This window comes from Mesorhizobium sp. M0772 (assembly GCF_040320135.1).
GTDB lineage: Bacteria > Pseudomonadota > Alphaproteobacteria > Rhizobiales > Rhizobiaceae > Mesorhizobium.
The window spans coordinates 56,569-113,648 of the sequence record NZ_JAMYPB010000015.1; the positions used below are offsets into that span (position 1 = coordinate 56,569).

The window sequence follows — 57,080 nt, forward strand, 5'->3', positions numbered from 1 at the left end:
TCGGCCGGCGCCGTAGCCGGAGTCGGTCTCGCCATAGCCGATGCGCTCGACCTGGTGGCCGGAGCGCGAGCCCCAGTTGCGGTCGGTCGCCTCGGTGCGGTTGGCCTGCGCGCGCTGCCAGCCGGGCGTCGCATAGGTGTTGGAGAAGGCGCCGGAATTTTCCGCGCCGACATTGTCGAAGCGCGAGGCGCCGTAGGGGTTCTGCCGTCCTGCGCCCTGGCCGCCACGGCCCGACGCGAACGAACCGCCGCCATAGGTATTGCCGTAGCCGCCATAGGAGTTGCCGCTTTCGGCGACCTCGACATGGGCTTGCGGCAGTTCGTCCAGAAACCGCGACGGGATGGTCGACTGCCACAGGCCGTGGATGCGGCGGTTGGAGACGAACCACAGATGCAGGTTCTTCTTGGCCCGGGTCAGGCCGACATAGGCGAGACGGCGCTCTTCCTCCAGGCCGGAGCGGCCGCCTTCGTCCAGCGCGCGCTGGTGCGGAAACAGGCCTTCCTCCCAGCCGGGGAGGAACACGGTCTCGAATTCGAGGCCCTTGGCCGAATGCAGCGTCATGATGTTGACGGCGTCGAGCTCGGCGTTCTGCTCGGCGTCCATGACCAGAGCGACATGTTCGAGGAAGGAGCGCAGCGATTCATACTCCTCCATCGAGCGGATCAGCTCTTTCAGGTTTTCCAACCGGCCCGGCGCCTCGACCGAGCGGTCGTTCTTCCACATGTCGGTGTAGCCGCTCTCCTCCAGAATGGTCTCGGCGAGTTCGGTGTGCGGCGTGGTTTCCAGCGCCTTCTGCCAGCGCTCGAAATTGGCCGCCACTTCGCGCAAGGCCGCGCGGGGCTTGGGCTTCAATTCATCGCTTTCGGCGAGCTTGGAGGCTGCCTCCAGCATCGGGATGCGCAACGCACGCGACGTGTCGTGGATCTGCCGGATGGTGGCTTCACCCAAGCCGCGCTTGGGCACATTGACGATGCGCTCGAAGGCGAGGTCGTCGGCGCCTTGGGCGACGACGCGGAAAAAGGCCAGTGCATCGCGGATTTCCATGCGCTCGTAGAAGCGCGGGCCGCCGATGACGCGGTAGTTGATGCCGAGCGTGACGAAGCGGTCTTCGAATTCGCGCATCTGGAAGGAGGCGCGGACCAGGATGGCCATGTCGTTGAGGTTATGCTTGGCACGCTGGTAGGTCTCGATGGTCTCGCCGACGGCGCGGGCCTCCTCCTCGGAATCCCAGGCGGCGTGGACATGCACCTTCTCGTCGTCCTCGGCCACTTTTTCGGTGAACAGCGTCTTGCCGAAGCGGCCCTCATTGTGGGCGATGAGGTGCGAGGCGGTCCCGAGGATGTGCGCGGTCGAGCGATAGTTGCGCTCCAGCCGGATGATGGTGGCGCCCGGGAAATCCTTGTCGAAGCGCAGGATGTTGTCGACCTCGGCGCCGCGCCAGCCATAGATCGATTGGTCGTCGTCGCCGACGCAGCAAATGTTTACGGTGGCGCGGGTTTCGGCCGAAGAGCGCCCAATCTCCCCCCTTGTGGGGGAGATGTCGGCGGAGCCGACAGAGGGGGGCGCTGTCCCGCCGGCATTTGCATTTTGATTATCGGAGACGCCGCGATCTTTCGCGCCCCCCTCTGTCCTGCCGGACATCTCCCCCACATGGGGGGAGATCGGCTTGCCTTCAGGCCGCTGCGCCAGCAGGCGCAGCCACATGTACTGTGCCGTGTTGGTGTCCTGGTACTCGTCGACGAGGATGTATTTGAAGCGCTTGTGGTAGTCCTTCAGCACGTCCGGATTGGCGCGGAAGATGCGGATCGGGTGGCAGAGCAGATCGCCGAAGTCGCAGGCGTTCAGGGTCTTGAGCCGCTCCTGATAGGCCTTGTAGAGCTCGCGGCCCTTGCCGTTGGCGAAGCTGCGGGCATCGCCCTCGGCAATGTCGGCGGGGCCTTGGCCCTTGTTCTTCCAGCCGTCGATCATCTGCGCGAACTGCTTGGCCGGCCAGCGCTTGTCGTCGAGGCCTTCGGCTTGGATCAGCTGCTTGATCAGCCGTACGACGTCGTCGGTGTCGAGGATGGTGAAATCGGATTTGAGCCCGGCCAGCTCGGCGTGCCGCCGCAAGAGCTTGACGCCGATGGAGTGGAAGGTGCCGAGCCACGGCATGCCCTCGACGGCTTCGCCGACGAGATGGCCGATGCGCTGCTTCATCTCGCGCGCGGCCTTGTTGGTGAAGGTCACCGCCAGGATCTGCGAGGGGAAAGCCCTGCCGGTGGCCAGGATATGGGCGATGCGGGTGGTCAGCACGCGTGTCTTGCCGGTGCCGGCGCCGGCCAGCACCAGGACCGGGCCTTCGGTGGTTTCCACCGCCAGCCGCTGCTCGGGGTTGAGGCCGTTGAGATAATCGGGCGCGCTGTTGGGGCCGCTGCGGGCCGCCATGGCGCGCGCCGCTATGCCCGACGGGGCCGCGGGCCGCGCATTGGGTTCGTCAAAAAAGGGCATGTCTTCCGCAAAGCCGGACATCTCCCCCGAATGTAGTGATTCGGGAGCGAAAGACCAGAAGTGTCTACGTTTTGTTCTGGTTTGGAAGTGAGATTCTGGGGCGCAGTGCGAATTTCATCGTCCCGACGCCCGACAATGTCGTGGAGGTGCTGCAGCGTGGGAGCGGAATGAAGTCGAGCGTTTGCTCTCGCCTTATGCTGGCAGGGCCAGCTTGACACACGCGGCCTGGGGGAGAAAGCTGGCGACAGGGCAGGGGCGGCTGCCCGTGAGGCGCTGCAAAGCGCATCAGTCGAAGGAGTATCGTCTTGGCTGTCGTCATCACCTCCCTCATCCTGTTCCTCATCGGCCTGGCACTTGGCGGCGGCGGCGTCTGGCTCGCGATGCTGGGCGGCAGCTGGTACTATGTCGTCACCGGTCTCGCCTTCCTGATCGCCGCATGGCTGCTCTTCCGGCGCAAATCGACGGCGCTCTGGCTCTACGCGGCGATCGTGCTCGGCACGCTGGCCTGGGCGGTGTGGGAAATCGGCTTCGACTGGTGGGAACTCGGACCGCGCGGCGGCATCATCGTGCTTCTGGCGCTGTGGCTGCTGACGCCTTGGGCAAGGCGGGGCCTGACCGGCCCCGACGCGCGAGCGCCGCTCATTCTGGCCGTGCTCGCTTCGCTCGCCGTCGCCGGTTATTCGATGACGGCCGATCCCAAGGACATCGCCGGCGACCTCAGCGCCGACAAGGTGACGCCGACTGCCGATCTCGGCGGCAATGTGCCTCCCGGTGAATGGCACTTCTACGGCCGCACGCAATTTGGCCAGCGCTATTCGCCGCTCGACCAGATCACGCCCGACAATGTCGCCAAATTGCAGCCGGCCTGGACCTACCAGACCGGCGACGTGAAAGGGCCGGACGATGTCGGCGAAACCACCTACCAGGTGACGCCGCTGAAGGTGGGCGATGCGCTCTATATCTGCACGCCGCACAATTTCGCCATCGCCATCGATGCCGCCACCGGCAAGGAGAAATGGCGTTTCGATCCCAAGATCAAGCTCGACAAGGACCGCCAGCACCAGACCTGCCGCGGCGTGTCCTACTATGCCGATGCCAAGATCGCCGCCGGCCAGCCTTGCGCGACTCGCGTCTACCTGCCGACATCGGATGCGCGGCTGATCGCGCTCGACGCCGCCAACGGCCAGGTCTGCCCGTCCTTCGCCGAAGCCGGCACGCTCAATCTGTTGACCAACATGCCGTATCCGAAGTCGGGCTATTATTACTCGACCTCGGCGCCGCTGATTGCGGGCGGCAAGATCATCATCGGCGGCGCGGTCAACGACAATTATTCGACGCAAGAGCCGTCCGGCGTCATCCGGGCCTTCGACGTCGACACCGGCGCCCTGGTGTGGAACTGGGATTCCGGCAATCCGGACCAGACAACGCCGCTGGCGGCAGGCCAGACCTACACCCACAACTCGCCCAACATGTGGTCGACGGCAAGCGCCGACGAGAAGCTCGGCCTGCTCTATGTGCCGCTCGGCAACCAGACGCCGGACCAGCTCGGGATGGGCCGCAGCGCCAATGTCGAGAAGTTTTCCTCCTCGATCACCGCGCTCGATCTGGCCACCGGACAAGTGCGCTGGGTGCGGCAGACCGTGCACCACGACCTCTGGGACATGGATGTGCCGGCACAGCCGACCCTGGTCGACATCACCACCGCTGCCGGCGTCGTTCCGGGCCTGGTTGGACCGACCAAGCAGGGCGACCTCTACGTGCTCGACCGGCGCAGCGGCGAGCCGATCATCCCGATCAAGGAAGTGCCGGCGCCGGGCGGCGCTGTCGAGGGCGATCACACGTCGCCGACGCAGCCGGTCTCGGATCTCTCCTTCAATCCGCGGCCGCTGACCGGCGCCGACATGTGGGGCATCACCATGTTCGACCAGCTGGCCTGCCGGATCGAATTCCAGGGTCTGCGCTACGAGGGCCGCTATACCCCGCCATCGGTGCAGGGCTCGCTGGTCTATCCCGGTAATTTCGGCACCTTCAACTGGGGCGGCGTCGCCGTCGATCCGGTGCGGCAGGTGATGTTCGGCATGCCGACCTATCTGGCGTTCAAATCGCAGCTCATTCCGCGCGACCAGGTGCCGCCCCCGGATGAGGGGCGCGGCAGCGAGCAGGGGCTGAACCGCAATGAGGGCGCACCCTATGCGGTGGTGATGGGGCCGTTCCTGTCGCCGCTCGGCGTGCCCTGCCAGGCGCCGCCATGGGGCTATGTGGCGGGAGCGGACCTCAGAACCGGCAAGATCGCCTACAAGCACCGCAACGGCACCGTCTATGACATGACGCCGTTGCCCTTGCCGCTGAAGGTCGGTGTTCCCGGCATTGGCGGGCCGATGATCACCGCCGGCGGCGTCGTCTTCCTGGGCGCGGCGGTCGACGACTATCTGCGCGCCTATGACCTGACATCGGGCAAGCAGCTCTGGCAGGCCAGGCTGCCGGCCGGTGGGCAGTCGACGCCGATGACCTACACCGTCGCCGACGGCCGCCAGTTCGTGGTCATCGTCGCCGGCGGCCACGGCTCGGTCGGCACCAAGCCGGGCGACTATGTGATGGCCTATACGCTGCCGAAGTAGCAGCGATGCGACTTAGGTAGGTGATCGGCCCGGCAGATATTCTGGCAATGTCGCGCCGCCCCTCATCTGCCTGCCGGCATCTTCTCCCCGTATAGTGACGGGGAGAAGGGGCAGCTTCAGCGTTGGCGCCCTTTCCTGCAACGCTGGCGATTGGCGAAATCATCGATGACGGCATCCTTCTCCCCGTCACTATACGGGGAGAAGTGCCCGGCAGGGCGATGAGGGGCAGCAGCAGCCTTGGTCAGCTTGCGTAAGAGATGGCCTTTGAGGCTGGGCACGGAGCCCAGTACTTCATTGGTTAGCTGCGGCCCTGTTTCGGCCTGCTGGATCAGCGTGGTGACGGCCGACGCCGGTCGACGCGGACATTCACCATCCGAGCGGCGGCTGCGGCAGCAGCGGAGCGCATTGCCAGCAAGGCAGCAACAGCAAGCACGAGCGCGCTTGCAAGGATCGGAGTAGACAAGGTCATGGCGTTGTTCCTTCTCGTCGGGCTCGCCGCTACGAGCGAGACCATCATCAGCTTCCTTCCATATTGTGGCGGCACCATCGACATTCTCTGAAATGACCAAAATGTGATGGGCGCGTTCCGCGGGGCCGCCGCATCGTTCGATGGCGCAAGCGTCACCCATCCGAGACTGGACCGTGCGAGCTTGCACCCTATCTTGATCCGCGAGTCATCCCGGAGTGACCGCGAGGTCATCCCGGAGTGACCGTGAGATCATCTCCTAACGAGGAGCACGCCATGACGAAACCCACCGCCGAAGCCGTCAAACCTGCCAAACCTGCCATCACCCAGGCGATGATCGATGCCTATGACGAATACACGCATCTGACGCTCGACCGCCGCCGCTTCATGGAACAGCTGAGCAGGCTTGCCGGATCGGGCGCGGCGGCGGCCGCGATCGCGCCGCTGCTTGCGGCGAATTCGGCGCAGGCGGCAATCGTCGCCGACAACGATCCGCGCGTGAAGGCTGAAGATATCACCTATTCCGGCAGCAGCGGTGAGATGAAGGGCTATCTTGTCAGGCCGGCGGACCAGTCCGGCAAGCTCGGCACCGTCATCGTGGTGCATGAGAACAGGGGGCTCAACCCGCATATCAAGGATGTGGCGCGGCGCGTTGCGCTGGAGGGGTTCGTGGCGCTGGCCCCGGATTTCCTGTCGCCGCTCGGCGGCACGCCCGCCGACGAGGACAAGGCGCGCGACATGTTCACCAAGCTCGACGCCAGCCATGTCACCGCCGATGGTGTGGCGACCATCGCCTATCTCAAGGGCGAGAAGGACGGCAACGGCAAGGTCGGTGCTGTCGGCTTCTGCTGGGGCGGCGGCACGGTCAACAATCTGGCGGTCAACGCGCCCGATCTCGCCGCCGGCGTCGCCTATTACGGCATGCAGCCGAAGGCCGAGGATGTGGCGAAGATCAAGGCGGCGCTGTTGCTGCACTATGCCGGGCTGGACGAGCGCATCGACGCCGGCATCGATGCCTACAAGAAGGCGCTCGACGCCGCCCATGTCGAATACACCGTCTATGTCTATGACGGCGTCAACCATGCCTTCAACAACGACACCTCGGCCGCGCGCTATGACAAGAAGGCAGCCGATCTCGCCTGGGGACGGACGATCGCTTTCCTCAAGGAGAAGCTGGCGTAAGCTTCAGGCCGCCGACGACGCCCATACGCTTTCATAGGCCGGCGACAGCGTAAAACCGGCCGGCAGCACCGAGACCGGGGGCGGGCGCCGCACGCCCTCCTGCAGATAGCGCAACGCCGACACCAGTCCGTTCATCGTGTAGGGCTTGGCGATGACGCCGATCGCGCCGGCGAAATGGTCGGGGATGCGTTTTGGATTGGCGGTCATGAACACCACCATGGAACGGTTACCCTCGCGGATATGCTCGGCAACCTCGACCCCGGTTGGTCCGTCGGCGAGGTGGATATCGACAAAGGCAATATCGGCATCGGCGGTATCAATCATACCTCTTGCTTCGGCCAACGATGTCGCCCAACCCACAACGCTGTGGCCGGCTTCCTCGACGAGGCTTTCCAGTTCCATCGCCAGCAACGCCTCATCCTCGACGATCAGGACCTTGAGCGGTTCGTTCATGACAGCTTCCCTTTCTGCTGCGGTTCGTTCGGCATCGAGATGACGACCTTTGTGCCCGGGCCGGCGTCGCGCCATTCGATGTCGGCATGCAACTGACGGGCAAGCGACTTGATCAGCCGCATGCCGAAAGAAGCATCGCCACTGGCCTCGGCCATGCCGACGCCGTCATCGGAAACCTCGATGTTGAAGTGGCCGTCGGGCTGGCTCATCTTGATGCCGATGCGCCCCGCGGTGGTGCCGTCCGGCTTTTCCTTGAAGGCATGCTTCAGCGCGTTGGTGACAAGCTCATTGACCATCAAGGCAACAGGCGTGGCTTTTTCGGCCGGAATGACGATGGGTTCGAGGTCCAGCGTCGGCTTGATCTCGGCGCGCCCCGATGCGGTCAGCAGGTCGGTGACCAGATCCCTGGCGAAATCCGAGACATCGAAGCGGCTGACATCCTTTGACTGGTAGAGACGGCGATGCACAGTGCTCAGCGCCTCGATGCGCTCCAGCATGGTGGTCAGGGATCGCTTCGTCGCTTCATCCTTGATTGCCCGGCTTTGCATGATGATCAGCGAGGAGATCATCTGCAGGTTGTTTTTCACCCGATGGTCGACCTCGTGCAGCAGCGTGGTCTGCGCCTCAAGGGCGGCCTCAAGCTCGCGTGTGCGTTCCTTGACAGCCTTTTCAAAACGGTTCTTGTCGGCGGTGATGCGATCCTCCGAGCGCTTGCGATCCGAGACGTCGAGCTGTGAGGCAAAGAAGAACAGGAGTTCGCCTTTGTCGTTGGAAACCGGGCTGATGTAGAGCGCATTCCAGAATGTCGAGCCGTCCTTGCGGTAGTTCAACAGATCGATGGCGATATCGGTTCCCGCTGCTATCGCGTCGCGCACGCTAGCCACAGCTGCCTTGTCTGTCTCTGGCCCCTGCAGGAAGCGGCAGTTCTTGCCCATGACCTGGTTGCGCTCGTAGCCGGTCAGGCGCAGGAACGCGTCATTGGCAAAGACGATCGGATTGTCCGCCTGACGGGGATCGGTGATGACCATCGACATGCGGGTGGCGCGGATGGCGGCCGCGAACGGATCGCCCTTGCCGTGCTCGGCATGCAGATTGTCCGTCATGTGCCATGCGTCGGCCGGTTCCCTGGTCCTTTTCCAGTCCATGCTTTCACTCCAAGCCGTTTTTCAGGGGTCACAACGGCTTAGACGTGGAATTGGTTCAATCTTGATCTTCTTGTCGCAGGCAGCCCTTTGCGAAAACGAATCGCCGGTTCCACAACCGATTGAAAGAAACGGGTTTGAAGGTTGTCGGATGCAGCCGATTCGCTGAAAGCGGGCTGGCGCAGACCTTTGGAAATGATCAGATCGCAATTGTCCGTGGCGGCGCTCGCCGGTGTCGGCTTCTCAGAGCAGGGGAAACGTCAGGCGTGGCCACGCTTAATGCGCGCCTGCTTCAGGATGGCGCGCCAGCGGATCATGTCGAAGGGGATAGGCTCGTTGTTGTTGGCGATGTGGAAGATCTCGTTGTTGACGTTCTTCAACGAGCGCCAGAAATCATAGTCGGTGATGCGCGGATCGGCAGCCAGCCTGTCCACCTCGACCTTGATGTCGGTTTTCATGCACGTTCCTCGAACCGCCTGTTGCCCGCCGCCCGCATCGCAACTCGCATGGCACCGTTCTCAAACGGTCCGCTGAGTCGTTCAATGGCTCAAATGGCTTGTTCACGTTAAAACCTTGGTAAGGTTAACGCGGGCGCGGCAGCGCTTCAAGCGGTCCTGCGGCGAATACCGATCGAACGGCCGGCCCGCTCGGGCATCGGCAGTGCAGAATGGGCGGCGCGCATGGCTTCCACCTTGGCCTGCACGTCGGCGGGGAAGGGCGCGACTTTCGGCCCGGACATGTCGACATGCAGCGACAGGGTTTCGGAAGTGGCGGCGAGCCAGCCATCGACATGGCGGATTTCCTGGTAGGCCCGCAGCCGCTTGTCGTCGTGATCGATCAGCTGGAAGGATACGACGACCTTGTGTTCGAGGTGCAGTTCCTGGACATAGCAAACATGGACTTCGGCCGTGTAGATGGTCAGGCGCCGCTCTTTGACATAGTCCAGCCCCATGCCCATCGCCTCGAACGCCTCATCCGAGCAGCGGTCGAACAACACGTTGTAATAGGCCATGTTGAGATGGCCGTTGTAGTCGATCCAGTCCTTCTCGATGTCCATCGGTTTGGAAACGAAGGGGGCAGGGATGGGCATGGAAAGTTCCTTGTTCTGGTGCTGGACAGAGCGCGGCAGTCGAGACTACGCATCCATAATCGCATAACAAGCGTGGACGCTGGTCCATTCGCGGAGGAATTCATGGCTCTGAGCGACCTCAATCCGGTCGAACGCAACGAGGAAGGCATCGCCGCCGTGCTCGGCATTCTCAAGCAGCAGCTCGGCGAACGCTTCCAGACAGGCGCGGCGATCCGCTCGCAGCATGCGCATACCACCACCTATATTCCGACGCAGGCGCCTGACGGTGTCGCGTTCCCGGAGACGACAGAAGAGGTACAGGAGATCGTACGTGCCTGCGCCGCGCACCGCGTGCCGGTCATCGCCTTCGGCGTCGGTTCCTCGCTGGAGGGCCACACCAACGCGCCGGGTGGCGGCATCTCGGTCGACACCTCGCGCATGAACCGCATCCTGTCGGTCAACCCCGAGGATCTCGACTGCACGGTCGAGCCTGGCGTAACGCGCGAGGATTTGAATCGGCACCTGCGCGATACCGGCCTGTTCTTCCCCATCGATCCCGGCGCCAATGCTTCGCTCGGCGGCATGGCGGCAACGCGGGCCTCCGGCACCAATGCGGTGCGCTACGGCACGATGCGTGAAAACGTGCTGTCGCTGACGGCCGTCATGGCCGATGGCGAGACGGTGACGACCGGCAAGCGGGCGAAAAAGAGTTCGGCCGGCTACGATCTGACGCGGCTTCTGGTCGGCTCGGAAGGCACGCTCGGCATCATCACCTCGCTGACCTTGAAGCTGCAAGGCATTCCGCAGGCGATCTCCGGCGGCGTCTGCCCGTTTCCAAACCTCGAGGCGGCCTGCAACGCGGTCATCGCGACCATCCAGATGGGCATTCCGGTGGCGCGCATCGAACTGGTGAATGGACTGCAGATGCGGGCGATGAAGAATTACTCGAAGCTCGATTACCCCGAGAGCCCGTGCCTGTTCGTCGAGTTCCACGGCAGCGATGCCGGTGTCGCCGAACAGGCCGAAACCTTCGGTGCCATTGCTGAAGACAATGGCGGCGGGCCATTCCTGTGGACGAGCGTCGCCGAGGAGCGCACGAAACTCTGGAAGGCCAGGCACGATGCTTATTGGGCGTCGCTGACGCTGCGGCCGGGCACCAAGGGCCTGTCGACCGATGTCTGCGTGCCGATCTCGCGGCTGGCCGAATGCGTTGCCGAAACCGAGGCCGACATTGCCGAGATGGGCCTGGTTGCGCCGATCGTCGGCCATGCCGGCGACGGCAATTTCCATGTGCTGGTGCTGATGGATGTCAACGACCCCAAAGAGATCGCGCTGGCGGAGAAATTCGTCTCGCGGCTGAACATGCGGGCGATCGCCATGGACGGCACCTGCACCGGCGAACACGGCATCGGCCAGGGCAAGATCGGCTTCCTGCGCCATGAGCTCGGCCATGGTGTCGACATCATGCGCTCCATAAAAAAAGCGCTCGACCCGCAAGACATCATGAACCCAGGCAAGATATTACCTGCATAGCCGAAATGTGAGGAGCGGCAATGGATACCCTGATTATAAGGGCATCGCTTGGCAAGACACTGTTATTGCTGTCGGCCAGCCTCTTCTTTGTCCTGGCCTGCGCTTTCCTGATTTATGTCTCCGAGGACGGCGACACCGCCGGCCTTTGGTGGTGCGTGGCCTTTTTCGGGCTGGTCGCGTTGGTGTTTGCCTGGCAGCTTGTGCGGCCGCTGATTCTGGTGCTGAACGGACAAGGTTTCAGTCTCGGCGGAGGCCTTGTTCGATCGCCCAAGCTGGTCCCCTGGAAGGATATCGAAAGCTTCTTCGTCGTCCATCGCCGGCGCAGAATCGGCGATATGATCGGGTACAATTTCGCACCGGGGGTCAAGAAAAGCTCCGTCGTGGGCAGCGTGACCAAAAGCCTCGGCGCCGAAGCCGCATTACCGCAGGGCTGGACATTGTCGCCCGAGGAGATGGTAGTGCTGCTGAACGAATATCGCCGACGGGCGGTGGCGGGTTAGTCTGTTGCATGTCGGCCGGCACGCAGTCACAGGCGTCCGAAATCTCTGCTCGTCCAGATACAGAGATCAAGCAATTCTGGATGAATTGCCTCTTTATCGACACGCTGATGCGGGTAGAGTGCGGCTGACTTTCAATCAACCCGTTCGGAGCTGATGCTCGCACGCCTGTTCGTGATCTTCGGTGGCTTGTTTGTGCTGGTGCTGGTTGCGGCGCTGGTGGTGCCGTATTTTGTCGACTGGACCGGGTACCGCGCCCAATTCGAGCGCGAGGCGAGCGCCATTCTCGGCCGCAAGGTGACGGTGCAAGGCGACGCCACGGCGCGGCTGTTGCCGTTCCCCTCGGTGACCTTCTCAAACGTCACGGTCGCCGGCGGCCCGGGCGGCCAGCCGGCAATGACCGTCGAGACCTTTTCGATGGACGCGGAACTGGCCCCGTTCCTGCGCGGCGAAGTGCTGATCTTCGATATGCGGCTGGTGCATCCGAAGGCCACGATCGACATCGCCGATAACGGCACGGTCGACTGGGCGATACGGCCGTCCTCGCCCTTCGATCTCAACCAGATCTCGATCGAGAAGCTCACGGTGACGGAGGGAGAAATTGCGCTCCGCCATGCCGCAGGCGGGCGCAGCCATCTGATTTCCGAGATCAATTCGACCATCTCTGCCAAGTCGCTGGCCGGGCCGTGGCGCATGGACGGAACGTTGCTGCTCGATGGCCTGCGTTCGACTGTTGCGGCTTCGACCGGCAAGGCCGAAGGCAGCGGCCAGATGCGGCTGAGGCTCAAGGTCGATCCCGATGCCTATCCACTGGTCATCGAAACCGACGGCAATGCCGGCATCGTCAATGGGGCTGCCGTCTATTCCGGCCAGTTCAAGATTTCCGGCAACGACAAGAATTCGGCTACGCTGCGCGGCAGCGATGGTGAGGTTGTCGAGATCAATACGGGCAAGGTCAGCGCCGGCAAGCCCGATCCGGGCTTCCGGCTGAACGGCAAGTTCTCGCTTGATCACCAGAAGCTCGGCGTCGACGAATTCCGCTTCGAGACCGGGCCGCTCGACAATCCCTACACAGCCGACGGCAAGGCTTCGGTCGATCTCGGCCTTAGGCCGAACTTCGCCATCGAGGCCAATGGCGCGCAGGTGCAACTGGACGAGGCGGTGGGCGCTGAGAAGGGCGCCGGCCTGACGCTGGACCAGCGTATTGCCGGAATCGAGCAGGCGCTGCTCGAACTGCCGAAGCCGAGCATCCCCGGCACTGTCGAGGTCAAGCTGCCGGCGGTGGTGGCTGGCGACACCACGGTGCGCGACGTGCATCTCTCGGCCGAGCCGGTCGAGGGCGGCTGGTCGGTGAAATCGCTGGCCGCGACCTTGCCCGGGCGCACGACGCTGGAAGCCAGCGGCATGCTCAGCGTCGAAGATCATTTCCGTTTCAGCGGCTCCATGCTGCTGGCGGTGGCGCAGCCTTCCGGCTTTGCTGCCTGGTTGTCGAAAGATGTCGACGAGGCGATCCGCCGGCTGCCGGCCGCCGGCTTCAAGGCCAAGGTGGACCTGTCGGAGAAGCGCCAGGCGTTCAGCGATCTCGAACTGATCCTCGGCAAGTCGAAGTTCACCGGCCGCATCGATTCCAACCAGCCCGACGACGCCAAGTCCTCGGTGCTGATGCGGCTCGAGGGCGGCGAACTCGATGTCGACGGGCTGACGGCCTTCGCCTCGATCTTCGTCAGCGACAAGGGCGCCAACCGCTTTTCCGACCGTGACCTCGATTTTCAGATCAAGGCAGGGCCGGTCAATGCCGGCGGGCTCACCGCCGACACGGTCGATACCGCGCTCCGGCTCCGCGACGGGCTGCTCGAAATCGACCGGCTGTCGATTGGCGGCCTTGCCGGCGCCTCGATCAGCGCCACCGGCCGGATCAAGGATTTTCCGGCAAGCCCGACCGGCAAGCTTGATGCCTCGGTGGTCGCCGTCGATCTGAAGCCGCTGATCGACATTGCCGCGCAACACTATCCCGACAATCTGATGCTGAAGGGACTGGCTGGCCGCACGGCCGCCTATCCTGAACTGTTCCAGGACGCGCGCGTCGATCTGGTGGCGAGCGCCGCCGACAATGGCGACGGCACTACCGGGCTGGCGGTGAGCGGACAAGGCAAGGCCGGCGGTTCGGCCTTTTCGGCGTCGCTGTCGGGCAAGGGTGCCGTCGGCCAGTTGCTCGACGCGCCGGTGACGGTGACCTTCAACGCCAAAAATCCCGACGCCACCGTGCTGCTGGCGCTCTACGGCCTGCCGGCGCTGCCGCTCGGCATGCTCGGCCAGGCAAGCACCGATATTTCGGCCAAAGGCACGCTCGGCGGCGGCCTGGCGACGAGCTTCAATTTCGCCGCCGATGACTTCAAGGCGACGTTCGACGGCACCGTCGCTCAGACGCCGCAAGGCGCCACCGCCAAGGGCAAGATCGGCCTCGACGCTTCCGATATCGAGCCCTGGCTGATGACGACCGGCGCCGGCCTGCCGGGTATGGGAACGGGCACCTCGACCTCGCTCAGCGCGGATGCCGATTTCGGCAACGGCCTGCTGGTGTTGAGCGGCCTCAGCGGATCCATCAACGAGTCGGAGATTTCGGGCGACGTCAACATCGATGCGAAGCAGGGGCTGCCGCATTTTGCCGGTGCGCTGGCGCTCGACGAACTGGACCTCGACCCGATTGCGGTTGCGCTGTTCGGTGACCAGTCGTTCCTCAGCAGCAACGCGAACTGGCCGACGGCGCCATTCAGCCAGAAATCCAGCCTGCCGTTCAGCGCCGATCTCGATCTGACGACGGCGACGCTTGCCGCCGGACCGCTGGCGACAGCCTATGATGCGTCGCTGTCATTGAAACTGGACCAGGAAGGCATCCGCGTTTCGGACCTGAAGGCAAAACTGCTCGGCGGCGCGCTCACCGGATTGTTCGAGTTGAAGAACACAGACGGCACGGGGCTGTTCTCCGGCCAGATGAGGCTTGCCGGCGCCGACCTGGCGACTGTGCTGCCGGCTGCCGGATTGAGTGGCAACGGCGATTTCTCGACAGGGCTGTCGACCAGCGGCAAATCGGTCGACGCGATGATTGCCGCACTCTCCGGCTCGGGCACGGCGGCGCTGAAAGGCCTCACCATTGCCGGCGTCAATCCCGATGCCTTCGGCGCGTTGATTGCCAAGGCCGATGCGATCGGGCGCGACATCGACACAGCAAAGACCGCGGGCTTTGCACCTGAGATCGCTGGCGACGGCAGCTTTGCTGCCGGCGATGCCGACATCGCCTTCACGGTCGCCGGCGGCACGTTGCGGGCACCACCGATCAAATTCGAAAACCAGGCGGCGACGCTGTCTGCCGACATCACGGCCGACCTCAACACCGGCACCGTCGCCACCAAGGGCGCGGTCACCTACAAGCCTGGCGACGAGGCGCTGGTCGGCTCCGATCCGACGGTCAATTTCAGCGTCGATGGGCCGTTCGGGGCGCTGAAAAAGCAGTTCGACAGCGAGCCGCTGGCGCAATTTTTGACCCAGCGCGCGCTGGAAAAGGAGCAGCAGCGGGTCGAGGCGATGCAGGCCGCACTGCTCGAGAAGCAGCGGCTGCGGCGCGAGGTGCGCTATTACGCCGCCCTGCAGACCGAGCGCGACAACGCCGCCGAGGAATTGCGCAAGCAGGAGGAAGCGGCACGGCTCAAAGCCGAGGCCGACGCCAAGGCGAAAGTGCAGGCAGATGCGAAGGCACAGGCCGAAGCGGATGCCAAGGCCAAGGCGGATGCCAAAGCAAAGGCCGATGCCGATGCGAAAGCGCAGGCAGAGGCTGACGCCAAGGCCAAGGCGGATGCGGACGCGAAAGCGCAGGCCGAAGAGCAGGCTGCCGAAGACGCCGCCAAGGCCGAGGACGAACGGAAGAAGGCCGAACAGGCTCGGATCGCTTCGCAGGAAAAAGCCAGGCTGGAGGCCGAGCGCAAGGCTCAGGAGCAGGCGCCGAAGGTCGACCGCTCACTTCCCGGCGTCAGTGACGGTTCGGCCCCGGCGCCGCCGAAGCCGAAGACAAATCCGTTCTCCGTCGACAATTTGCTGAAGTCGCTGGGCAATTAAGAACCATTCAGACCGCGCCGCGCTTGGCCCAGTCCAGCACATGAAGCCTGAGCGCCGAGGACAGGTTCGCATCGCGCGGTCTTGTCTCGTCGATCTCCGCGACCAGGGCAGCAAGGGTCAGCTTGCGCGCGGCGGCGATGGCGACGAGATCGTCATAAAAGGGTTTTTCGAGGGAATAGCTGGTGCGATGGCCGCGGATGGTCACGGAGCGTTTTTCGACCGGGCTCACCGCAGGCGGTCCATCAATCGCCCTGGTCTTCCGGGCGTTCGCGGCGGTGGCCGGCGACGAATTTTTCGGCCTTGTCCGATGTCAGACGGTCACGAGTTCTTTCGGCTTTGGAACGGCCGTGCAGAGCGCGGTTCTCGCCGGCGAGCTTTTCCTTTTCGGTGCGCGCCTTCTGCTTGCGGACTTGGCGAAGGTTGACGATTTCGCCCATGTCGCGCCGACCGTCCCGCTACTTCTTGCGGAAGGCGTCGAGCGACACGACGTCGGCGCCCTTGCCGGCGGCGGCATCGGCCACGGCGGGCTTTTTCTCCGCCTCAGTGGCAGCTGCCTTCTTCTCGGCCTTCGGCTTTTTCTCGGAGACGATAGCCGAAGGCTCGGCAGCCGGCTGGGCGGCTGCATCGTCTTCCGCCGGGACGTCGGTCTTAACGTCGAATTCGAGTTCGAAATTGACCGATGGGTCGTAGAAGCCGCGTACGGCCGAGAACGGGATTTCCAGCTTCTCCGGCACGTCGGAGAAGGACAGCCCGACCTCGAAGCCGGTATCGGTCACCTTGAGGTCCCAATACTGGAACTGGATGACGATGGTCATCTGTTCGGGATAGCGCTCGCGCAGCCTGGAGGACACCCGCACGCCCGGCGCGCCGGTCAGGAATGTGATGAAGAAATGATGATTGCCGGGAAGGCCGGTGCGCGCGACTTCGGCCAGGACCTTGCGCATGACGCCGCGCAATGCCTCCTGGGCCAGAATGTCGTAGCGGATGTGGTCGTCGGCCATGTGCTGGTCGGGTTCCGTTGAATCGTCCGCATAGCTGTAATCAAGCTTGAGCGCGGCGTAAACCGGATATAGATCGCTGATGCGCCGAAGCGAAGCCCGTAACGGACGATTTGATCGCCTGCTTTGGCGTTCAGGCGCTGGCCAGCTGTTTTTCCATCGCTGCCGCTGATCTGCGCTTGCCGAAGGCGCGCAGGAATGTGCGCACGCCGTGGGTCGCGGATTGCAGCACTTCATCTTCCGACGGCATGCCGCCTAGCATGAAGGTGGTCTGCAGTTCGGCGTTGGCTAGCGCCAGAAACTGGCGTGCGGCGACATCCGGATCGTCGACCGCGAGATGGCCGGCATGGGCGAGGCGGGCAAAACGGGCGGCAAGTGCCGGCCAGGTCCGGCCCGGCCCCTGGTCGCGCCATTCGGCGAAGAGCTCGGGATAGCGCTCGCCTTCGGTCTGGATCAGCTTGCGCAGGAAGCGTCCGTCGCGGTTGCAGATGCAGTTCTGATTCATGCGCACGGCAAAGCCGATCAGGTCGGCTTCCAGATCCTTCGGCTGGTCTGGGAAAGAGGCGAAGGTGGCGAAGATGCCGGCATTGCAGCGCTCCGTCAGATCGCGCACCACAGCCATGAAGAGCTTTTCCTTGTCGCGGTGGTGATTGTAGATGGTCTGGCGCGACACGCCGGCCTCCACCGCGATCAGGTCGATATTGGCGCCGGCAAAGCCTTCCCGGCAGAAGACCGAAGCCGCCGCATCGATGATCGACATACGCTTGGCCTCGTGGCCGCGTGGCGGGAAAATGTCAGGAGAAACGGCAAGCTTCATAGAAATCTATATAGAGGTGATTGACGAATTAGACAAGGCTGTCTAAATTTGTGGACACAATAAATGGGGAATTCGCTCCGTAGAGACGAATAATCTCGCTCTGAGCCGTCGGATTTCAACGGGATGGAACGTCCTAGGGTTAGTCGTCGCGTTGGCGGCGCCAACCAGACTTGAAAGAAGCCTTTATCATGAGTCCCAAATTCCTCCGCATCGCGGTCGTGCTCGGCCTGTTGTCCGCTATCGGCCCCTTCGCCATCGACATGTATCTGCCGGCGTTGCCTTCGATCGGCGAAGATCTGCATGCCGGCACCGCCGCCGTTCAGATGAGCCTTTTGATCTTCTTCCTGTCGATGGGCTTCGGCCAGATCGTCGTCGGACCGATCTCCGACATGGTCGGCCGCAAGCTGCCGCTTTACGGCGGCCTCGCGCTGTTCATGGTCGGCGGCATTGGTTCGGCCATGAGCCCGACCATCGAATGGCTGATCGCCTTCCGCTTCCTGCAGGGGCTGGGCGCCAGCGCCGGCATGGCGGTGCCGCGCGCCATCGTGCGCGACCTGCACACCGGCACCGAAGCCGCCAAGCTGATGTCGCTGCTGATGCTGGTGTTTTCGGTGTCGCCGATCCTGGCGCCGCTGACCGGCAGCCAGATCATCGAGAATTTCGGCTGGCGCGCCGTGTTCTGGACGGTGACGGGCGCGGCCCTGCTGGCCACCATTCTGCTGGCGACCTCGCTGAAGGAGACGCGGCCGGCGGAAGAACGCGTCGGTTCCTCCTTCGGAACCGCACTCGCCGGCTATCGCTTCCTCATGGGTGACCGCAATTTCCTCGGCCTGGTGGCGATCGCCGGCTTCGGCATCGCCAGCTTCTTCGTCTACCTCTCGAGTTCGTCCTTCATCCTGATCGACCATTACGGGCTGTCGCCTTCCGTCTACAGCGTGTTCTTCTCGATCAATGCGGTGGCCTTCATCGGCATGTCGCAACTGACGGGGATGCTGTCGGAGCGCTTCGGGCTGAAGCGCGTCGTCTGGGTGGCGGTGACCGGCTATGCCACGACGATGGTGGTGCTGTTCGCAGTCATGGCGACCGGCGTCGACCGGCTCGATGTTATGGCGGCACTGCTGTTCGTCGGCTACGGCTTCCTTGGCCTGGTCATCCCGACGACGTCGGTGCTGGCCATGGAAGAGCATGGCGAGATCGCCGGCACGGCCTCGGCGCTGATGGGCACGCTGCACTTCGCCATCGGTGCGCTGGCGATGGGCGTCGCCGGCATCTTCTTCGACGGCACCCCGCTGCCCATGGTGGCCGGCATCACGCTCTGCGCGGTGATCTCGTTCACGCTGGCCAAGCTGACGCTTGGCCGCTCGCGCGAAGCCGTTGAAGCGCCGGCCGAGTAAGCTGACCGCAATCGACCGGAAAGGCCGGGTCATCCCGGCCTTTTTCACGTCTGGGGTAATCCGGCCCCGGCCAGAACCACGGCCTTCGACCGACGCCAGCGGCAAATTGCACCAGCTCATGGCTCAATTTGGTGTAGGCTTCGCGGCCCATCGTCATGCGAAATCCGGCCAGCGGCAGCCGGCATTGAGCGTACGATATCGAGGAGGGGAGAAGTGGAGGTTTCTGTTGCCAGGTACCTCCGAACCCCGCCTAGAAGTGCGAACCTCTAGGGCTTGATTTGAAGCTATCGCACCGCTTACGCGGCGAGACGTGCTTCCGCATAGTTGTCATTTGCAACTACAGGTTTAGCCCGATGACGGTGGTACCATGCCGGGCAAAAGTACGATCTTTACACCTTCGTCGATCCTATTTCGCCCCCAGCAACAGCCGCTCTGATCACAGAGCGGTTCTTGGTGGAGGCGCCGGGTACCGCCCCCGGGTCCGAACGGCTTATTACATCGCCCATTTATCGCCATAGTCGGTCAAGCCGACAAAACGAATATAGGGGGCGGGCGCACAAAATGAAAGGCCGCAATGACACTTCTTGGCCGCACCAAACTGCGGCGCCGAGGGTTGACTCGCGCGCGGTCTCAACCGAAGCTTTGCGACGGTGAGGAGTACCGACCGAGCGCACAAGTTGCGGCAGCGCGCCACAGCCCTCATCGATCGGATCCCGTGGCGCCGACATGGGGAAATTTGATGGCCGATTATCTCGCAGACGTGAAGAAATACGACGCCGCGGCAAATGCCGATGTGGTTGCCAAGATTGTGAAACATCTGGGCATTGCGCTGCGCAACCGCGATTCCTCGCTGGTATCCTGCACCGACCCCAAGGAATTGGAGCGCGTCAAGACCAACTGGGTTGCCAAGAAACTCGGCGTGACCGACGGGGCGAAAGCCGACTCGGCGATCGAGAAGACCTGCAAGGCGTTGGCCGCCGACAGCTTCAAGAGCCGCGTGACTTTCTACTATCTGGTCGCCAAGAATCTGGGCAAGCTCGGCTCTTTGTAGAGATTATTGCCGATAGGCAGAGCGCGCGTTTGATTTTGCTCCTCACCGGAGGTCAGCACCGCCCCACATTGCCTGCCGGGCATTTCTCCCCGTATAGTGACGGGGAGAAAGGGCTGACCGCAGCCTTGTCTCTCTCTCTCTCTCTCTCTCTCTCGAACGCTTGTGATTGGCGAAACCGCTGATCACAGCGCCCCTCTCCACGTCCCTATACGGGGAGAGGATGCCGGCAGGCAGGTGAGGGGCAGCGCTAACCCTTGAAGAGTGATGGGGCAAGCCGCGTTCTGGTCCTTTTGCTGTGTTCGGCCGGCGGCCAGTCGGCTATGATGCCGACAATCCCGAATCGAGGCGAAGCCGATGCGCCAGTATCTCGACCTTTTGCAGCATGTGCTGGACAATGGCGCCGATCGTGGCGACCGCACGGGCACCGGCACGCGTGGGGTGTTCGGCTACCAGATGCGCTTCGACCTGTCGCACGGCTTTCCCGTCACCACGACCAAGAAGCTGCATCTGAAGTCGATCATCCATGAACTCCTGTGGTTCCTGGCCGGCGACACCAACATCAAATACCTTAGAGATCATGGCGTTTCGATCTGGGACGAGTGGGCCGACGAGAATGGCGACCTCGGCCCTGTCTATGGCAAGCAGTGGCGCTCCTGGCCGGATGGCCATGGCGGGTCGATCGACCAGATTGCCAATGTTCTGAAGGAGATACGCAGGAATCCGAATTCACGCCGGCTGATCGTTTCGGCGTGGAACCCGGCCGAAGTGGAGGCGATGGCGCTGCCACCGTGCCACTGCCTGTTCCAGTTCTACGTCTCGGAGGGCAAGCTGTCCTGCCAGCTCTACCAGCGCTCGGCCGACATTTTTCTCGGCGTACCCTTCAACATCGCTTCCTACGCGCTGCTGACCTTGATGGTGGCGCAGGTGACCGGGCTGAAGCCCGGCGAGTTCGTCCATACGCTGGGCGATGCGCATCTCTATTCCAACCATTTCGAGCAGGCGCGCGAGCAATTGCGGCGCACACCCAAGGCGCTGCCGACGCTGTGGATCAATCCGGAGGTGAAGGACCTGTTCGCCTTCCGCTTCGAGGATTTCCGGCTGGAAAACTATTTTGCCGACGCGTCGATCAAGGCGCCGATCGCGGTCTGATCCGTCCACCGTCAATCAAATTCCGACCCTCAATCGATGTCGACCATGACGTCGGTTGCCTTGATCATGGCATAGGCTGCTTGCCTTTTTCGAGCTTGAGATCGGCAACGGCCTCGTTGGTGATCGAAGCGTGACGACGGAGCCGGTGACATCACCGCGGACAGGCGAGGTGCTTTGACGATCTCGACGATCGTTCCCTTGAGGATGTTGCGGGCGCTGATCTTCATCGGAGTTCCTTTCCGGGTTTCGGTGCACGTCCAAACCAGAACAATCGATGCCGAACATACGCTTTCGCAGGAGGCGGCCTTCCCTTGTTATATTCATCCAGATATATCGGTCGGCAGGAGTCGAGCCAGCAGATTTCAAGCCCAGGGAGAGTTTTCATGTTGGGGCACAAAGGTTTTGGTATGAGGGCAATCGCGATTGGCGGCTTTGCCGTAGCTCTGATGGCCGTGATGCCGGCGGCTCACGCGGGAGACAAGGTGATCGTGTTTGCCGCAGCCAGCCTCAAGGACGGGCTCGACGCCGTCACCAAGGCCTGCGAAGCCGATGTCGGTGAAGCGGCGACCGTCTCCTACGCCGCGAGCTCGGCGCTGGCCAAGCAGATCGAAAGCGGGGCGCCCGCCGATGTGTTCATCTCGGCCGACCTCGACTGGATGAAATATCTCTCCGACAAGAAACTGACCAAGCGGGACACCGAGGTGAAACTGCTCGGCAACCAGATCGTGCTGGTGGCGCCGAAGGATTCCAAGGTCGAAACCAGGATCGAGAAAGGCTTCGACCTCGCCAAGCTGATCAGCGACGGCAAGCTCGCCATGGGCGACGTCAAGGCGGTGCCGGCCGGCAAGTATGGCAAGGCGGCACTTGAATCGCTCGGCGTCTGGTCGTCGGTCGAAGGCAAGGTGGCGCAGGCCGAGAATGTGCGCGCCGCGCTGAAGCTGGTTTCAACGGGCGAGGCCGCGCTCGGCATCGTCTATGCCACCGACGCGCATGCCGACAAGGGGGTCAAGGTGGTCGGCACCTTCCCGGAGGATTCGCACCCGCCGATCATCTATCCGGTTGCCCAGACCACCGATTCGAAGGACAAGGATACCCCGGCTTTCCTGAAGTGCCTGCAGTCCGCCAAGGCGGTGGAGCTGTTTAGGGATCAGGGTTTCACCGTGCTCACGCCGAGCAATTAAGGTAGCGGCTGACGCATGAACTGGCTGCTGGACCTCACTCCCGACGAATGGAATGCGGTCCGGCTGTCGATCAAGGTGGCGACGGTGGCGATGCTGTTCAGCCTGCCGCCGGGCATCTTGATGGCGCTTTTGCTGGCCCGCGGAAAATTCTGGGGCAAGACGCTGCTCAACGGTGTGGTTCACCTGCCGTTGATCCTGCCGCCGGTGGTGACAGGTTATCTCTTGCTGCTTACCTTCGGCCGGCGCGGGCCGGCGGGAGCGTTCCTGGCCGAGCATTTCGGCATCGTCTTCTCGTTTCGCTGGACCGGCGCCGCACTGGCCTGCGGTATCATGGGCTTTCCCCTGATGGTGCGGGCGATCCGGCTGTCGATCGAGGCGGTCGACCGCAAAATGGAGGCAGCGGCGGGAACGCTCGGCGCCAACCCGGTTTGGGTCTTCGCCACCATCACGCTGCCGCTGATCCTGCCCGGGCTGATCGCCGGCTCGATCCTGTCCTTCGCCAAGGCGATGGGCGAGTTCGGCGCCACCATCACCTTCGTCTCCAACATTCCCAACGAGACGCAGACGCTGCCTTCGGCGATCTACACCTTCACGCAGGTGCCTGGCGGCGATGACGGGGCGCTCAGGCTGACGCTGATCTCCATCGTCATCTCGATGGCCGCATTGGTCGCCTCGGAAGTGCTGGCGCGGCGCGTCGGCCGGCGGATGGACATCGAATGAGCGTGCTGGTGGACATCAGCCATCGGCTCGGCGGTTTCGCCGTCGACGCGCGTTTCGAAAGCGCCGGGCGGCTGACGGCGCTGTTCGGGCCATCGGGCTCCGGCAAGACGACGCTGATCAACGTGATCGCCGGCCTGATCCGGCCGACCAAGGGCCGTATCGCGGTCGACGGCTGTGTGCTGGTCGACACCGATGCCGGCATTTTCGTGCCGAAGCACAAGCGCCGGATCGGCATGGTGTTCCAGGACGCGCGGCTGTTTCCGCATATGAGCGTGGCCGGCAATCTGCGCTATGGCCGCTGGTTCACGCCACCGGCGGAGCGCTATGCGGATATCGACGCGGTCGTCGAACTGCTCGGCATCGGTCCTCTGCTCGACCGGCGACCGGCAAAGCTCTCGGGCGGCGAAAAGCAGCGCGTGGCGATCGGCCGGGCGCTGCTTGCCAGCCCGAAACTGCTGTTGATGGACGAGCCGCTGGCCTCGCTCGACGATGCGCGCAAAGCCGAGATCCTGCCCTATATCGAGCGGCTGCGCGACGAGACGAAGATCCCGATCGTCTATGTCAGCCATTCCGTCGCCGAAGTGGCGCGGCTGGCCAGCGACGTGGTGGTGATGGCGCAAGGCAAGGTCGCAGCCTCCGGTCCGACCGGCGCGATAATGCAACGGCTCGAATTGCTGCCGGCGGAGGAACGCGGCGAGGGCGGCGCGGTGCTCGACACCAAGGTGCTGCGCCATGATGAGATCTTCGGGATGACCGTGCTCGGCTCGGCGGCGGGCGAAATCCGGGTGCCGCTTCTGGCGGTCTCGGTCGGCGCGCCTGTGCGCATCCGAATCCGCGCCCGCGACGTGATGATCGCCACCGAACAGCCGAAAGGTCTCAGTGCGCTCAACATCCTGCCGGGCGCCATCGTCACAATCGGCTCGGGCGAGGGGCCGACGGTCGAAATCGGCATCGACTGCAATGGCGCAACCGTGCTTGCGCGCATTACCGAACAATCCAGGCAGGTACTGAACCTTCAACTCGGCGGCAAGGTCTTCGCGGTGATCAAGACGGTCAGTTTCGACCGTGCCAACACCGGCGCCGGGCTGCCGGCCGAAGCGGATGGCTGATAACCGCTATATCGCTTTGGAATAGCGCTATGGGTCGAGAGGGGCTAGTGTGACTGTGGAGGACAAGAGATGCCGTCGCTGAGCCTGCGGATAAATCTCGATCCGGACGGGCGCATAGGTCCGGGCAAGATCGAATTGCTGGAGCAGATCGCCACTTTCGGCTCGATCTCGGCTGCGGCACGCGGCATGGAGATGTCCTACAAGCACGCCTGGGATCTGGTGGAAGATATGAACCGTGTGTTCGGCAAGCCACTGGTCGCGGCGCAGACCGGCGGCAAAAAGGGCGGCGGCGCGCAGCTGACATCAGTTGGCCTTGCAGTCGTCAGCCGTTTTCGCGCTATCGAGCGCGCTGCGGCGGCAGCGGCGGCCACGCATATGGACGCCTTGCAGGCCGAGATTGATGCTGGGTGAGGGTTGAAGCTTGCGATCCGTCACACCCCCCTCTGTCCTGCCGGACATCTCCCCCGCAAGGGGGGAGATCAGCTCGCCCGTAGACGGGCGCTTATCTGTTAGGCGATTGGCGAAATCCTCCGTGACGGCCAATCTCCCCACTAGAGGGGGAGATGTCCGGCAGGACAGAGGGGGCGCGAAGGAACTCGACCTTTGAGCGCGCTATTCCTCGGGCTCTCCTGCTTTACGCAGCAGATAGGTGTCCATGATCCAGCCCTTTCTTTTCCGGGCTTCTTCTCTCGTCCTCTCAATCTCTTCGCCGACATCACCCAGGCGACCGGAAACGATGATCTCATCGGGTGTGCCGAGATAGGCGCCCCAGTGGATGATCAGATCCTTGTCTGCCAGCGTGTTGAAGGCGCATTTGCCGTCGAGCATGACCACGGCGCTGCCGGCATTGTGCGGCATGCCTTGTTCGGCGAGGCGGCGGCCGGTGGTGATCAGCACGGGGTCGCCGATGCGGTTCAGCGCCATCTTGTGGCCGGCGGCTAGCGCCTGGACGGCGGTGATGCCGGGAATGACCTCCAATTCGAATGCGACATTGCCTCTGAGCCGTACGCGCTCGAGAATGCGCAGCGCGCTGTCATAGAGCGAGGGGTCGCCCCAGATCAGGAAGGCGCCGCAGCCGTCCTCGGCAAGGTCGTCGCGGACCAGGCTCTCATAAATCTGGGCGATGGCCTCGTGCCAGTCATCGACGGTCGAGCGATAGGAAGGCGCCGGCTCGGCGCGCACCGGCACGTCGAACTCGACGCGGCGCGATTTCGGATTGCTGACGAAACGGTCGCAGATATGGCGGCGCAATTCGGCAAGGTCGTTCTTCTTCGCCCCCTTGTCGGGGATAAACAGGACGTCCGCCCGGTTTAGGCCTGATATGGCCTGCACGGTCATATGGTCGGGATTGCCGGCGCCGATGCCGATGACGAGAAGCTTGCGCATGACGCGAACTCCTGCCCGATCGAAACCTGTTAGTCCAGACCGCCGATTGGCGTGTCCAGACACTGTGGCGTCCTGCTGGGAGACGGAAGGCTTTGAAACGCCACATTGAAACGGCTAGGGTCGCGGCATTCTTGGCGAGGGGCTTCGATGTTGCAATATGTTCTGTCCGTAGCGCTGGCGCTTTTAGCCGTGCCCGCGCTGGCCAATGATACGACCGCCGAACTCGGCACAGGTGGCCTGATCCTGTCGCGTAGCGACGCGGTGTCGATGCAAAGCGAGGACCTCTATATCTCGCCGGAAAAGATCACGGTCGACTACGTCTTCCACAACAACACCGACAAGGATGTAAATGCCATCGTCGCTTTTCCGCTGCCGGACATCGAAGGCAATCCGGAGGAAATGCCGGCCATCCCGGAAAACCAGAGCGACAATTTCCTTGGCTTCGAGGTGACGATCGACGGAGCGCCGGCAAAGCCGCAGCTCGAGCAGAAAGTGTTCGCTGTCGGCATCGATATCGGCGCCGATCTGAAGGCGCAGAACGTGCCGTTCAATCCGTTCGGCGATGCGGCCAAGGCGGCCCTGGCGAAGCTGCCGAAAACGGTCGCCGAGGATTGGGAAAACCGCGGCATCATCATCGAGGATACGGGCAGCGACGGTACCGAGGCGAACAAGGTCTATACGCCGTGGTGGCAGTTGCGCTCGACCTATTGGTGGCGCGCGATATTTCCGGCCAACAAGAATGTCCACGTCTCGCACCGCTACAAACCGAGCGTCGGCGGCACGTCATCGGTGAGTTTCTTCTATGACGGCAAGTTCACCGAGGGCAGCCAGTACACGACCTACAAGACCCGCTACTGCATGGACGACAGCTTCGAGAATGCGGTGCGGCAGGCCGCCAAGGCCGACGGTTATCCGCATTTTTACGAGAACCGCATAGCCTATATCCTGACCACCGGCGGCAACTGGGCCAATGGCAGCATCGGCAAGTTCAAGCTAACCGTCGACAAGGGCAATCCGAAAGCGCTGATCTCGTTTTGCGGCGACAATGTCAAGAAGGTCGGGCCGACGACCTTCGAGACGACGGCGCAGGATTTCTATCCCGAGCACAACATCGACATATTGCTTTTGGAGCCGTCGGATAACGGCGCCGGGGAAGCCAACTGATGGACGTCGCAATCTATGTCGCCATTGCTCAGAACGGCGTCATCGGGCGCGACGGCGGCTTGCCGTGGCGGCTGTCCACCGATCTCAAGCGCTTCAAGGCCGATACGATGGGCAAGCCCGTCATCATGGGCCGCAAGACTTATGAAGGCATCGGCCGGCCGCTGCCGGGCCGATTGAACATCGTGGTGACCCGCGACAAGGCCTGGCGCGCCGAGGGCATAGAGGTAGCGCACTCCCTGGAGGCCGCGATCCAGCTGGCCACGGTGCGCGGGCGTTGCATGAACCGCGTCGACGAAATCTGCGTCATCGGTGGCGGCGAGATCTATGCGCAGGCGCTGCCGCTGGCAGACCGGCTGCACGTCACCCATGTGCTGGCGACGGTCGATGGCGACGCGCATTTTCCCGACATCGATCCGGATTTGTGGCGCCTTGTCAGCGCTCAGGACGTTCCGGCCGGTGAAAAGGACAGCCATGCGACGCGCTATTCGGTTTACGAGCGACGCCGCGGCGTGCATTGAGACGATAAAAGGGTCGCGAACGTCCAAAACGGACATGCTCGGCAGCGGATCGCGTTGAAAGCGCATCGCGGCATCCCTATAGAAGAACAACTGGATTTTGCGCCGCAACGCCGGCGCCGAGGGAATTCCAAGCGAAAGGACATTCATGCCCTGGAACGACAAGAGCGGCGGTGGCGGCGGCCCATGGGGTGGTGGCGGCGGCAACAATCAGGGACCCTGGGGGCAGGGACCGAAGGGGCCTAGCGGCCCGCCGGGGTCACCTCCCGATCTCGAAGACATCATCCGCCGCGGCCAGGACCGGCTGCGGCGCGCGCTGCCCGGTGGCGGCGGCGCCAGCCCGGCCGTGTTTGCGCTGATCGCAGCGGCTCTGATCGTGCTGTGGGCGTTCAAGGCGGTCTACACCGTGCAGCCGGACGAGGTTGCGGTCGAGCTGCGCTTCGGCAAGCCGAAGGCGGAGCTGTCGCAGCCAGGTCTGCATTTCCATTGGTGGCCCGTCGAAACCGTCGAGACGGCCAACATCGCCGAACAACTCGTCGATATCGGTGGTGGCGGCGCGACGAGCGGCAACTCGTCGGGGCTGATGCTTACCGGCGACCAGAACATCGTCAACGTCCAGTTTTCGGTGGCCTACCAGGTCTCCGATCCCCGGGCCTATCTGTTCGACGTCTCCGACCCAGAAGGCATGCTGCAGCAGGTCGCAGAGAGCGCCATGCGCGAAGCGGTCGGCCGGCGACCGGCCCAGGACATCTTCCGCGACGACCGTCAGGGCATTGCGGCGTCGGTGCGTGAAATCATCCAGACGACGCTGGACGGCTACAAGGCCGGCCTGAACGTCAACGCAGTTTCGATCGAGGACGCGGCGCCGCCGCGTGAAGTGGCCGACGCGTTCGACGAAGTGCAGCGCGCTGAGCAGGACGAAGACAAGTTCGTCGAGCAGGCCAACCAGTATTCCAACCAGAAGCTCGGCCAGGCGCGTGGCGCCGCGGCGCAGATCCGCGAGGACGCGGCAGCCTACAAGAACCGTGTCGTCCAGGAAGCCGAAGGTGAGGCGCAGCGCTTCATCTCGGTCTATGACGAATACGCCAAGGCGCCCGATGTGACGCGCCGGCGGCTTTATCTGGAAACGATGGAAAAGGTGCTGAAGGATTCCAACAAGGTCATCGTCGAACAGGGCAATGGACAAGGCGTCGTTCCCTATCTGCCGCTGCCGGCACTGCAGCCGAAGGCGCCGGCGCCTGCCGGCGCGACCACGGGAGGAGCCCAGTGATGGCCAATCGTCTTCCCATCATCGCGGTCATCGCGGCCGTGCTTCTGTTCCTGCTCTACTCCTCGGTCTTCGTGGTCAACGCGCGCCAGCAGGCGCTCGTGCTGCGGTTCGGCGAGATCGTCGACGTCAAGAATGAACCCGGCATCTATTTCAAGGCGCCTTTCGCCTTCTTCGACGCCGACAGCGTGCAGTTGATCGAAAACAGGGTGCTGCGCTTCGATCTCGATAACATCCGCGTCCAGGTTTCGGGCGGCAAGTTCTATGAGGTCGACGCTTTCATCGCGTACCGCATCTCGGATCCGCGGGTGTTCCGCTCCGCGGTGTCCGGTCAGATCACACTGGCCGAAGCACGACTGAGGACGCGTCTCGATGCGGCGCTGCGCCGTGTCTACGGTCTGCGCGACTTCGAGGCGGCGCTCTCGGAAGAGCGGGCCGTGATGATGCGCGAAGTGCGCGATCAGCTTCGGCCCGACGCCACCTCGCTCGGCCTGCAGATCGAGGATGTGCGCATCCGCCGAACCGATCTGACGGCTGAGGTTTCGCAGCAGACCTTCGACCGCATGAAGGCCGAACGTTTGGCCGAGGCCGAACGGCTGAGAGCGCGCGGCAAAGAGGCCGCGCAGCGCATCACCGCCCGCGCCGACCGCGAAGTGGTGGAAATCGTCGCCGAGGCGCGCAAGGAATCGGAAATCCTGCGTGGTGAAGGTGAAGCCCAGCGCAGTGCGACCTTTGCCGACGCCTACAAACGCGATCCGGCGTTCTTCGACTTCTACCGGTCGATGAATGCCTATGGCACGGCGCTGGACAACTCCGGGACGACGATGGTGCTTTCGCCGAACTCGGAGTTCTTCCGCTTCTTCCGCAATCCGGACGGTACGGACGCGAAGCCGGCGACACCTGCGGCTCCGGCGACGGCACCTGCCGCGCCGGCTGCACAACCTGCACCCGCCCAGTAGGGCGGTGCAGGATTTCCTTGCGGCCATAGGCCTGGTCCTCGTCGTAGAGGGTCTGGTCTATGGCGGCTTTCCCGGCCTTGCCAAACGTCTTGCCGGCGAAGTGCTGTCGACGCCGGAAATTGCGCTGCGCATCGTCGGGCTGGTGGCGATCGCCATCGGCGTCGGCATCGTCTGGTTGGTGCGTGGCTGAGGACCGCTGATCTGCAATTCCAGGAAAGTGTGAGCGGTTTTCCGTCCGGAATTGCGTAAAAGCAAAGGGATCGAACGGTTCGCCGTTTCCGCGAAACGGCGAACCGTTCTAAGGTGTAACGGAGGATTTATCCTCCTGATGTGGCCATAGCCGCAAACGTGCCGTATTTCTTGCCAACATGACGCGACGCGGCGTTTTGCCGAAGCGCTTTTCTTTTCTGCAATCCGGGAGGCTTTCGATGACATCCAACACCCTTCTGCGCGCGGCGCGGCGGACGTTCATCGCAGGTGCTGCGGCACTTCTGGTCGGCGCGCTTGCCGTTCCAGCTTTCGTGACGCCGACGATGGCCGCGGACGGACCGGCTTCGGTTGCCGACCTCGCCGAAGGCCTGCTCGGTGCGGTGGTCAACATCTCGACCTCGCAGACCGTGAAGGGCACGGAAGGTCCGGGCGCGGTGCCGATGCCGCAGCTGCCCGAGGGTTCGCCGTTCCAGGATTTCTTCGACGACTTCTTCAAGAACCGTGGCGGCGACAAGGATGGCGGCGCGCAAAAGGTACAGTCGCTGGGCTCCGGCTTCGTGGTCGACGCCGAGCAAGGCATTGTCGTCACCAACAACCACGTCATCGCCGATGCAGACGACATCGAGGTGAATTTCTCCGACGGCGTGACGCTGAAGGCGACGCTGGTCGGGACCGACACCAAGACCGACGTGGCGGTGCTCAAGGTCGACCCGAAGGGCCACAAGCTGACGGCGGTGAAATTCGGCGATTCCAACAAGATGCGCGTCGGCGACTGGGTGATGGCGATCGGCAATCCGTTCGGCCTTGGCGGCACGGTGACGGTCGGCATCGTCTCGGCCCGCAACCGCGACATCAATTCCGGCCCCTACGACGACTTCATCCAGACCGACGCCGCCATCAACCGCGGCAATTCCGGCGGGCCGCTGTTCAACAGCCTGGGCGAGGTCATCGGTATCAACACGGCGATCATCTCGCCGTCGGGCGGCTCGATCGGCATCGGTTTCTCCATCCCCTCGCAGCTTGCCTCGGGCGTCGTCGACCAGCTGCGCCAGTTCGGCGAGACCCGTCGCGGCTGGCTCGGCGTGCGCATCCAGCCGGTGACCGACGACATCGCCGAGAGCCTCGGCATGGCGACCGCCAAGGGCGCGCTGGTGGCCGGCGTCATCAAGGGCGGACCGGTCGACAACGGCACAATTCTCGCCGGCGACGTCATCATCAAGTTCGATGGCAAGGACATCCATGAAATGCGCGACCTGCCGCGCGTCGTGGCGGAAAGCCCGGTCGGCAAGGCGGTCGACGTGATCATCGTGCGCAAGGGCGTCGAGCAGACGGTGAAGGTGACGCTCGGCCGGCTTGAGGACGGCGAGAAGGTCGCTGCCGGTGAGGACGGCACTACCGATGAGGACAAGGGCGGCGACAAGGCGCCCGCGGTCTCCACGGCCTCGGTGCTCGGCATGACCGTCGGCGAGCTCAATGACGACACACGGAAAAAATTCGGCATCGCGGCCGACGTCTCCGGCGTCGTCATCACCGACGTCACCAAGGATTCGGCCGCCGCCGAGCGCGGCATCCAGGCCGGCGAGGTGATCACCGAAATCGCCCAGGAATCGGTCGCGACCCCGAAGGACGTCATGGACCGGATCGGCGCGCTGAAGGAGCAGGGCCGCAAGAATGCACTTCTGATGCTGGCGTCGAAGACCGGCGAGTTGCGCTTCGTGACGATCCGGATGGATTGAGTCCGGTCAGGCCTGCAACGATCTGATTTCGAAATGAAAAGGGCGGCTAGTTAGCCGCCCTTTTTCTTGCCTGCCAGTCGTTGCGCGACAGGGTGTAGAGGACATGCCGCTTGAGGTGCGGGTGGCTGTCAGGGATGGATGGGTGGTCGAAATCGCGAGCCGGGTCAGGGCTCATGCCAAGACGCTCCATGACGGCCGTCGAGCGGCGGTTGGCCGCGACGGCGAAGGAGACGATCTCGTCCCGGTCAAGCGTCTCGAAGCCATAAGAAAGCCATGCCTCGGCTGCCTCGGTGACGTAGCCCTTGCCCCAGAACTCGGGCACCAACCGCCAGCCGATCTCGATCGTATCGGAGGGCAGGGACGGCACGTGATCGGTCTTTAAGAGGCCGACGAAACCGATGCATTCCCCAGTCGCAGCGATCTCGGCGGCGGCAAAACCAAAGCCGTCCTCGGCGATCCAGCCCTGAAACTCGTCCATCTTGGCATCCGTCTCGGCGCGGTCGCGGCGGAACGGAAAAAATTCCATCACCCGCTCGTCCGAATTGATGCGGTGGAAGAGTTCGCGATCGCGGTCTTCCCTGTTGCGCAGGATGAGGCGCTCGGTGCGCATCGGTTTCATTGGGCGAACTCTTCCTGGCGGTAGCCCTGGAGATAAAGCAGCGCGGTGAGATCGCCATGGTCGATGCGGACCTTGGCTTCGGCAGCAACGGCCGGCTTCGCGTGGAGCGCGACACCGGTGCCGGCCAGGCGGATCATGTCGAGGTCGTTGGCGCCGTCGCCGACCGCAATCGCATCGAATGGCGTCAGGCCCAGGCGGGCCGAGATATCGTTCAGCGCATCGGCCTTGGCGGCGCGGCCGAGGATCGGCTCGGCGACTAGGCCGGCAAAGCGCCCGTTCTCCTCGATCAGTCGGTTGGCACGGTTTTCCTCGAAGCCGAGCATGGCGGCGACACGGCTGGTGAAGACGTCGAAGCCGCCGGAGACAAGCGCCGTCCAGGCGCCATTGGCGCGCATCGTCTGCACCAGGGCGTGGCCGCCCGACGCCAGCGTCAGGCGGTTCGCGATGATGCGGTCGACAACGGCCGTATCGAGGCCTTTCAGCAACGCTACGCGTTCCCGTAAGGCGGGCTCGAAGGCGATCTCGCCGTTCATCGAGCGTGCCGTGATGGCGGCAACGCGGTCCTTGACGCCGATCTCGTCGGCGAGTTCGTCGATGCATTCCTGGTCGATCATGGTTGAATCCATATCGGCAAGCAGGATTGTCTTGCGGCGGCTTTCGCCCTGCTGAACGATCACGTCGACCGGCTCTGAACCAAGTGCTGTGCGCAAGGCCGCACTTGCCTCAGCGGCTTCTGCCCCCTCGGGCAACACCAGATCGCAGGCGACGCCTTCGCCCAGCCAGCGAACAGCGCTTGCGCCGACCGACCGTGAGGCCATATTCGCAAGCGAGGCCGACATCGCGCGGCGGACGGGGTGAGACACAAGCGTGGCAATGAGCGGCATCGAGACTTCCAAGCAGCTGGGCGAGGGCGGGCAGGCGGGCGAGGGCCGCGTGAAGAACGCGATCCTGATAGCCGGGCCGACCGCCAGCGGCAAGTCGGCGCTGGCGCTCGACCTCGCCGAGCGCAAGGGCGGTGTCATCGTCAACACCGATTCCATGCAGGGCTATTCGGTGCTCGATGTGCTGACGGCGCGGCCGAATGCCGCCGACCTCGCCAGCGCGCCGCACTATCTCTATGGCCACGTGCATCCCTCCACCGCCTATTCCACCGGCGCCTGGCTGCGCGACGTGATGAAGCTGATCGATGACGGCACGCTCGCCCGACAGCCCGATGACGCCGGCTTTGAACGTCCGGTGATTTTCGTCGGCGGCACCGGGCTCTATTTTCGCGCACTTGCCGAGGGCATTTCGGAAATGCCCGACATTCCGCAGCAGGTACGCGACCGCTGGCGCTACGAGTTAAAGGAGCAAGGCGCAGCCAAGCTGCACCGCATCCTGATGCATGAGGATTCGGCGGTCGCCATGCAGCTGAAGCCGACCGACGGCCAGCGCATCGTGCGGGCGCTGGAGGTGCTCGACGCATCCGGCCGCTCCATCCTCGAATGGCAGGCAGCGCGCGGCCGGCCGCTGATCGACCGCGACAGCGCTCAGTTCTTCGTTATCGAGCCGGACCGCGCCGCCCTTGTCGAGCGGATCGAAACAAGGTTCGACCGCATGCTCGATCTCGGCGCGCTCGATGAGGTCAAACGGCTTGCGGCGCTTGGCCTCGGTCCCGACCTGCCGGCGATGAAAGCGATCGGCGTTCGCGAACTTTCGGCCGCCATGGCGGGTGACATCAGCTTTCCCCAGGCCATCGAGCGCTGCAAGGCAGCGACGCGGCAATATGCCAAACGGCAAACGACGTGGTTTCGCCATCAGCTGGGACCGGAATGGCTGAGATTGCAGCCCGGCGACGGCCTGCAAGCCGTGATTTGATTTCGTGCTGCCAATACAATTAAAGAAACAGAAGTAGGAATGAACATTCCCGCTCCGGTTGTCTGGATTAACCGTCCGTAAGGCGCCGGCATGCCATAGATCCGGGGGGTACTTTTCCAACGGGGAGCAGATGCGTTTCCACAAGGCGGAATCCGCATTTTTCGTCTTTATTTTCGTGATCCTGGCCGCAGGCCTGGTGACGCTTTATGCCTATGGTCAATTGCAGTCCATCGCGGTCGGTCACGATACGACTTCCCGGGTCGAGAGGATCGCCTATCTCAACACGCTGCTGTTTGTCACCGGGGTGCTGCTGGCGACAGCGCTGTTCTTCGGCGTGTTCTTCATCTACCCGCTGATTCGTAGGCAGGCCACGGAAGAGGGCAAGCTGCGCGCCATGACGGTTTCGCTCAGCGCCCGCTCGGAAACGCTGCAACATGCGGCATTGACCGACGGCCTTACCGGCATGCAGAACCGGCGCTATTTCGATGATGCGCTGAAGGAATATCTCGAGGAATTCCGCCGCATCGAAAAGCCCGTCGGGCTCATGATCCTCGACCTCGATCATTTCAAGCAGGTCAACGACACGCATGGCCACGATGTCGGCGACGAGGTGCTTAGGGCAGTCGCCAATTGCCTCAAAGGCATGACGCGCTACCACGATGTGGTGGCGCGGCTTGGGGGCGAGGAGTTCGCCGTCGTTACGCCCAACATGGATGCGGAGTTGTTGGGGAAGTTCGCCGAACGCATCCGCAAAGCGATTGCCAACATGTCGGTGCTGTCGGGCAATGTCCGCCTCAAGATCACCACCAGCGTCGGACTAGCCGTCTGGGATCGGAAGGAAACCGCCGAGGAATTCTACCGCCGCGCCGACCGCCAGCTTTACGAGGCGAAGAGGCAAGGCCGCAATCGCGTCTGCGCCTGAAATCCCGGCATTAAATTCGTGAGGCTGGCCGTTTGATGCCGTCTTCTGCGCTTCCGGTGGCTCACGGACTCAATGTCCGCTCCGCTCCGGTTCTCGAAGTCGACACCGACCGACTCAGCCTGACGAATTTTCTGGCGTGATTTACCCAAGCTGGCTGACGAAGCTGATCTCGGAAGTTGACGCGGCTTGCCGGTGGCCAGAAGGGTGTGCAGGCTAATCGTTCTGCGGGCGCATGCCGAAGGTTGTGGGCTTGAGGCCGTAGCGCAGGTCGAAATCGTCGTCCGGCTGGACGCGCTGGGCGGTGGCCGGCTTGCGGTAATCGGGATCGCCGGCCTGGCGGCCGGAGTCCACGACCTCGGCGAAGGCCATCTGCTGCTGCGGTTTCGGCACGTTGCGCAGCCGCTCGACGATGGCGGCGAGATCGACGTCGTTGCCGTCCTGCGAGAACTCGTCCTGCTCTCGCTTGGCGGTGCCGGGGATCAGGTTCTCCGCCAGTTTCTCGAACTTCAGCCGCATGGTCGTCGCCACGCCTTCACCGAAGGCGATGGCTTCGCGCTGGCCCATGGAGGACAGGAAGGCCAGCGTCGAGGCGGAGGAATCGGCGATCGCCGAGCGGATGATCGCCTGGTCCTGCTCGTTGGCCAGCCGCATGGCGAAGAAAGTCGAGCATTGCGACAGGATGGTCGGATCGAGTTCACCCGGGCGCTGGGTGACGACGCCGAGATAGCAGCCATATTTGCGGCCTTCCTTGGCGATGCGCGACAGTGCATGCCTTGTCGGGGCGAAGCCAAGGCGTGGATCGGCCGGCATATAGCGGTGTGCTTCCTCGCACAGCAGCAAGAGCTTCAGCCGGCCCTCGCTCCACAGCGCAAGGTCGAAGGCGAGCCGAGCCAGCACCGAACAGACGGAGTTGACCACTTCGGACGGCATGCCGGCCATCTCGAAGCAGGTCACCGGGCGGCCATGATGCGGCACACGGAAAATATTGCCGATCGTCTCGTGGATCGTGTCCTCGATCAGCCGCGAATTGAACATGAAGCGATAGCGCGGGTCGGACGCGGCGGACTCGATGCGCGTCTTCAGCGATTTCAGCGTCGGGCGGTCGTTCTTGCTTTCCAAGAGGCCCATGCGCTCGTCGATCTGCTTGATGAGATCGACCATGCGGTAGGGCACCGGCGTGTCGGCGGTCAGCGCATCGCTGCCGCGGCGCACGTAAGAGCCTGAACTCGGATTGCGATAGAGGTTCTTGGCGGCGGGGATCAGGTCGCGCAGGACATCGACTTCTTCCGGCACGACCTCTCGGCCGCGAAACAGCACTTCGGCGAATTCTTCAAGCCTGAACATCCAGAACGGCAGATCAAGCGTCTTGGAATCGACCCGGACGCAGAACTCAGGCAGGGATGCCGCGAATTCATTGTGCGGATCGAGAATGAGGATTCGCAGATCGGGCCGGGCGGCGATCGATTTGCGCAGCAGCAGCGAGATGGCGGTGGATTTGCCGACGCCGGTTGTGCCGACAACGGCAAAATGGCGCGCCAGCGTGTCGTCGATGGCGATGTTGGCGTCGATCGACTCATCCTGCGACAGCGTACCGATGGTGATCGAATGACGCCCGGCGAGATCGTAGACCGCCTGCAGATCACGGGTACGGATGCGGTGCGCTATGGCGCCGATATGAGGATAGGTGGTGATGCCGCGGTCGAACACCGGTTTGGCCCCCGGTTCGGCGCCGTCGCGCACTTCGCCGATCAACTCGACGCTGACCTCGATGGGGTTTTGTCCCTCATTGCTCCAGGCGCGATCCGACTTGCCGATTTCGTAGACCAGACCAACGGTGCGCGATGTCCCGAGATTGATGGAGATCATCTTGCCGACGGTCCACAGGCCGGTGACCGCGCCTTCGATGTCGTCGGCATAGGCGCTGATGGTGGCGCGCGCACCGTCGCACTGCACGACGTTGCCGAGAATGCGCTTGTCGCTCTGCTCTGCGCGGCGGCGCTCCTGCGAGGTCGATTCGCCGACGGAGGCTTCGCGCTCGACAAACATACGATCCGATCCCCATTCCCGTGGAGCCTCGATGCTACACAGACGGGGTTAAGGTGGCGTGATGCGGGATGGTGTAGCAGGGGTTAACCGGTCAGCGAAAATTCAAGCTGCCTGCCTCTTTTCCGAATCCAAATATTCGATATATTGGACGAATGACTGATATAGCGAATGACATGTCGGCTACGATCGGCAGACGGATCCACGCCGAAAGAGCCTTGCGGGCCTGGTCGTTGGCCGACCTGGCGAACCGCTCCGGCGTCTCCAAAGCCATGCTCAGCACTATCGAGCGCGGCATGACCAGTCCGACGGCGGCGCTGCTGGTGCGCATCGCCGCTGCCTTTGGCATGACGCTGTCGACGCTGATTGCGCGCGCCGAGCAGCAAGGTGGCGGCCTGCTGCGCGAGAGTGAGCAGCCGGTTTGGCGCGACCCCGGTACGGGCTATGTCCGCCGGCATCTGTCGCCGGTTTCCGACACGCCGCTCGAATTGATCCGGGTGCAACTGCCGGCTGGCGCCAGTGTGAGTTTCCCGGCGGCGTCCTATGCCTTCATCAAGCAGCAGATGTGGCTGATCTCCGGGCGACTTGAGTTCACCGAGGGTGATATGGTGCATAGTCTCGAGCCCGGCGACTGCCTGGCGCTCGGCGCGCCGTCGGACTGCACGTTCCATGCCGTCGGACCGCAGCCGGCCGACTATCTGGTTGCGCTGGTCAGGGGCTGAAATCGTGGCAAGACGTCCCAAGCGCTCCGACAATGGCGGACCGCCGCTCGATGATTACAAGGGCCCGCCATGGGGCAAGGGCGATCCCTACATCTTCCTGGCCTGGCAGGCAGCGCATGCCAAGGCGTGGAAGGCGCCAAGCCGTGACGTGATGCTGATGCGCATGGAAAAGGCCGAGCGGCTTGGCCTGACCTATGAGGAATACACGCTCGAAATCCTCGAACGCGGGCTGCATCTGCAGCCGAAAGACACCGATCGCATCGCCGCGATCAAGGCGAGACGAAAGCGGCGCCGCGTCGCGCGTCTGGATTAGCAAGGGAAAGTGCAGGTGAGTCCCATCGAAATCAGGTCGCTGACTGCGGAAACACGCGACATGCTGGCCGACCTCCTGATCGAGACGGTCGCGGCCGGCGGCTCCGTCAGCTTCATGCATCCCTTATCCAGGCAAGCGGCGGAAACCTTCTGGAGCAACTCGTTGATGGCAGCAGAGAGAGGTGAAAGAGCGGTGCTGGGTGCTTGGTATGGCGACGCGTTGATCGGCACCGTCACCTTGCTGCTCGACTTTCCGGTCAATCAGCCGCACCGGGCCGAGATCGCCAAGCTCATGACCCGCGTCGAACACCGCGGCAAGGGCATAGCGAGCCGGCTGATGCGGGCGGCCGAAACGCTCGCCGTCGAGAAAGGCCGCACGCTTCTGGTGCTGGACACCGCAACCGAGGAGGGCGCTTCCGGCCTTTACGAAAAACTCGGCTTCACGCTCACTGGCGAAATACCGGACTTTGCCCTGAAACCGCATGGCGGGCTGACCGGCACGCTCATCTACTGGAAGCGCATCGGCGGCGCTGCCTAAGCCTTGTGGTGAACCTCTTGCAGCGCGTAGACCGGCGTCGCGATGCCTTCCATGCGCGCCTTCAGCTGCAGCGCCAGGAACTGGGAGTAATGGCGCGACTGGTGCAAATTGCCGCCATGGAACCACAGCGCCTCCTGCTGCGTCGGCTTCCACATGTTGCGCAGCTCGCCTTCCCAGGGGCCTGGGTCCTTCGTGGTGTTGGAGCCGAGGCCCCAGCATTTGCCGACCTTGTCGGCGACCTCCCGTGAGATCAAATCGGCCGCCCAGCCATTCATCGAACCGTAGCCGGTGGCGTAGACGATGAGATCGGCCGGCAGTTCCGATCCATCGCTGAGCAGGACCGAATGCTCCTTGATCTCCTTCACGTCGACACCGCTTTTCAGCTTGATCGACCCGTCGATGATCAGGTCGGAGGCGCCGACATCGATGTAATAGCCCGAGCCGCGTCGCAGATATTTCATGAAAAGGCCGGAGCCGTCGTCGCCCCAGTCGAGCATGAAGCCGGCCTTCTCCAGGCCTTTGTAGAAGTTGGCGTCGCGCTTCTTCATCTCGGCATAGGCCGGAATCTGGAATTCGTGCAGGATCTTGTAGGGCAGGGAGGCGAAGACGAGGTCGGCCTTGGCTGTGGTCATGCCGCTCGCAACCGCCTTTTCCGAATAGAGCGAGCCCAGGCCGATCTCCATCAGCGTGTCCGACTTGACGATGTGCGTGGTCGAGCGCTGCACCATGGTGACGTCGGCGCCGGCCTCCCAAAGGGCTGCTGCAATGTCGTGGGCGGAGTTGTTCGAGCCGATGACGACAGCTTGTCTGCCGACATAGGCATCGGGTCCCGGATGCTTCGAGGAGTGATGCTGGTCGCCCTTGAATGTGTCCATGCCCTTGAAGTTCGGCATGTTGGCCTTGCCGGATTGCCCCGTGGCCAGCACCAATTGTTTCGGCTTCAGCGTGATGTCCTTGCCGTCGCGGCGCACCACCACCGTCCATTCCTTCTTGCTGTCGTCATAGACAGCGCTCATGGCCTCGGTCGACGACCAGTAGTTCAGCTCCATTACCTTGGCGTACATTTCCAGCCAGTCGCCGATCTTGTCCTTGGGCGCGAAGACCGGCCAGTTCCTGGGAAAGTCGATATAGGGCAGATGGTCGTACCAGACCGGATCGTGCAGGCAGAGCGATTTGTAGCGCTTGCGCCAGCTGTCGCCGGCCCGTTCGTTCTTCTCGACGATGATGGTCGGCACGCCGAGCTGCCGCAGCCGCGCGCCGAGCGCGATGCCGCCCTGGCCGCCGCCAATGATGAGCGTATAGGGCTGCGTCTTGAAGCCGAGCTCGGCGGCCTCCTTCTCGCGCTCCTCCTTCCAGGTCGGGCGGTTCTTGCCATGGCCGTGCTTGGCGCCGAGCGGGCGGTCGAAACCGGCCGGCTCCTCATGGCCCTTCAGCTCGACCATGGTGGTGAGCAACGTCCAGATCTTGCCGTCCTTCAGCCGGATGTGGCCGAAGCCGCGCGCCACAGACGTTTCGAAACTGATCCAGCCGTCGAGCAGGCCATCGTTTTCAGTGGCGTCCTCGCCCCTGGCGATCGCCCAGTTCGATGGGTTGGTTTTGGCCAGCTGGCTCACCAGCATGTCGCGCACCTGGTCACGGCCTTCCATGGTCTTGATGTTCCAGGTGAAGCTGACGAGATCGCGCCAAAAACAATCCTCCTGAAAGCAGGCGACCGCCTTGTCGATGTCACCGGCGGCGAGTGCCGCGCCGAAGCGATCGAGCAGGTCGGAAAGCTTCTTGTTGGGGGCCTTGTCGAGCATTGAATTTCCTCCGCGATTTTTCTTGGCCGCCTGTAGCGAGCGGAACCCTGCCGAAGCTTGACGTCCGGCCTGGCGCAGTATCGCGACAAATTATGCGCCGCGTCACGTCGTCCAATAGTTTGCCGCGTATTCAGGGGCTTATCGGGAAATCGGGACGCCGAAGACCGTTGCGAACCAGCGGCGGACCGCTTCTTCGGCCGGGCTCAGATGCGCGCCCGAAGGTGCGGTCAGATAGTGGCCGGCACCGCTCGACAGCGTAAAGCCGGACAGGGTAACGAGAGATCCTTCGCGCAGTGCCGCGTCGGCCAACGGTCGCGATCCCAGCACCATGCCGGCGCCGTGCTTCGCCGCCTCCAACGCGGTAACGAAACTGTCGAATTTGTGCGTGGGCCCGAGCGCCGGCTTCATCCGGGCGACGGCGAACCACTCGCCCCACATTTCCCGCGCGCCGACCACTGTAAGTCTCGGCAATCCTGTCCAATCCTTGGCCTTGGCGACATTTGGCGACGCCATCGGCGTTAAGGTTTCGCGGGTGAGGCGGTCGGCCTGCCGTCCGGCAAAGGAGCCGGAGCCAATGCCGAATCGGATGTCGAGACCCACAAAGCGCTCGCCGTAATCGGCCGGTGTGTGGATGGTCTCGATCTGCAGCTGGACGAAGGGCAGGTCCTTGGCCATTTGCGGCAGCTTCGGCGCGATCATCAGCACGGCAAACGAGATCGGCGAGCGTATCGTCACGCTCTGGACGGTCTTGGGTTCGAACAACTCGCGCGTGCTGTTGGCGATCACGGCAAAGGCCGATTGCAGATGCGGCAGGTAGGCGGCACCCTCCGGCGTCAATTCGACGCCGCGCGCCAGGCGGATGAACAGCGGCTGCTTCAACCGCTCTTCGAGAGAACGGATGTGCTGGCTGACCGCAGCCTGGGTCAGGCCAAGCTCGGCCGCGGCGGCGGTGAAATTCGACAGCCGCGCGGCGGCCTCGAAACTCCGCAGCCAGTCGAGCGGCGGCAAGGGCAGGGTTGTTTGAGGCATAAACCGTTTATGGCCTTTGGCCGCAAAATGATAATTTGAGTTATGCCTTCGACATCATCACGATGCAACCGGAAACCCTGCGGAGTTGGCTGCGGGGCGCAGCGGACAGGAACGGATCTCCATGCTTACCCAGGCGCTGATCGGCGACGAAGGAAGGACGATCGACCTCGGGTGGAAGGATGGCGCGCGCACTCGCTTTCACGCCGTGTGGTTGCGCGACAATGCGCTCGACGACAAGACGCGCAGCGCCGGCAACGGCCAGCGGCTGATCACCATTCTCGACATTCCCGCGCAGACATGGATCGGCGCAGCCGCGATCAAGGGCGATGCGCTTGAAGTCAGTTTCGAACCGGAGGGAAAGACGGTGCGCTTTCCTGCGGCATGGCTGAGCGCCAATGCCTATGACCGCGATGCCGCCCGACAGCCCGGCTGGACAGGCGAGGGCACCGTGCGATGGACCAGGGCCTCTATGCAGAATTCGGTGCCGCGCGCCGGCTATCTCGCTGCCAGCCGCGATCGCGCCGTCTTGCGGCAATGGCTGTCGGCGGTGAAGACCTACGGCTTCGCGGTGATGGACGATTTGCCGGCCGAATCCGGGGCGCTGTGCAAAGTGTCCGATCTGTTCGGCTATATCAGGGAGACCAATTACGGCCGCTGGTTCGAGGTGCGCGCCGAGGTCAATCCAACCAATCTGGCCTACACCAATCTTGGCCTGCAGGCGCATACCGACAATCCCTATCGCGATCCGGTGCCGACCTTGCAGATCCTGTCCTGCATCGAAAACACGGTGGAGGGCGGCGAATCCAGCGTCGTCGATGGTTTTGCCGTGGCGGCCGCGCTGCAGGCAGAAAACCCCGAACGCTTCCGGCTGTTGAGTTCATACCCGGCGCGTTTCGAATATGCGGGGTCGTCGGGCGTGCGATTGCAGGCCAAGCGGCCGATGATCGAGCTCGGGCCGGATGGCGAACTCATCGCCATCCGCTTCAACAACCGCTCGCTGGCGCCGACCGTCGATGTGCCGTTCGCGGAGATGGAGGCCTACTACGCCGCCTATCGCCGGTTTGCCGAACTGATCGAGGATCCGTCCTTCGAAGTGACCTTCAAGCTCGAGGCGGGCCAGGCCTTCATCGTCGACAACGCCCGCGTCATGCATGCCCGCAAGGCGTTCTCCGGCACCGGCAAGCGCTGGCTGCAGGGCTGCTACGCCGACAAGGATGGCCTTTTGTCGACGCTGTCGGCGATCGAACACGAGTTCAAGGAAGCAGCGGAAATGAGCAGCCAGGATTTGAACGCGAGCAACATCGTCGAATTCATCGCCGATATTTTCGAACGCCGAGGGGCGGAATCCTATCTCGGCGAACCCGTCACCATGTCGGAGCACATGTTGCAGGGCGCCTGGTTCGCCGAAAAGGACGGCGCGCCCGATGTGCTGGTGGCGGCAGCACTGCTGCACGATATCGGCCACTACACCAGCGAGTTCGGCACCTATTCGCCCGACGATGTCGAGGACAAGCATCATGACGAAGCCGGCGGCGAAGTGCTGGCGCCGTTCTTTCCACCCGTGATCGTCGAATGCGTCAGGCTGCATGTCGCGGCCAAGCGCTACCTTTGCGCCACCGACCCGAGCTATTTCGGCAGGCTGTCGCAGGCCTCGGTCCACACGCTGTCGCTGCAAGGCGGGCCGATGAATGCCGAAGAGGTGGCCGAGTTCCGCAAGAACCCGTTCCACGAGGAAGCGGTGCGGGTTCGCATCTGGGACGAGGCCGGCAAGATCGCCAACATGAAGACCCGGGCATTTCGCGACTACATGCCGCTGCTGCAGCGGGTTGTCCGCGACTTCGCCAATCGCGCCTGATCATAATCCGGGGAAGAAACGGCATGTGCTACCGCTTCGACGGCGAGCATGCGCTAACCGTATGCCGGAGACCTGCCGCAAGCGTCTGCGTGCCGCAGGCGCTCGCGCCTCGCTGCCGATCCCTACCGGTGACGAGCCTTGTCACCGCGGATTTTATTGCGACATCCGTCGGCGCGGCCAAGATCAGTAGGTCAGACTTCGGTGTATATTTGACTCAGACGAAGGTCTGAGAATCGAGCTGAAAGCACGAAAGGAGAGTTTCCTCAGCGTTTGTAAGCCGCAATTTTGGGCTGTTCATTCTTGAATACCGTGACACATCATGATGAGATGGTGGCATGAATGGAGAAAGGCAGCCCCTGTTTTCATCCGTGCGTCGCTGGGCGTACTTTAGCTTGCGCGTATTCGCGGCGGTTGCGGTGACGATGCCGGTGCTTGGTCTGCGGTTGAGCCATGTCGACGGCTACAAGATCGAATTCGCCGCTGCCAGCGCCAAGAGCGGAAACAATGGCAATGGTAACGGTGGTGGCAACGGTAGTGGTAACGGTAATGGCTCAGGCGGCAACGCCGGGAATGGCAACGCCAACGGAAAGGGAAAAAATGGTGCCGGCGACAACGCCCCCGGTAGCCAAGCTCCCAGTAGCCAAGTCAATGCCGCTGGCGACACGGTGACGGTACAGGGCGCCAAAATCCAGGTCGTGCATCGCGATGGATTCAGCGAAAGCATCGAGGCCGGCCGCTTCACTATGAAGGATCCGCTTGGAAGGACAATTGTCGAACGCGCCGTAAGGGCCTCCGACATTGCTCGTCTGAAAGGGCTGTAACTGTTGGTTCGCCAACCAGCATCCGACCTTCAGACAAGCCCCGATCTCCCTATACAAGACCCGTTTTGGGCGCGTGCATAAGAATGGCTGCTTCGGTGCGGTTTCGCACCTTTAGCTTTTGAAATATCCGAGTCATGTGGTGTTTTACCGTTTTCTCCTGCAGGTTGAGACGTTTGGCGACTTCTTTATTGCTCAGTCCTTCGCCTACCAAGGAGATTATCCCAAGCTCGCGTCCCGAGAGATTGGCAACGAGATCGGTTGTGCGCTTTTCCGGCCGGATCAGTTCATTCAAAAGCTGCGCTGACAGGGTCGGCGAAACATATTTTTTTCCTGCGGCTATATAAGTCAGCACCTCGGCCAGCGATGCCGCCCCAATCCCTTTCAGCACATATCCGCGTACGCCCAGCCTGAGCGCCGTTGCCAGATCGGCGTTCGCCTCCGAGACGGTGAGCATGACGATCTTGCAGTCAGGCTGAGTTGCAAGAATATTTTCCGCTGCGGCCAGACCCCCTCCCGGCAAACTGATGTCGAGCAGCAATATGTCGGGATTTGCCAAGGCCGCAAGCTGTTCGGCATCCGTCGCGGTTTCGCCCGCACCAACGACTTCGAAGCCGCCGATTTCGGCGAGGCTGCGAGCCACACCCTCGCGAAACAGCGGATGATCATCAACAATGGCAATCCTTATGGGAGCGGTCATTTCTGGTCCTCGATGTTGAGCGTTATGGTCAGCCGGGTCCCCCTGGGGCTCGAAAAGGTCTCGAAGTGACCTCCGATACTTTCGATACGTTCCCTCATACCGGCGAGTCCAAGTCCTTCACACGATCCCGACTGGAATCCAGGGCCGTGATCAAGCACTTGAATGAGGAGCTTGCCCTGCGTCACTCTCGCCTTGACAGCCTGCCCCTTGCCCAGACCGTGTCGCCAGGCATTGTTCAGCCCCTCCTGCGCGAAGCGAAAGATGCTTATTTTCTCGGAGGTCCCCAGGTCGGGCAGGCGAGATGGCAGTGAAAGCGATACGGAAGAGGCTGTACGGCGTTCATGTTCGGCAACCGCAAGCCGCAATATCTCCGCGACTGTCGAAGCTTCGATCTGTGGCAGCACGAGGCCGGTGCAGATGGCGCGGATCTCCCGCATCGCCTCATCCAACGTATGATGGATATCGGCGATCTCGGTCTTGCGGTGGCTTGGGGATGCGGCGGGATCGAGCAGCAGAGGGCTGTCCATGCGCAGCGCAGCCAGTGCGACGAGCTGAGCTGGACCGTCATGCAAATCAGACCCGATGCGACGCAAGTAACGTTCGTTGATTGCCGTTGCTCGGCGCGACGCCTGCTGGACGCGCTCCCGCAAAGCGGAATTCTGCTCCAAAAGCAACTGAAGCTCCGCCACTTGTGTCTCAAGCGCTGAACGCTGCGTTTCGATAGTGCTGCTGCCGCGAAGCACGATTCCCGAGAGCATCGCCAAGGCGACCGCGGTCGCGCCAGCCACGAGCAGCCAGCTCGACCATAGTGCCGAGTTTAAAGTGCCCTGAAGATCGTCGGCTATCTCGTAGAACTCGGAAACGGCCACAACATCGCCCGACCACGGCTCTCGAACCGGATTGTAGATCTCGAGCAGCGAGGCGGTGGGGCTCTTCCGTTCCTTCCTTTCACTTTCGTCCAGATCATTGAATTGCGCCACCACGTTTCCGCCGAACGCATGCAGCAAGTTCGCATTTGGCTCGAAGGTCTGGCCAATAAGAGCCGCGTCTTTGGCGTACAGCACCTTGCCATCACGCCGCCAAAGCACGAACGACGCCAGTTTTTTTCCGAGAGCACCCTGGTCCAGGGTTTCATCGAGTGCCCGTTTAACGGTGTCGCTGAGCTGCTGGCTTTTGCGCATATCCGGCAGGATTGGCGCGATGACACTGTCGACGTAAAGCGCGGTCGTGCTTGCAGAGTTGCGGATCACTCCATCTCGTATTTGCGAGGTGACCCATAGGCCGACGACCAGCATCAGCGACAGCAGCCCAATGCTTCCGACTATGATGAACTGCCAAGCCAACGATAGCCTGTTCCAGTTTTGATAGAGACTATCAATGTAGCGCACGTCTCAACCGACCCCGCGAGCTTTGGCCGTGCCAAAATCCTAAGCCATCCTACAACTAGAACGGTCGATGGTGCGAGCAAGCGCTAGGTTGAATTGCCGGGGAAACCGCAATTTCAGGGCATGATCCCACCGCCACCCGCGGGGAACGGCGGTGGGATCAGCGTTACTGTATGATCTTGACGATCTTCCGCGTGCCGGGGTCGACCAGCACGGTTCGCCCGTCGACCACAACGTAGCGATACTTGACGCTCGGCACTTCATGCAGTTCCACCGTGTCGGGAATGGCGGTCCCCACGTTCAATTCGACACCTGGAATCTTCACCGACGCAAGGGGCTGCTTTTTCACGTATTCGCGCACAACCGTTTCCTGCTCCGGCGCGATGATGACGTCTTGAGCAGCAACTACGCCCGCGCTCGCGAGCAGCAAGAATCCGGCAATTGCGGTCGACTGGTACATGGTCGTCATGATTCTCTCCTTCATGCGAGCAACGCTCATGCATCTTGCGCGAGCTCGATTCCGATACGGTGGTGTTGGTGAGGTTGATGCACACCGCAAGCCGAACGGGCTTTTCGCGGCTGCGTTCCCGTGTGGGGCTTCGGTCCGGGCGTCATCGGGCCAATGGACGATAGGGGGAGGGACCAAAGTCTGGTGCCAGGCTGTAGAGGTCCTAGAGCCTCCTCAGGGCGGAACACAGGGTTCTCGGCATCGTTGAGATCAGCACTTGTGGGAGGCGTTAATGGACAACAGCGTCCATCAGGCACGATGGTTGCTCTTGCCTGTTTTCGGGGTAGCCATCCTGGTCATGACGACGGGAGTACTTCTAAGCTTGTGAGGCTGGTGTCATCGCTATGGGATCGCAAGCTCAGGAAAAAACAAAATGTTGCGTTGCATTAATTGTTTGATGCAATTTGTAGGTGATTGTTGCAAAATTACTGCCAACATTCATTGGTCTTCTTAGAAGCCCGATTTATTCACAAAATGTGGAACAAAGTATTTTTGGCAGAGTTGGCTAGGCTGAGGGACCGACTCTTTAAGGAGAAAGCAGATGAAACATGTGTTGATCACAGGCATGATTGCGCTTGGCGTCGGGTGCGGCGCCGCGATCGCCCAGACCCAGGCCGTGCAGCCGAGCGGTGGCGACAACTGCGCCGCCGGCGCGGCCGATTGCCAGAAGGGCGGCAAGGCCGGAGAACAGGCGCAAGGCAAGATGAAGTCACAGACCGATCAGAATGCACAGGGCCAGGCTGGCGCCACGACCGATCAGCAGGCTCAGGGCAAAGCCAAGCTCAAGACGGGTGAACAGGCACAGGGCAAGGCCGGGACCAGTACCGAGCAGAATGCTCAGGGTCAGGCCGGCGCCACGACCGATCAGCAGGCTCAGGGCAAGGCCAAGCTCAAGACCGATGAACAGGCCCAAGGCAAGGCCGGGACCAGCACCGAGCAGAATGCTCAGGGCCAGACCGGCACCAGCACCGAGAAGCAGGCTCAGGGCAAGGCCAAGCTCAAGACGGATGAACAGGCCCAAGGCAAGGCCGGGACCAGCACCGAGCAGAACGCTCAGGGCCAGACCGGCACCAGCACCGAGAAGCAGGCTCAGGGCAAAGCCGGGACCAGCACCGAGCAGAACGCTCAGGGCCAGACCGGCACCAGCACGGATCAGCAGGCCCAGGGCAAGGCCGGGACCACCACCGAGCAGAACGCTCAGGGCAACACAAACGTTCAGACGGACCAGGGCAATACGGCCTCGATCAACAACGTGACCGTCGAGCAGAAGACGCAGGTCACGCAGATCATCCACGAGACCAGGGTTGAGCCGGTGAAGAACGTCGACTTCGACATTTCGGTCGGCATCGAGGTGCCGCGGCACAAAGTGCGCCTGCACCGTCTGCCGGCGCGCATTGTCAAGATCGTCCCGGCCTACGAATCCTATGAGTACTTCGTGCTGGCCGACGGGCGCATCGTCATCGTCGACCCGGATACGTACAAGATCGTGCTGATCCTGACGTGACACGGCAGTGGCTCTTGTTCCCGGCGCGGTGCGATTGAGGGGTATCGTATGCGCCGCGGTGGCCCGCCGACCAGAGGCGGCGGGCCACTTGCTTTGTCTTTCGCATCGCGCGTTTTTCCCGTTGACACCTTGCCTTTCACCCTCGTAGTGTCCGCCACGATGAAAAAGGCACTCATTCTCGTAGGAAAGCGCGTGGGCAAGGCGGTGTAACCGCCGGGCGAAAACCTCCCATGCGCAACACACAGGCTCCCATCGGGGGCCTTTTTTATTGCCAGAAACACGACTAAACGACCAGCAATCGCCTCATGGCTAGAAGTACGGGACCAGACCGATGAGCAACGGACAGAACGAACGGCGCGAAATGCCAAACAGGGAAATGACTGGCGCCGAAATGGTGGTGCAGGCGCTGAAGGACAACGGCGTCAAGCATGTCTTCGGTTATCCCGGCGGCGCGGTGCTTCCGATCTATGACGAAATCTTCCAGCAGGACGAGGTCGAGCACATCCTCGTCCGCCACGAGCAAGGCGCAGGACATGCGGCCGAAGGCTATGCCCGCTCGACCGGCAAGGCCGGCGTCATGCTGGTGACCTCCGGCCCTGGCGCCACCAATGCGGTGACGCCGCTGCAGGATGCGCTGATGGATTCGATCCCGCTGGTCTGCCTGACCGGGCAGGTGCCGACTTCGCTGATCGGCTCCGACGCGTTCCAGGAGTGCGACACGGTCGGCATCACGCGCCCCTGCACCAAGCACAACTGGCTGGTGAAGGACGTCAACGAATTGGCCGCCACCATCCATGAGGCCTTCCATGTCGCGACGACCGGCCGCCCCGGCCCGGTGGTGGTCGACATTCCGAAGGATGTGCAGTTCGCCAAAGGCATCTATGTGCCGCCGCAGGCGGCGCCGCGCACCAGCTATCAGCCGAAGGTCCAGGGCGACCTGGAAAAGATCAAGGCCGCCGTCGAACTGATGGCCAGCGCCAAGAAGCCGATCATCTATTCGGGCGGCGGCGTCATCAACTCCGGTCCGGAGGCCAGCCATCTGCTGCGCGAACTGGTCGACCTCACCGGCTTCCCGATCACCTCGACGCTGATGGGCCTCGGCGCCTATCCGGCATCGGGCAAGAACTGGATGGGCATGCTGGGCATGCACGGCACTTATGAAGCCAATATGGCGATGCATGATTGCGACGTGATGATCTGCATCGGCGCGCGCTTCGACGACCGCATCACCGGACGGCTGACCGCCTTCTCGCCCAACTCGAAGAAGATCCACATCGACATCGATCCATCGTCGATCAACAAGAACGTGCACACGGAAGTGCCCATCATCGGCGATGTCGGCCGGGTGCTGGAGGATATGGTGCGGCTGTGGCGGGCGAGCGCCAAGGCCGACAAGAAGGCGCTCCATCCCTGGTGGGAGCAGATAGCCAAATGGCGCGCGCGTGACTCGCTCGCCTTCAAGATGAACCACGATGTGATCATGCCGCAATATGCCATCCAGCGGCTCTACGAACTGACCAAGGACATGGACACCTACATCACCACCGAGGTCGGCCAGCACCAGATGTGGGCGGCGCAGCACTATCATTTCGAGAAGCCGAACCGCTGGATGACGTCGGGCGGGTTGGGCACGATGGGCTACGGCCTGCCGGCGGCGCTCGGCGTGCAGATCGCGCACCCGGACGCGCTGGTCATCGACATCGCAGGCGACGCCTCGGTGCAGATGACGATGCAGGAGATGAGCGCGGCGGTGCAGCACAATGCGCCGATCAAGATCTTCATCCTCAACAACCAGTATATGGGCATGGTGCGTCAGTGGCAGCAGCTGCTGCACGGCAACCGCCTGTCGCATTCCTATACCGAAGCGATGCCCGACTTCGTCAAGCTGGCTGACGCCTATGGCGGCCACGGCATTCGTTGCGAGAAGCCGGACGAGTTGGACGATGCGATCAAGGAGATGATCGCGGTGAAGAAGCCGGTGCTGTTCGATTGCCGGGTGGCGACGCTCGCCAACTGCTTCCCGATGATCCCGTCGGGCAAGGCGCATAATGAAATGCTCCTGCCCGACCAGGCGACCGACGAAGCCGTGGCCAACGCCATCGACGCCAAGGGCAGGGAACTGGTCTAGGTCCAAGCCGGGGCAGGGCTGTCGCGAGAAGCCGTGCGCAAACAGAGAATTAGCTCAAAGTCTGAAATCGAGATTCATGTCATGAACGCACAGCTTCAACCGACCGGCTCCGCCTATTTCATCGCCAAGGAAACGGAAAAGCCGGAGAACCACACGCTCTCCGTGCTGGTCGACAATGAGCCCGGCGTGCTTGCCCGGGTCATCGGCCTGTTTTCCGGCCGCGGTTATAACATCGAGAGCCTCACCGTCTCCGAGACCGAACACGAGAAGCACCTGTCACGCATCACCATCGTGACGCGCGGCACGCCGCATGTGCTGGAGCAGATCAAGCACCAGCTCGAACGCATCGTGCCGGTGCACCGCGTCGTCGATCTCACCGTGCGCTCGCACGAGTTCGGCCAGGAGCGGCCGCTGGAACGCGAGTTGGCGCTGGTCAAGGTCGCCGGCACTGGCGAAGCCCGCGTCGAGGCGCTGCGTCTGGCGGATGCTTTTCGCGCGTCGGTCATCGACGCCAACACCGAGCACTTCATCTTCGAGATTACCGGCAAGGGTTCGAAGCTCGACCAGTTCATCGCCATCATGAAGCCGCTCGGCCTGGTCGAGATCTGCCGCACCGGCGTGGCGGCGATGAACCGGGGCCCGCAGGGGATGTAGTCTCAGTCCAACTATTTTACCGGCTTAGGATCGACCTTGCCGCTCGCCAGATTCTTACTCTCCCTTTTGATCGGGCGCGATACCGGACAGACGTCCTGGACGAAGCCGTTCAGCGTGTTAACCAGATTGTTCTGGACCAGCGAGTAGCGGATGAATTGTCCCTGCCGCTCCCTGGCGATGAGGCCGGCCGTCTCCAGGATGCTCAGATGCTGCGAGATCGACGGCTTCGACATGTCGAAGCGCGCCGCGATCTCGCCCGCGGTCAGCGAGGAGTGGGCGAGATAGGCGAGGATCTTGCGCCTCGGCTGCGATGACAGCGCCTCGAACACGCGCTGTATGGCGCTGCTTGCCCCGATAGCCGTGTCGCCATCCGCTGCATTGTCTTCGATCACCGCCTGCCTCTTGGTCCGGAAATGTTTCCTGCAGAGGAGGGGTACCGATGAAGACCATATCCACAGGCAGAATGATCTCGCAGCCCTTGAGCGATGCCGAAGATGGCGAGGTCGTCTGGATGCCGGCCAAGTCGATCTGGGTCGGTGCGATGACGCTGATTGCGTTGGTGTTCGGGCCGCTGACCTTCAGCTGGAGCGCTTTCGCCCTGTTCGTAGCGACGACGGCGGTGACGATCTGCGCCGGACACTCGGTCGGCATGCATCGCCTGCTCATCCATCGCTCTTCAAGGTTCACATCTGGCTCGAACACGCGCTGGTCTATCTCGGCACGCTCGTCGGCATGGCCGGTCCGTTCGGCATGATCTATGCGCATGACATACGAGACTGGGCGCAGCGCCAGACGGCTTGTCACGAGCTGCACGCCCACCGCCGGCCTTTCTTCACCGACGCTTTCTGGCAAATGCATTGCGCCGTGGCGTTGCGCAATCCGCCTGACTTCGTCATCGAGCCGTCGATCAGAAACGACCGCTTCTACAAATTCGTCGAGCGGACCTGGATGCTGCAGCAACTGCCGTGGGCGATCCTTTTCTTGCTGCTCGGCGGGTGGAGCTGGGTGGTCTGGGGTATTGCGGTGCGTATCTCCGTGTCGCTGACCGGGCATTGGCTGGTCGGGCATTTCGCACATCGCAGCGGGCAGCAGGGCTGGCGCGTCGATGGCGTTGCCGTGCAGGGCTACAACCTGCCGCGTTTCGGCCTGGTGACCTTTGGCGAGAGTTTCCACGGCAATCACCATGCGTTTCCCGAATCCGCAAAGCTCGGCCTGGAACGCGGGCAGATCGATCTCGGCTGGCTCTTCATCCGCATCCTGGCTGCCCTCGGCCTCGCGCATGGCGTGAAGCTTCCCGGGAACACGCCGAGGCGCAAAGGCCTGCGGCGTGTGGCTTGCCGTCAGGAGGCGGCCGCCGCTCCCAGCCTGTTGTCGGCGCGGCCCCACGGCAGGGAGACTGTGCCGGCGTGGCTGGCTCGGATAGACGGATCACGGCGAAGCGCTTTGGACCAATGGAATGAGGTTGCGTCCAGCGCCCTGTCGATTTAAGTCAGCATTGCTGACCTTTGTGAGCCGTCATGACCCTCGACGCTTTCCTTGCCCTTTTGGTCTACGCCTTCGTGACCTCGATCACGCCGGGGCCGAACAACCTCATGCTCTTGGCGTCGGGCGTGAATTTCGGCCTCGTCAGAACCATTCCGCATATGCTGGGCATCAGCATGGGTTTCTTGGTGCTGTTGCTTGCCGTCGGCTTCGGCCTGGGCGCGGTGCTGACGGCGTTTCCGGCCTTGCACACCGGATTGAAGATCGCCGGCGCTGCCTATCTGCTCTATCTCGCCTGGAAGATCGCCATGTCGCGCTCGCTGTCCAGCAAGGGTGAGACGGAGGCACGGCCGATGCGCTTCATCGAGGCAGCCGCATTCCAGTGGGTCAATGCGAAAGCCTGGGTGATGGCGATCACCGCCATGGCCGTCTACTCCAATCCGGACCACCCGTTCCTGTCGGTGGCGCTGATCGCGATCGCCTTCACCGTCGTCAACCTGCCGAGCGTCTCGGTGTGGGCCGGTTTCGGCACGGCGCTGCGCGGGTTCCTGTCGGATCCGGTGAGGCTGAAATGGTTCAACATCGCCATGGGTGTGCTCTTGGGGGCGACGCTCTGGCCGATGCTGAAGTAGACGCATCCCGCCTGAGATCTCAACCGCATCCTGGCTGGTTTTCCGACTGCTGAGCCGGCTGCATAGTCATTGTGCAGTGCACATTAAATCTTCGTAATGCCGTGTTTTGGCCCTTTTCCGACAAATGTGCGTCCTATCTACTTCGGCTAGATCGCGGCAAGACGCCGTGATTGGGTAGAATGAGACCACCGGGTTCGGCGTGTCGGATCATAGGGCTTTCAGTCGATGCGCGGAAAAGTCGTTCTGGCGGTGGTGGTGGCAGCGGCCTGTGTCGCCGCGGCATGGGTCTATTTTTCGCCGGCGGCAATGAGCAGTCTGCGGCAGATGCTGCCGGGCGCCAGGCAGGCGGCAGCAACGGACAAGCCGGCTGGATCGGACAAGGCTTCGGCCGACAAGGCTGGGGGCAAATCCGGCGCCGGCGGTAATGCCGCCCGTTCGGCCTCGATCGTCTCGGCCACCGCGACAATGGCCGATTTTCCGATCCGCCGTTACGCCATCGGCTTCGTGTCTTCGCCGGCCGTGGTCAACATCAACGCCCGCGTGTCCAGCCAGATCGTATCGATCGACGTCAAGGACGGCCAGATGGTGAAGGCCGGCGACCTGCTGTTCTCGCTCGACGACAGGGCGCTCAAGGCGCAGCTTGCCAAGGATCAGGCGACGCTCGCCAAGGACCAGGCCCTGCTAACCAGTTCGGGCTCCGACCTCCAGCGCGCCAAGGATCTCGTCGCCAAGCAGGCCGGCACGCAGCAGACCTACGACCAGGCGGTGGCGGCGCAAAAGGCTGCCGCGGCGACGGTCGATGCCGACAAGGCGACGATCGACGCCGACAATGTCCAGCTCGGCTTTGCCAGCATCAAGGCGCCGATTGCCGGCCGGCTGGGCGCGGTCAACGTTTCGGTCGGTGACCTGGTTACCTTGAGCAACGGCAACTCGAGCACGGCCACGCCGCTGGTGACGATCACCGAGATGGATCCGCTGCAAGTCAACTTCAACCTGCCGGAGAGCAACCTGGCGCTGCTGCACAAGGCGCTGGCCAACCCGCAGCAAGGCGCGGTGACGCTGACCAAGGATGGCGATCCGATGCCGATCGGCAAGGGCACTCTCGACTTCGTCGATTCCAGCGTCGACACCGCGTCCGGTACGATCGCGACACGGGCGAGCATTCCCAATGCCGATCTTTCACTGTGGCCCGGCCAGTATGTGAATGTCGTGCTCGACGCCGGCATCATGCCGCAGATGACATCCATCCCGACGGTCGCGATCCAGCCCAGCCAGAAGGGGCCGTTCGTCTATGTCGTCAAGCCGGACAACACGGTCGAGATGCGGCCGGTGCAGGTGGCGCTGACCGAAGGCGAAAACAGCGCCATCAGCGAGGGCGTCAAGTCGGGCGAGAAGGTTGTCGTCGAGGGCCAAACCAGGCTGAAGGACGGCGCCAGCGTGCATGAAGGCAAGGCAACTGCCGGCCGTCAGGCAGCGCCTAAGGTGGCGGAAGCCGACAAAGCCGGCGGAGCTGCCCAATGATCTCAGAATTCTGCATAAGAAGGCCTGTCGCGACGCTGCTGATGTCGTTCGCCCTCGTGCTGGGCGGGCTGTTTGCCTACAAGTTCCTGCCGGTGGCGGCGCTGCCGAGCGCCGAATTCCCGGTCGTCAATGTCTCGGCCAACCTGGCCGGCGCGTCACCCGAAACCATGGCCACTTCGGTGGCGACGCCGCTGATCAAGCAGTTCGCCACCATTGCCGGCATCGATTCCATCTCGACCAGCAATTCGCTGGGACGCACGTCCATTGCCATCCAGTTCGTGCTCAACCGGGATATCGACGCGGCGGCCGCCGACGTGCAGGCGGCGATCGCACGCACGCAGCGGCAACTGCCGCCCGAGATGACAGCGCCGCCGAGCTATCGCAAGGTCAATCCGGCCGACGCGCCGATCCTTCTGATGTCGCTGGTCAGCGACACGGTTCCGCTCACCGACCTCGACGCCTTCGCCGAAAACGTCATCTCGCCCTCGCTGTCGACCATCGACGGCGTGGCGCAGGTGTCGATCTTCGGCCAGCAGAAATATGCGGTGCGCGTGCAGATCGACCCGACGGCGCTGGCGGCGCGCGGCATTTCGATCGACCAGCTGCAGACGGCAATCGCGTCGGCCAACTCCAACACGCCGCTCGGCGTCTTGCAGAACGACAAGCAGCAGCTGACCATCACGGCCAATACGCAGCTCACCGATGCTGCCGGGTTCTCCAACCTCATCATCGCCACCAAGAACGGCCATCCGGTGCGGCTGGGCGAGGTGACGCGCGTCATCGACTCGGTCGAGACCACGACGACTGCAAGCTGGTATGACGGCACGCGCGCCATCATCCTGGCGGTGCAGCGCCAGCCCGACGCCAACACGGTCGACGTCGTCGACAAGGTCAAGGCGATGCTGCCGTCGTTCAAGGACCAAATGCCGGCCGCCGCCGACATCAAGCTGCTCAACGACCGTTCGACCTCGATCCGCCAGGCCGTCGACGACGTCCAGTTCACGCTGCTGTTGACCATCGCTTTGGTGGTGATGGTGATCTTCGTCTTCCTGCGCCGGGTGACCGCAACCATCATTCCGGCCGTGGCGGTGCCGATTTCGCTGATCGCGACGCTGGGCGCCATGTTCCTGTTCGGCTTTTCCATCGACAACATCTCGCTGATGGGCCTGACGCTCGCAGTCGGCCTCGTCGTCGACGACGCCATCGTCATGCTGGAAAACATTTTTCGACACATGGAGGAGGATGGGCTGTCGGCTTTCGATGCCTCGCTGAAGGGCGCGCGCGAAATCGGCTTCACCATCATCTCGATCTCGATCTCGCTGGTGGCGGTGTTCATCCCCGTGCTTTTGATGGGTGGCGTCATCGGCCGCATCTTCAACGAATTCGCCGTCGTGGTGACGGTCGCGATCCTTGCCTCGATGTTCGTCTCGCTGACGCTGACGCCGATGCTGTGCTCAAGGCTGCTGTCGGTGACCAAGGCCGATCGCGACAAGCACGCCCCCGGCCACAAGCAGGACTTCGTCACCCGCGGCTATGATCGGCTTCTGACATTCTGCCTGCGCCACACTTTCCTGGTGTTCCTCGTATTTGTCGGCACGGCGGCAGGGTCGGTGTGGCTGATCGAAGTCTCGCCGAAAGGCTTCTTCCCACAAGAGGATATCGGCCAGATCTCGGTGACGACGATCGCCCGCCAGGACATCTCCTACGACGCCATGGTCAAGCTGCAGAACCAGGCGGCAAGCGTCTTCTCGCATTCGCCCTATGTCTCGCATGTCGCCTGGTCAGCCGGCGGCGGCAACAATGCGCTGAACCAGGGCCAGCTCTATGTGCAGCTGAAGGACAAGAGCCAGCGCCCCGACATCGACAAGGTGCTGTCGGATCTGCGGCGGCAACTGGCCACTGTGCCGGGGATCGATGCCTATATGCAGCCGGTGCAGAACCTGCGGCTTGGCGCGCGTTCTTCCGCCAGCGCCTACCAGCTCGTCGTTCAGGGCCTCGATACCGGCCTGACCGACACATGGGCGCAAAAGCTCAACGATGCGATGGCGGCCGATCATGCGAATTTCACCGACGTCACCAGCGATCTGCAGAACAATTCATTGCAGGCGACGCTGGTGGTCGATCGCGACAAGGCGGCGTCGCTCGGCATCGACACCGACACGCTGCGCTCCAGTCTCTATGGCGGCTTCGGCACGGAGCAGGTCTCGACGATCTTTGGCTCGGCCGACAGCTACGAAGTCATCATGGAGCTCGATCCCAAGATCGAGTGGTCGCCGGAACGCATGCTGGCCATCCAGGTGCGCACGGCAAGCGGCAGCCTGGTGCCGCTCGGCGCCTTTGCCCGCGTCGACCGCACCGCCGGCGCGCTGACCGTCAACCAGCTTGGCCAGCTGCCGGCGGTGACCATCTCCTACAATCTGCCGCAAGGCGTGGCGCTGGGCGACAGCGTGACCCGCATCAATGCGCTGAAAGAGCAGATCGGCATGCCGCCGGCGATCTCGACCAGTTTCGCCGGCACCGCCAAGACCTTCCAGGATTCGCTGGCCAATCAGGGCCTGCTGATCGGCGGCGCCATTCTGACCATCTATATCGTACTCGGCATCCTCTATGAGAGCTTTATCCATCCGCTGACCATTCTGACCGGCCTGCCTTCGGCGGTGCTGGGCGCCGTGGTCGCGCTGCGCTTTGCCGGCATGGACCTGTCGGTGATCGCGGTGATCGGCATCCTGATGTTGATCGGCATCGTCAAGAAGAACGGCATCATGATGGTCGACGTCGCGCTGGAGCTGCGACGAGAAGGCATGTCGGCCAAGGAGTCCATACACAAGGCGTGCCTGAT

At 62.8% G+C, this 57,080-nt stretch carries 50 protein-coding genes, 1 other RNA gene and 3 pseudogenes (2 of these 54 only partly in view); 33 read left to right on the forward strand and 21 right to left on the reverse strand.

Annotated features, from left to right (window positions below):
- Positions 1–2,508, reverse strand: partial view of an ATP-dependent helicase gene (locus tag NKI06_RS13010; protein ID WP_352985621.1) — the 5' portion only. The gene continues 207 nt to the left of window position 1, outside the view; the window shows 2,508 of its 2,715 coding nt (coding positions 1–2,508); its start codon is at positions 2,506–2,508; its stop codon lies off the left edge, out of view.
- 284 nt (positions 2,509–2,792) lie between these two features.
- On the opposite strand from NKI06_RS13010, the gene NKI06_RS13015 reads away from it, so the two are divergent.
- Positions 2,793–5,105 carry a glucose/quinate/shikimate family membrane-bound PQQ-dependent dehydrogenase gene (locus NKI06_RS13015; RefSeq protein ID WP_352985623.1) on the forward strand — a complete coding sequence of 771 codons (2,313 nt, stop codon included), beginning with the start codon at positions 2,793–2,795 and terminating at the stop codon, positions 5,103–5,105.
- Between the two features lie 742 nt (positions 5,106–5,847).
- Positions 5,848–6,753, forward strand: a complete 906-nt coding sequence (locus NKI06_RS13020; protein ID WP_352985625.1) for a dienelactone hydrolase family protein — start codon at positions 5,848–5,850, stop codon at positions 6,751–6,753.
- 3 nt (positions 6,754–6,756) lie between these two features.
- Here the strand turns inward: NKI06_RS13020 and NKI06_RS13025 are convergent, their stop codons facing one another.
- The 4 genes from NKI06_RS13025 to NKI06_RS13040 form a co-directional block, all read right to left on the reverse strand.
- On the reverse strand, positions 6,757–7,206 hold the full coding sequence (locus tag NKI06_RS13025; protein WP_023668313.1) for a response regulator: 450 nt from the start codon (positions 7,204–7,206) through the stop codon (positions 6,757–6,759).
- Positions 7,203–8,351 carry a histidine kinase dimerization/phosphoacceptor domain -containing protein gene (locus NKI06_RS13030; RefSeq protein ID WP_352985627.1) on the reverse strand — a complete coding sequence of 383 codons (1,149 nt, stop codon included), beginning with the start codon at positions 8,349–8,351 and terminating at the stop codon, positions 7,203–7,205. The genes NKI06_RS13025 and NKI06_RS13030 overlap by 4 nt, the downstream gene beginning before the upstream one ends.
- Before the next feature lie 257 nt (positions 8,352–8,608).
- Positions 8,609–8,806: a hypothetical protein gene (locus NKI06_RS13035; RefSeq protein WP_352985629.1), complete on the reverse strand. Its 198-nt coding sequence runs from the start codon at positions 8,804–8,806 to the stop codon at positions 8,609–8,611.
- Between the two features lie 146 nt (positions 8,807–8,952).
- Positions 8,953–9,438 carry a thioesterase family protein gene (locus tag NKI06_RS13040; RefSeq protein ID WP_023712460.1) on the reverse strand — a complete coding sequence of 162 codons (486 nt, stop codon included), beginning with the start codon at positions 9,436–9,438 and terminating at the stop codon, positions 8,953–8,955.
- Between the two features lie 102 nt (positions 9,439–9,540).
- Here NKI06_RS13040 and NKI06_RS13045 point away from each other — a divergent pair, with 102 nt between their 5' ends.
- The 3 genes from NKI06_RS13045 to NKI06_RS13055 all read left to right on the forward strand — a co-directional run bounded on the left by NKI06_RS13045 (position 9,541) and on the right by NKI06_RS13055 (position 15,557).
- Positions 9,541–10,950, forward strand: coding sequence for an FAD-binding oxidoreductase (locus tag NKI06_RS13045; protein ID WP_023690898.1), 1,410 nt, complete (start codon positions 9,541–9,543; stop codon positions 10,948–10,950).
- A 20-nt stretch (positions 10,951–10,970) separates the two neighbouring features.
- A complete protein-coding gene (locus tag NKI06_RS13050; RefSeq protein ID WP_352985631.1) occupies positions 10,971–11,450 on the forward strand; it encodes a hypothetical protein in 480 nt (159 codons plus the stop codon).
- Between the two features lie 153 nt (positions 11,451–11,603).
- On the forward strand, positions 11,604–15,557 hold the full coding sequence (locus NKI06_RS13055; protein WP_352985635.1) for an AsmA family protein: 3,954 nt from the start codon (positions 11,604–11,606) through the stop codon (positions 15,555–15,557).
- A 7-nt stretch (positions 15,558–15,564) separates the two neighbouring features.
- Here the strand turns inward: NKI06_RS13055 and NKI06_RS13060 are convergent, their stop codons facing one another.
- The 4 genes from NKI06_RS13060 to NKI06_RS13075 all read right to left on the reverse strand — a co-directional run bounded on the left by NKI06_RS13060 (position 15,565) and on the right by NKI06_RS13075 (position 17,372).
- Positions 15,565–15,786 (reverse strand): ribbon-helix-helix domain-containing protein, encoded by a 222-nt coding sequence (locus NKI06_RS13060; RefSeq protein ID WP_023668319.1) that lies wholly within the window; start codon positions 15,784–15,786, stop codon positions 15,565–15,567.
- 13 nt (positions 15,787–15,799) lie between these two features.
- Entirely contained in the window at positions 15,800–15,994 is a 195-nt protein-coding gene (locus NKI06_RS13065; RefSeq protein ID WP_023667420.1) for a DUF4169 family protein, read from the reverse strand.
- 18 nt (positions 15,995–16,012) lie between these two features.
- Complete coding sequence (locus NKI06_RS13070) at positions 16,013–16,558, reverse strand: SspB family protein (RefSeq protein ID WP_352985637.1); 546 nt, start codon at positions 16,556–16,558, stop codon at positions 16,013–16,015.
- 130 nt (positions 16,559–16,688) lie between these two features.
- A complete protein-coding gene (locus tag NKI06_RS13075; protein WP_023688063.1) occupies positions 16,689–17,372 on the reverse strand; it encodes a TetR/AcrR family transcriptional regulator in 684 nt (227 codons plus the stop codon).
- Positions 17,373–17,560: 188 nt separating this feature from the next.
- On the opposite strand from NKI06_RS13075, the gene NKI06_RS13080 reads away from it, so the two are divergent.
- Positions 17,561–18,766 carry a multidrug effflux MFS transporter gene (locus NKI06_RS13080; protein ID WP_023682099.1) on the forward strand — a complete coding sequence of 402 codons (1,206 nt, stop codon included), beginning with the start codon at positions 17,561–17,563 and terminating at the stop codon, positions 18,764–18,766.
- Positions 18,767–18,978: 212 nt separating this feature from the next.
- Here the strand turns inward: NKI06_RS13080 and ssrA are convergent.
- Positions 18,979–19,337, reverse strand: a transfer-messenger RNA (tmRNA) gene (gene ssrA / locus NKI06_RS13085).
- A gap of 168 nt (positions 19,338–19,505) precedes the next feature.
- Here ssrA and NKI06_RS13090 point away from each other — a divergent pair.
- Both NKI06_RS13090 and NKI06_RS13095 read left to right on the forward strand, forming a co-directional pair.
- A complete protein-coding gene (locus tag NKI06_RS13090) occupies positions 19,506–19,817 on the forward strand; it encodes a DUF2853 family protein (RefSeq protein WP_023667416.1) in 312 nt (103 codons plus the stop codon).
- A 354-nt stretch (positions 19,818–20,171) separates the two neighbouring features.
- The gene (locus tag NKI06_RS13095) at positions 20,172–20,966 is read left to right on the forward strand and encodes a thymidylate synthase (RefSeq protein WP_352985640.1); all 795 of its coding nucleotides are present in this window, start codon (positions 20,172–20,174) and stop codon (positions 20,964–20,966) included.
- A gap of 29 nt (positions 20,967–20,995) precedes the next feature.
- Here NKI06_RS13095 and NKI06_RS13100 read toward each other — a convergent pair.
- Positions 20,996–21,193: pseudogene (locus NKI06_RS13100) on the reverse strand (TOBE domain-containing protein).
- Between the two features lie 159 nt (positions 21,194–21,352).
- Here NKI06_RS13100 and modA point away from each other — a divergent pair.
- The 4 genes from modA (at position 21,353) to NKI06_RS13120 (ending at position 24,387) form a co-directional block, all read left to right on the forward strand.
- Positions 21,353–22,147 carry a molybdate ABC transporter substrate-binding protein gene (gene modA / locus NKI06_RS13105; protein WP_352985675.1) on the forward strand — a complete coding sequence of 265 codons (795 nt, stop codon included), beginning with the start codon at positions 21,353–21,355 and terminating at the stop codon, positions 22,145–22,147.
- A gap of 15 nt (positions 22,148–22,162) precedes the next feature.
- The gene (gene modB, locus NKI06_RS13110) at positions 22,163–22,867 is read left to right on the forward strand and encodes a molybdate ABC transporter permease subunit (protein ID WP_023668326.1); all 705 of its coding nucleotides are present in this window, start codon (positions 22,163–22,165) and stop codon (positions 22,865–22,867) included.
- Entirely contained in the window at positions 22,864–23,976 is a 1,113-nt protein-coding gene (gene modC / locus NKI06_RS13115; protein WP_352790005.1) for a molybdenum ABC transporter ATP-binding protein, read from the forward strand. Before modB ends, modC begins: the two co-directional genes overlap by 4 nt.
- 69 nt (positions 23,977–24,045) lie before the next feature.
- Complete coding sequence (locus NKI06_RS13120; protein ID WP_023667411.1) at positions 24,046–24,387, forward strand: winged helix-turn-helix domain-containing protein; 342 nt, start codon at positions 24,046–24,048, stop codon at positions 24,385–24,387.
- Between the two features lie 201 nt (positions 24,388–24,588).
- On the opposite strand, the gene cobF is transcribed toward NKI06_RS13120, so the two are convergent.
- Positions 24,589–25,362 carry a precorrin-6A synthase (deacetylating) gene (gene cobF / locus NKI06_RS13125; protein WP_023750920.1) on the reverse strand — a complete coding sequence of 258 codons (774 nt, stop codon included), beginning with the start codon at positions 25,360–25,362 and terminating at the stop codon, positions 24,589–24,591.
- Between the two features lie 147 nt (positions 25,363–25,509).
- On the opposite strand from cobF, the gene NKI06_RS13130 reads away from it, so the two are divergent.
- From NKI06_RS13130 to NKI06_RS13155, 6 genes are all read left to right on the forward strand, one after another.
- A complete protein-coding gene (locus tag NKI06_RS13130) occupies positions 25,510–26,526 on the forward strand; it encodes a DUF4424 domain-containing protein (RefSeq protein ID WP_352545490.1) in 1,017 nt (338 codons plus the stop codon).
- Positions 26,526–27,044, forward strand: coding sequence for a dihydrofolate reductase (locus tag NKI06_RS13135; protein WP_352545489.1), 519 nt, complete (start codon positions 26,526–26,528; stop codon positions 27,042–27,044). The genes NKI06_RS13130 and NKI06_RS13135 overlap by 1 nt, the downstream gene beginning before the upstream one ends.
- Positions 27,045–27,189: 145 nt before the next feature.
- Positions 27,190–28,311, forward strand: a complete 1,122-nt coding sequence (gene hflK, locus NKI06_RS13140; protein ID WP_023714743.1) for an FtsH protease activity modulator HflK — start codon at positions 27,190–27,192, stop codon at positions 28,309–28,311.
- Positions 28,311–29,267, forward strand: coding sequence for a protease modulator HflC (hflC, locus tag NKI06_RS13145; RefSeq protein WP_023733844.1), 957 nt, complete (start codon positions 28,311–28,313; stop codon positions 29,265–29,267). The genes hflK and hflC overlap by 1 nt, the downstream gene beginning before the upstream one ends.
- 4 nt (positions 29,268–29,271) lie before the next feature.
- A complete protein-coding gene (locus tag NKI06_RS13150; protein WP_023668333.1) occupies positions 29,272–29,457 on the forward strand; it encodes a DUF2065 domain-containing protein in 186 nt (61 codons plus the stop codon).
- 238 nt (positions 29,458–29,695) lie between these two features.
- Positions 29,696–31,213, forward strand: a complete 1,518-nt coding sequence (locus NKI06_RS13155) for a DegQ family serine endoprotease (RefSeq protein ID WP_023668334.1) — start codon at positions 29,696–29,698, stop codon at positions 31,211–31,213.
- 46 nt (positions 31,214–31,259) lie between these two features.
- Here the strand turns inward: NKI06_RS13155 and NKI06_RS13160 are convergent, their stop codons facing one another.
- Together NKI06_RS13160 and serB are read right to left on the reverse strand one after the other, a co-directional pair.
- Entirely contained in the window at positions 31,260–31,832 is a 573-nt protein-coding gene (locus NKI06_RS13160) for a GNAT family N-acetyltransferase (RefSeq protein ID WP_352985644.1), read from the reverse strand.
- Positions 31,829–32,716 carry a phosphoserine phosphatase SerB gene (gene serB / locus NKI06_RS13165; RefSeq protein ID WP_352985646.1) on the reverse strand — a complete coding sequence of 296 codons (888 nt, stop codon included), beginning with the start codon at positions 32,714–32,716 and terminating at the stop codon, positions 31,829–31,831. Before serB ends, NKI06_RS13160 begins: the two co-directional genes overlap by 4 nt.
- On the opposite strand from serB, the gene miaA reads away from it, so the two are divergent.
- On the forward strand, positions 32,706–33,689 hold the full coding sequence (miaA, locus tag NKI06_RS13170; RefSeq protein ID WP_352985648.1) for a tRNA (adenosine(37)-N6)-dimethylallyltransferase MiaA: 984 nt from the start codon (positions 32,706–32,708) through the stop codon (positions 33,687–33,689). The two genes, serB and miaA, sit on opposite strands and share 11 nt — an antisense overlap.
- Before the next feature lie 130 nt (positions 33,690–33,819).
- On the forward strand, positions 33,820–34,611 hold the full coding sequence (locus NKI06_RS13175) for a GGDEF domain-containing protein (protein ID WP_023690907.1): 792 nt from the start codon (positions 33,820–33,822) through the stop codon (positions 34,609–34,611).
- 213 nt (positions 34,612–34,824) lie between these two features.
- On the opposite strand, the gene NKI06_RS13180 is transcribed toward NKI06_RS13175, so the two are convergent.
- A complete protein-coding gene (locus NKI06_RS13180; protein ID WP_352985650.1) occupies positions 34,825–36,657 on the reverse strand; it encodes an ATP-binding protein in 1,833 nt (610 codons plus the stop codon).
- A 152-nt stretch (positions 36,658–36,809) separates the two neighbouring features.
- Here NKI06_RS13180 and NKI06_RS13185 point away from each other — a divergent pair, with 152 nt between their 5' ends.
- Genes NKI06_RS13185 through NKI06_RS13195 form a run of 3 tightly spaced genes read left to right on the forward strand, consistent with a single transcriptional unit; the run spans position 36,810 to position 38,226 of the window.
- Complete coding sequence (locus tag NKI06_RS13185; RefSeq protein ID WP_352985652.1) at positions 36,810–37,376, forward strand: helix-turn-helix domain-containing protein; 567 nt, start codon at positions 36,810–36,812, stop codon at positions 37,374–37,376.
- A 4-nt stretch (positions 37,377–37,380) separates the two neighbouring features.
- On the forward strand, positions 37,381–37,689 hold the full coding sequence (locus NKI06_RS13190) for a hypothetical protein (protein WP_023682084.1): 309 nt from the start codon (positions 37,381–37,383) through the stop codon (positions 37,687–37,689).
- 15 nt (positions 37,690–37,704) lie between these two features.
- Entirely contained in the window at positions 37,705–38,226 is a 522-nt protein-coding gene (locus NKI06_RS13195) for a GNAT family N-acetyltransferase (RefSeq protein WP_023668341.1), read from the forward strand.
- Here the strand turns inward: NKI06_RS13195 and NKI06_RS13200 are convergent.
- Positions 38,223–40,025 (reverse strand): NAD(P)/FAD-dependent oxidoreductase, encoded by a 1,803-nt coding sequence (locus NKI06_RS13200; RefSeq protein WP_023668342.1) that lies wholly within the window; start codon positions 40,023–40,025, stop codon positions 38,223–38,225. The genes NKI06_RS13195 and NKI06_RS13200 overlap by 4 nt on opposite strands.
- 138 nt (positions 40,026–40,163) lie before the next feature.
- Positions 40,164–41,054, reverse strand: coding sequence for a LysR family transcriptional regulator (locus NKI06_RS13205; RefSeq protein WP_023682083.1), 891 nt, complete (start codon positions 41,052–41,054; stop codon positions 40,164–40,166).
- Between the two features lie 121 nt (positions 41,055–41,175).
- On the opposite strand from NKI06_RS13205, the pseudogene tmpA reads away from it, so the two are divergent.
- The 3 genes and pseudogenes from tmpA to NKI06_RS13220 form a co-directional block, all read left to right on the forward strand.
- A pseudogene (tmpA, locus tag NKI06_RS13210) lies at positions 41,176–42,297 on the forward strand (2-trimethylaminoethylphosphonate dioxygenase); the annotation flags it as partial.
- A 27-nt stretch (positions 42,298–42,324) separates the two neighbouring features.
- On the forward strand, positions 42,325–42,909 hold the full coding sequence (gene tmpB / locus NKI06_RS13215) for a (R)-1-hydroxy-2-trimethylaminoethylphosphonate oxygenase (protein WP_352985677.1): 585 nt from the start codon (positions 42,325–42,327) through the stop codon (positions 42,907–42,909).
- A 335-nt stretch (positions 42,910–43,244) separates the two neighbouring features.
- Positions 43,245–43,730: a hypothetical protein gene (locus tag NKI06_RS13220; RefSeq protein WP_156934591.1), complete on the forward strand. Its 486-nt coding sequence runs from the start codon at positions 43,245–43,247 to the stop codon at positions 43,728–43,730.
- A 49-nt stretch (positions 43,731–43,779) separates the two neighbouring features.
- On the opposite strand, the gene NKI06_RS13225 is transcribed toward NKI06_RS13220, so the two are convergent.
- From NKI06_RS13225 to NKI06_RS13235, 3 genes are all read right to left on the reverse strand, one after another.
- The gene (locus tag NKI06_RS13225) at positions 43,780–44,427 is read right to left on the reverse strand and encodes a LuxR C-terminal-related transcriptional regulator (protein WP_023668347.1); all 648 of its coding nucleotides are present in this window, start codon (positions 44,425–44,427) and stop codon (positions 43,780–43,782) included.
- The gene (locus NKI06_RS13230; RefSeq protein ID WP_352985655.1) at positions 44,424–45,815 is read right to left on the reverse strand and encodes a sensor histidine kinase; all 1,392 of its coding nucleotides are present in this window, start codon (positions 45,813–45,815) and stop codon (positions 44,424–44,426) included. The genes NKI06_RS13225 and NKI06_RS13230 overlap by 4 nt, the downstream gene beginning before the upstream one ends.
- A 163-nt stretch (positions 45,816–45,978) precedes the next feature.
- Complete coding sequence (locus NKI06_RS13235; RefSeq protein WP_023731684.1) at positions 45,979–46,281, reverse strand: DUF1236 domain-containing protein; 303 nt, start codon at positions 46,279–46,281, stop codon at positions 45,979–45,981.
- Between the two features lie 580 nt (positions 46,282–46,861).
- On the opposite strand from NKI06_RS13235, the gene NKI06_RS13240 reads away from it, so the two are divergent.
- From NKI06_RS13240 to ilvN, 3 genes are all read left to right on the forward strand, one after another.
- Positions 46,862–47,824, forward strand: coding sequence for a DUF1236 domain-containing protein (locus NKI06_RS13240; protein WP_352985657.1), 963 nt, complete (start codon positions 46,862–46,864; stop codon positions 47,822–47,824).
- Between the two features lie 331 nt (positions 47,825–48,155).
- Entirely contained in the window at positions 48,156–49,952 is a 1,797-nt protein-coding gene (locus tag NKI06_RS13245) for an acetolactate synthase 3 large subunit (RefSeq protein ID WP_352985659.1), read from the forward strand.
- Positions 49,953–50,033: 81 nt separating this feature from the next.
- Complete coding sequence (gene ilvN / locus NKI06_RS13250; RefSeq protein ID WP_023668352.1) at positions 50,034–50,606, forward strand: acetolactate synthase small subunit; 573 nt, start codon at positions 50,034–50,036, stop codon at positions 50,604–50,606.
- Between the two features lie 11 nt (positions 50,607–50,617).
- On the opposite strand, the gene NKI06_RS13255 is transcribed toward ilvN, so the two are convergent.
- Entirely contained in the window at positions 50,618–50,998 is a 381-nt protein-coding gene (locus NKI06_RS13255; RefSeq protein ID WP_023702997.1) for a metalloregulator ArsR/SmtB family transcription factor, read from the reverse strand.
- Between the two features lie 47 nt (positions 50,999–51,045).
- Between NKI06_RS13255 and NKI06_RS13260 the strand changes: the two are divergent.
- From NKI06_RS13260 to NKI06_RS13275, 4 genes and pseudogenes are all read left to right on the forward strand, one after another.
- Positions 51,046–51,956, forward strand: a pseudogene (locus tag NKI06_RS13260) (acyl-CoA desaturase); the annotation flags it as partial.
- Positions 51,957–52,123: 167 nt separating this feature from the next.
- Complete coding sequence (locus tag NKI06_RS13265) at positions 52,124–52,720, forward strand: LysE family translocator (protein WP_023735940.1); 597 nt, start codon at positions 52,124–52,126, stop codon at positions 52,718–52,720.
- Between the two features lie 225 nt (positions 52,721–52,945).
- On the forward strand, positions 52,946–54,241 hold the full coding sequence (locus tag NKI06_RS13270) for an efflux RND transporter periplasmic adaptor subunit (RefSeq protein WP_023668355.1): 1,296 nt from the start codon (positions 52,946–52,948) through the stop codon (positions 54,239–54,241).
- On the forward strand, positions 54,238–57,080 hold the 5' portion of the coding sequence (locus tag NKI06_RS13275) for an efflux RND transporter permease subunit (RefSeq protein WP_352985662.1). It continues 322 nt past the right edge of the window; 2,843 of the gene's 3,165 nt are visible here — the first part of the coding sequence; it begins with the start codon at positions 54,238–54,240; its stop codon lies beyond the right edge, outside the window. The genes NKI06_RS13270 and NKI06_RS13275 overlap by 4 nt, the downstream gene beginning before the upstream one ends.

Excerpts from the sequence above, each read along its gene's own strand:
- NKI06_RS13020 (WP_352985625.1), top strand. The coding sequence starts at position 5,848 with ATGACGAAACCCACCGCCGAAGCCGTCAAACCTGCCAAACCTGCCATC.
- NKI06_RS13025 (WP_023668313.1), bottom strand. The coding sequence starts at position 7,206 with ATGAACGAACCGCTCAAGGTCCTGATCGTCGAGGATGAGGCGTTGCTG.
- NKI06_RS13030 (WP_352985627.1), bottom strand. The coding sequence starts at position 8,351 with ATGGACTGGAAAAGGACCAGGGAACCGGCCGACGCATGGCACATGACG.
- NKI06_RS13035 (WP_352985629.1), bottom strand. The coding sequence starts at position 8,806 with ATGAAAACCGACATCAAGGTCGAGGTGGACAGGCTGGCTGCCGATCCG.
- NKI06_RS13040 (WP_023712460.1), bottom strand. The coding sequence starts at position 9,438 with ATGCCCATCCCTGCCCCCTTCGTTTCCAAACCGATGGACATCGAGAAG.
- NKI06_RS13045 (WP_023690898.1), top strand. The coding sequence starts at position 9,541 with ATGGCTCTGAGCGACCTCAATCCGGTCGAACGCAACGAGGAAGGCATC.
- NKI06_RS13050 (WP_352985631.1), top strand. The coding sequence starts at position 10,971 with ATGGATACCCTGATTATAAGGGCATCGCTTGGCAAGACACTGTTATTG.
- NKI06_RS13055 (WP_352985635.1), top strand. The coding sequence starts at position 11,604 with ATGCTCGCACGCCTGTTCGTGATCTTCGGTGGCTTGTTTGTGCTGGTG.
- NKI06_RS13065 (WP_023667420.1), bottom strand. The coding sequence starts at position 15,994 with ATGGGCGAAATCGTCAACCTTCGCCAAGTCCGCAAGCAGAAGGCGCGC.
- NKI06_RS13070 (WP_352985637.1), bottom strand. The coding sequence starts at position 16,558 with ATGGCCGACGACCACATCCGCTACGACATTCTGGCCCAGGAGGCATTG.
- NKI06_RS13075 (WP_023688063.1), bottom strand. The coding sequence starts at position 17,372 with ATGAAGCTTGCCGTTTCTCCTGACATTTTCCCGCCACGCGGCCACGAG.
- NKI06_RS13080 (WP_023682099.1), top strand. The coding sequence starts at position 17,561 with ATGAGTCCCAAATTCCTCCGCATCGCGGTCGTGCTCGGCCTGTTGTCC.
- NKI06_RS13090 (WP_023667416.1), top strand. The coding sequence starts at position 19,506 with ATGGCCGATTATCTCGCAGACGTGAAGAAATACGACGCCGCGGCAAAT.
- NKI06_RS13095 (WP_352985640.1), top strand. The coding sequence starts at position 20,172 with ATGCGCCAGTATCTCGACCTTTTGCAGCATGTGCTGGACAATGGCGCC.
- modB (WP_023668326.1), top strand. The coding sequence starts at position 22,163 with ATGAACTGGCTGCTGGACCTCACTCCCGACGAATGGAATGCGGTCCGG.
- modC (WP_352790005.1), top strand. The coding sequence starts at position 22,864 with ATGAGCGTGCTGGTGGACATCAGCCATCGGCTCGGCGGTTTCGCCGTC.
- NKI06_RS13120 (WP_023667411.1), top strand. The coding sequence starts at position 24,046 with ATGCCGTCGCTGAGCCTGCGGATAAATCTCGATCCGGACGGGCGCATA.
- cobF (WP_023750920.1), bottom strand. The coding sequence starts at position 25,362 with ATGCGCAAGCTTCTCGTCATCGGCATCGGCGCCGGCAATCCCGACCAT.
- NKI06_RS13130 (WP_352545490.1), top strand. The coding sequence starts at position 25,510 with ATGTTGCAATATGTTCTGTCCGTAGCGCTGGCGCTTTTAGCCGTGCCC.
- NKI06_RS13135 (WP_352545489.1), top strand. The coding sequence starts at position 26,526 with ATGGACGTCGCAATCTATGTCGCCATTGCTCAGAACGGCGTCATCGGG.
- hflK (WP_023714743.1), top strand. The coding sequence starts at position 27,190 with ATGCCCTGGAACGACAAGAGCGGCGGTGGCGGCGGCCCATGGGGTGGT.
- hflC (WP_023733844.1), top strand. The coding sequence starts at position 28,311 with ATGGCCAATCGTCTTCCCATCATCGCGGTCATCGCGGCCGTGCTTCTG.
- NKI06_RS13155 (WP_023668334.1), top strand. The coding sequence starts at position 29,696 with ATGACATCCAACACCCTTCTGCGCGCGGCGCGGCGGACGTTCATCGCA.
- NKI06_RS13160 (WP_352985644.1), bottom strand. The coding sequence starts at position 31,832 with ATGAAACCGATGCGCACCGAGCGCCTCATCCTGCGCAACAGGGAAGAC.
- miaA (WP_352985648.1), top strand. The coding sequence starts at position 32,706 with ATGAGCGGCATCGAGACTTCCAAGCAGCTGGGCGAGGGCGGGCAGGCG.
- serB (WP_352985646.1), bottom strand. The coding sequence starts at position 32,716 with ATGCCGCTCATTGCCACGCTTGTGTCTCACCCCGTCCGCCGCGCGATG.
- NKI06_RS13175 (WP_023690907.1), top strand. The coding sequence starts at position 33,820 with ATGCGTTTCCACAAGGCGGAATCCGCATTTTTCGTCTTTATTTTCGTG.
- NKI06_RS13180 (WP_352985650.1), bottom strand. The coding sequence starts at position 36,657 with ATGTTTGTCGAGCGCGAAGCCTCCGTCGGCGAATCGACCTCGCAGGAG.
- NKI06_RS13185 (WP_352985652.1), top strand. The coding sequence starts at position 36,810 with ATGACTGATATAGCGAATGACATGTCGGCTACGATCGGCAGACGGATC.
- NKI06_RS13200 (WP_023668342.1), bottom strand. The coding sequence starts at position 40,025 with ATGCTCGACAAGGCCCCCAACAAGAAGCTTTCCGACCTGCTCGATCGC.
- NKI06_RS13205 (WP_023682083.1), bottom strand. The coding sequence starts at position 41,054 with ATGCCTCAAACAACCCTGCCCTTGCCGCCGCTCGACTGGCTGCGGAGT.
- tmpB (WP_352985677.1), top strand. The coding sequence starts at position 42,325 with ATGAGCAGCCAGGATTTGAACGCGAGCAACATCGTCGAATTCATCGCC.
- NKI06_RS13220 (WP_156934591.1), top strand. The coding sequence starts at position 43,245 with ATGAATGGAGAAAGGCAGCCCCTGTTTTCATCCGTGCGTCGCTGGGCG.
- NKI06_RS13225 (WP_023668347.1), bottom strand. The coding sequence starts at position 44,427 with ATGACCGCTCCCATAAGGATTGCCATTGTTGATGATCATCCGCTGTTT.
- NKI06_RS13235 (WP_023731684.1), bottom strand. The coding sequence starts at position 46,281 with ATGACGACCATGTACCAGTCGACCGCAATTGCCGGATTCTTGCTGCTC.
- NKI06_RS13240 (WP_352985657.1), top strand. The coding sequence starts at position 46,862 with ATGAAACATGTGTTGATCACAGGCATGATTGCGCTTGGCGTCGGGTGC.
- NKI06_RS13245 (WP_352985659.1), top strand. The coding sequence starts at position 48,156 with ATGAGCAACGGACAGAACGAACGGCGCGAAATGCCAAACAGGGAAATG.
- ilvN (WP_023668352.1), top strand. The coding sequence starts at position 50,034 with ATGAACGCACAGCTTCAACCGACCGGCTCCGCCTATTTCATCGCCAAG.
- NKI06_RS13265 (WP_023735940.1), top strand. The coding sequence starts at position 52,124 with ATGACCCTCGACGCTTTCCTTGCCCTTTTGGTCTACGCCTTCGTGACC.
- NKI06_RS13270 (WP_023668355.1), top strand. The coding sequence starts at position 52,946 with ATGCGCGGAAAAGTCGTTCTGGCGGTGGTGGTGGCAGCGGCCTGTGTC.